Origin of the sequence: Brachybacterium aquaticum (assembly GCF_014204755.1) — a bacterium.
Taxonomy (GTDB): domain Bacteria; phylum Actinomycetota; class Actinomycetes; order Actinomycetales; family Dermabacteraceae; genus Brachybacterium; species Brachybacterium aquaticum.
Genome location: NZ_JACHLZ010000001.1, coordinates 3,349,619 through 3,405,883, shown reverse-complemented (window position 1 = coordinate 3,405,883; position 56,265 = coordinate 3,349,619). Strand labels below are relative to the sequence as shown.

The window sequence follows — 56,265 nt, the reverse complement described above, 5'->3', positions numbered from 1 at the left end:
AGGGTCGGGTCCCAGTCGACGTCCGCCGGGGCGCCGGGGGTGTTGTCGCCGTGGACCTTCGGCACCACGTGCACCGCGGCGTAGACGACGCGGGAGCGCAGCGGCGCGGTGGGCGGCGCGAAGGCCGGGGCGGGGTCGACGTCCAGGCGTCGCAGGGAGCCGTCCTCGTCGAGCAGGGTGAGCTGCAGGGACTCGCTCATGCTCACACCTCCGTCAGCGGGTCGAGGGTGATGCGGCGACCCTCGGCGGAGCTGGCGAGCCCCGCCTCGGCAAGGCGCACGCCGCGGGCGCCGGAGAGGAAGTCGAAGGGGTATTCACGTCCTTCGATGTAGTGGCGCAGGAAGTCCTCCCACTGCACCTTGAAGCCGTTGTCGAAACCGTCGGGGGCGGCGTTGTCCGGGACCTCGATCCAGTCGGCGCGGTAGTCGTGGCCGTCCTTGACGTCGGGGTTCCACACGGGCTTCGGCGTCGCCTCGCGGGGCTGGATGCGGGCGCCGTGCAGACCCACCACGGCGGAGCCCTCGGTGCCGTCGACCTGGAACTCGACCAGCTCGTCGCGGTGCACGCGCACGTCCCAGCTGGAGTTCATCTGGACCACGGTGCCGCCCTCGAGGCGGAACACGCCGTAGGCCGCGTCGTCGGCGGTGGCGGTGTACTCCTGGCCCTTCTCGTCCCAGCGGGTGCCGATGTGGGTGGCGGTCTGGGCGTAGACGTCCTCGACGCGGCCGAACAGCTCCTCGATGACGTAGTTCCAGTGGGGGAACATGTCCGCGACGATGCCGCCGCCGTCCTCGGAGCGGTAGTTCCAGGAGGGACGCTGGGCGCTCTGCCAGTCGCCTTCGTAGACCCAGTACCCGAACTCGCCGCGCACGGAGAGGATCTCGCCGAAGAAGCCCGCGTCGATCAGGCGGCGCAGCTTGAGCAGGCCGGGGAGGTAGAGCTTGTCGTGGACGACGCCGTTGACGACCCCGGCCTCCTTCGCCAGGCGCGCGAGCTCGAGCGCGTCCTCGAAGGACTCGGCGGTGGGCTTCTCGGTGCAGATCGCCTTGCCGGCGGCGATCGCCTTCTTGAGGTTCGCGACGCGGAGGTTGGTCACCAGCGCGTCGACGTAGACCTCGTAGTCCGGGTTCGCGAGCGCCTCGTCGACATCGGTCGTCCAGCTGGCCAGGCCGTGCTTCTCGGCGACGCCGCGCAGCTTCTCCTCGTTGCGGCCGACGAGCAGCAGGTCGGGCATGAGCCGGTCCCCGTCGGCCAGCTCCACCCCGCCCTGCTCGCGGATCGCGAGCAGCGAGCGCACCAGGTGCTGGCGGTAGCCCATGCGCCCGGTGGCGCCGTTGACGATGATCCCGATCCTGCGTTCTGTCATGGGAGGTGCTCTCTTCCGTGCTGGGGGCCCGCCGCGCCTCATCGCGGGCGGTAACCGCTTTCCATCTCGGGTATTCAACCATGGGGACAGCGGGTTCGGCAAGCGCATGCCGGGCACGAGTCGCCACCTGTCGGCGGGGCAATAGATGGCACGCTGTGGTCGAGTTCATATCGTCCCGCCTACGAAGACAGTTCAGCGTCTCCCTGCACGGGACACCGCGCTCGAGGACGACGCCACGACCAGGGCGCCCCCCGACCCCTCGCCACCTCCGCACCGCTCACGACCCAGCCTTCGCCCCCCTCGGAAGGGCCTCCCGTGACTTCTCCCCTCGCACTCCGCCGATACGGCCCGGCCACAAGCTGGCGGGACGCGCTTCCCCTCGGTAACGGCCGGATCGGGGCGATGGCCTGGGGCGATCCCGCCCGGGCACGCTTCTCGCTGAACGAGTCGACGCTCTGGTCCGGCGCCCCGGACGTCGACGCCCCCCACCGCACCTCGCACCTCGACGCGGAGACCGCGCTCTCCCGCTCGCGCGCCCTGTTCGAGTCCGGCGACGCGGCGGGCGCCCAGCGAGAGATCGAACGACTCGGTGCCTCCTTGTCGCAGGCGTACGTCCCCCTCGGGGACCTCGTGGTCCGGTTCGAGGGCGGGGGCGGCTCGGCCGACGGGGACTCTGCGGCCGACGGGGGCTCCGCGGCCGATGCGGTCTCTCCGGCCGACGGGCCGGGCGCCGCGAAGTCTGCGGTCGACGGGTCGGCCCCGTCGGTCGAGCGCGTCCTGGACCTCGAGCGGTCCGAGCACGTGGTGACCGCCAGCGACGGCGAGCAGGTCTCGTTCCTCAGCCGGGCCGACGAGGTGCTGGTGCACGCCCTCCCCTGCCCCGAGGGCGACCGCGTGGTGCTCGAGTGGACGTCGCCGCTGCTCGAGGAGATGCGCACCGACGTCTCCGCGGGCTTGGACTCCGCGGGGGCCGTCGACTCCGAGGCCGGTGTCCCCGACCCCGCGCACGAGGCCGCTCTCGACCTGGTGCTGCCCGTCCCGTCGGACCTCCGCGCCGCGGACTTCCGCGACGAGCACAAGATCGCCTGGGCGGCAGACGGGCCGACGCGCGCGGCGGTCGTGGTGCACGCGCGCCGCGAGGCCGAACGGCTGCTCGTCGTGTGCGCCATCGCGACCAGCTGGCAGGGCCTCGGCAGGGCGCCGAACCGGGACCTGCGCGCTGTGCTCGCCGAGGCGCGCGCTCAGGCCGCCGCCGCGCTCGCCCGCGGCGAGGAAAAGCTGCGCACCCGGCACCGCGCCCATCCCGCACCCGGCACGGACGAGGTGTCGCTGCAGCTCACCGGCTCACCGGCTCTCCGGAGTCCGAGCAGCTCACCACCGTCTTCGCCTACGGCCGCTACCTGCTGGCGGCGTCGTCGCGTCCCGGCCTGCCGCCCGCGACCCTGCAGGGGATCTGGAAGGCCGAGCTCGAGGCGCCCTGGTCCTCGAACTACACCACGAACATCAACCTCGAGATGAACCACTGGGGCGCCGGCATCGCCCACGTCCCCGAGGCCTCCGCCGCGCCCGGGGAGTTCGTGGCGATGCTGCGCGAGCCCGGGCGGGAGACCGCCCACCGCCTCTACGGGGCCGACGGCTGGACCGCGCACCACAACACCGATCCCTGGGGGTACACCGGCCCGGTGCGGGGACGCGTCCTGGGCGAGCTGGCCGGTGGCCGGGCTGTGGCTCGAGCGGGAGCTGGACTCCCTGTCCCGCTTCGAGGGCGCCACGGAGGACGAGCTCGCCGCGCGCAGCTTCCCGGCGCTGCGCGAGGCGGTCGAGCACGTGATCGCCGCCGCGGAGCGGCTGGGGGGCACGGGCGACCCCGTGGTCCAGCAGGCCGCCTCCCTGCTGGGCCTCGTGCCCGGGGTGCGGATCGGGGACGACGGGCGCGTGCTCGAGTGGCATCGCGACGATCTCGCGGAGGTCGAGCCGCACCACCGGCACGTCTCCCACCTCGGCTTCCTCTACCCCGGCGAGCAGGCGACGAGCCCTGCGGAGGAGGCCGCGGCGGAGCGGTCGCTGCTGGCGCGCGGGGACGAGGCGACCGGCTGGTCGCTCGTGTGGAAGGCGTGCCTGTGGGCGCGGCTCGGCCGGCCCGAGCGGGTGCAGGCACTGCTGGAGCTGTACCTCCGCCCCGCCGAGCGCGAGGGCGAGCGGGATCGGTCCGGGCTGTACCGGACCGGGCTGTACCGGACCGGGCTGTACCCCAGCCTGTTCTCCGAACATCCCCCGTTCCGAATCGACGGGAACTTCGGCATCGTCGCCGCGCTCGCGGAGTGCCTGGTCCAGAGCCATCGCGGGGAGATCGCGCTGCTGCCCGCGCTGCCTGCGGCGATGGCCGACGGGACCGTGCGCGGGCTGCGGGCCCGGCCCGGGATCGCGGTCGACATGACCTGGTCGGAGGGCGCGGTCACGGTGCTCGCCCTGCGTGCTCTCGGCCCCGGCGCGCTCGGCGTGCACCGGGTGCGCCACGGGAACTGCGCCCTCGAGGTGGAGCTGACGGACCTCGCCCCTGTGCGCGTGGACCTGGCGGCGCTCGCGGCCTGAGGCGGCATGTGCCGGCCCCTCCGCAGAGGGGCCGGCAGCAGCGAGCGGGCCGACCGGCTGCGAGCCTCCCCCCCCCTCGCGGCAGGGGTCTGCGACTATGGACACCGAGGGAGTTCGCAGGCCGACGGGAGCCCTTCTGATGACAGCAGCACGCAGCGGACCGTTCCGGGTGACCCGCAGGACCTTCGCAGGCGCCACCGTCCTCGCCCTCGCGGGCGCCCTCGCCGCCTGCACCGACGACGGTGACGGGGGCGGGATCGGCGTGGATCTGGTGGCGGACCCGCCCGCCACCGCCGTGCTGCCGGGTGACGAGCTCACCGCGACCTCGGTCGCGCTCAGCGCCGCCCTGTACGCCTCGGCCGACGCCGCGATCGTGACCCCCGAGGCCGACCTGGACGCCTTCCTGTCGCTGCTGGACGGGCAGTCCCTCCCGCTACCTCTGCTCATCGGCACGGGCGGCGCGGTCGGTGAGGAGCTGGACCGGCTGGGGGCCGGCACCCTGATCACGTCGGCCGGCACCGACCTCGGCGACCTCGCCGGAGACCGTGAGATCACCGAGATCGACCTGACCGCCGAGGAGCCCGGCCTGCCCGACGTCGAGGGCGACGGCCATCAGGTGCCCGTGGCCCTGTTCCTCGACCCCGACCAGGAGGTGCCCGCGCAGGGCCTCGCGACCGCGGTCATCACCGCCGTCGGCGGAACCGTCGCCGAGGCGCCGGGCGGGGACGTCGGCCGCACCAGCGACTCCGTCGCCGTCGTGCGCGACGCCGCGACCGAGGACCCCACCCACGGGGTGCTCGCCCTCGGCGACACCTTCGGCGGCTCCGACGTGTTCCCGTCCGTGGTCTCGCGGGTGACCACCACGACCTCCGAGCTGCCCGGCGGCGGGATCACCGCCTTCCCCGGCCGGCGCATGATCGCCGCGTACGGCACCCCGCACACCCCCTCCCTCGGCATCCTCGGCGAGCAGGGCCTCGAGGAGACCATCGAGCGCGTGAAGCAGATGGCCGCGGACTACGAGGAGTTCTCCGACGAGCAGGTGATCCCGGCGTTCGAGATCATCACGACGGTCGCGTCGGCCGCCGCGGGGGCCGACGGGGACTACTCGACCGAGCTCGGCATCGACGGCCTGCGCGAGTGGGTGGACGCAGCCGGCGAGGCCGGGGTGTACGTGGTCCTCGACCTCCAGCCCGGCACCACCCACTTCCTCGACCAGGCCAAGAAGTACGAGGAGCTGCTGCTGAACCCGCACGTGGGCCTGGCCCTGGATCCCGAGTGGCGGCTGAAGCCCGGCCAGCGGCACATGGTCCAGATCGGCTCGGTCCCCGCCGCGGAGATCAACGAGGTCATCACCTGGCTCGCCGACCTCACCGCCCAGAACGGCCTGCCGCAGAAGGTGCTGATCCTGCACCAGTTCAACCTGCGCATGATCTCCGACCGGCAGGACGTGGACACCTCCCGCCCCGAGCTCGCGATCACCCTGCACGCGGACGGGCACGGCAATCCCGGGGACAAGATGGCGACCTGGGAAGCGCTGCAGAGGGACCTGCCCGGCGGGATCTTCATGGCGTGGAAGAACTTCATCGACGAGGACACCCCGATGTTCACCCCCGAGGAGACCTACGCGCTGGAGCCGCGGCCCTGGTTCGTGTCCTACCAGTGACCTCCGCGGGTTGTGCGTGTCGGGCGCGGCCAGCGATGATGCTCTGATGCGACGCTCACGGGTCCACGTCCTCGGCGCCAGCGGCTCCGGCACCACCTCGCTCGGCCGGGCCCTCGCCGACCGCTGGTCAGTTCCCCACGCGGACACCGACGACTACTTCTGGCACCCCACCACCCCGCCGTTCACCGCGAAGCGTCCGATCTCCGAGCGCGTCGCGCTGATGCGGGAGATGTTCGTGGACCGCGAGGCGTGGGTGCTGTCCGGGTCGCTCGTGGGCTGGGGCGACGAGATCGTGGCCCGCTGCGACGCCGTGGTGTTCGTGACCCTCGAGCCGGGCGAGCGGATGCGGCGCCTGCTCGCCCGCGAGGCGCTGCGGGGGCACGGCACCGACGTGGACCGCGAGGCGCAGCGCCAGTTCCTGGAGTGGGCGCGCGGCTACGACGACCCGACCTTCGCCGGCCGCAGCCTCGCCGGCCACCAGAGCTGGCTGCGCCGGCTCGGCAAGCCCGTGCTGCACCTGGACAGCGCCCGGCCGGTGACGGAGCTGGTCGAGGCGGTGGAGAGCTGGGATCCGGAGGGGGATCCGGCCCCGGAGTGGATGGCGGAGGGGCGCTGAGCGGGTCCGGCCGCGCAGAGCAGCCGCGCCGCAACGAATGACGACGCGCCCCCGCCGAGCCGGAGCTCGGAGGGGGCGCGTCGGGGCTGGGAGCGCGTCGGCCGCGAAGGGCTCAGGCTCTCACCGCATCGCGACTCAGGAATCGATGACGACTGCCATGACCGCGGGCTCGCGGCGGTAGGTACGGCGCAGGTGATTGCTGACGGTGTCGACCACGATCTTCTCGATCTCGGCGATGTCGTCGATCCCGTCGGCCTTCGACTGGACGAGAGCCTTCTCAACCTGGGCGGAGGCGCCCTCGAAGGTCTTCTTGTCGTGCACGAAGCCCTTGGTGAGGAACTCGACCGGCTCGACCGGCTTGTGGGTCTTCGGGTCGATGAGGGCGACCACGGTGACCACGCCGCCGCCGGAGAGAAGGCGGCGCTCGGCGAGGGTGTCCTCGGTGGCGGCGCCGATGGTCTGGCCGTCCACGTAGACCAGGCCCGCGTCGACCTTTCCGGCGACCTTGACCTTGCCGTCCACGAGGTCCACGACCACGCCGTCGAAGCCGACGACCACGCGGTCGTCCGGCACGCCGGTCATGCGGGCCAGCTCGGCGTTGGCGTGCAGGTGCTTGGACTCGCCGTGCACCGGCATGACGTTCCTGGGCTTGACGATGTTGTAGCAGTACACGAGCTCGCCGGCGCTTGCGTGGCCGGAGACGTGCACCTTGGCGTTGCCCTTGTGGACGATGTTCGCGCCGAGGTCGATGAGCTTGTTGATGATCCCGTAGATCGCGTTCTCGTTGCCGGGGATCAGCGAGGAGGCCATGAGGACGGTGTCGCCTTCGCCCACCTGGATCTGGTGGTCGCCGTTGGCCATGCGGGCCAGCGCCGCCATCGGCTCGCCCTGGGAGCCGGTGCAGATCAGGGTGATCTTGTTGTCGGGCATCGACTGGATCTTGCGGAAGTCGACGACGACGCCCTTGGGGATCGACAGGTAGCCGAGCTCGCGGGCGATCTTCATGTTGCGCACCATCGAGCGGCCGACGAAGGCGACCTTGCGGCCGTTGGCGTGGGCGGCGTCGATGACCTGCTGGATGCGGTGCACGTGGCTAGCGAAGCTCGAGACGATGATGCGTCGCGGCGAGGTCGCGAAGACGCGGTCGATCGCAGGAGTGAGGTCCCGCTCCGACATGGTGAAGCCGGGGACCTCGGCGTTGGTGGAGTCGGTGAGGAACACGTCCACACCCTCCTCGCCCAGGCGGGCGAAGGCGCGCAGGTCGGTGATCCGGCCGTCCAGCGGGAACTGGTCCATCTTGAAGTCGCCGGTGTGCAGCACGGTGCCGGCGGAGGTGCGGAGGAAGACCGCCAGCGCGTCCGGGATCGAGTGGTTCACCGCCACGAACTCGAGGTCGAAGGGACCGGCCTGCTGGCGGTCCCCGGCCTTGACCTGCATGAGCTTCGGGGTGATGCGGTGCTCCTTGAGCTTGGCCGCGATGAACGCCAGCGTCAGCTCCGAGCCGTACAGCGGGATGTCCGCGCGCTCCTTGAGGAGGTAGGGCACGCCGCCGATGTGGTCCTCGTGGCCGTGGGTGAGCACGATGCCGACGATGTCGTCGAGGCGGTCGCGGATCGAGGTGAAGTCCGGCAGGATCACGTCGATGCCGGGCTGGTGGTCCTCGGGGAACAGCACGCCGATGTCCACGATCAGCAGCTTGCCGTTGTGCTCGAAGACGGTCATGTTGCGGCCCACCTCCCCCAGGCCGCCGAGGGGGGTGATGCGCAGGCCCTTCTTGGGCAGGCGCTGGGGTGCGTTCAGGTCGTTGCGGTGCGCAACAGGCATAGGGGTCTTCACAATCGTCGAAGGGACATGGACTGAGGTCTCAGCGTGCCGCGCGCGTCCCTCGGCGAGCGCCCTGGCACCCGGACCCTGTCGGTCCGGCGCGCCGCTGGACAGCCTGGCGGAGGTGCAGCAGCGTGCACGGCACTCACCGTACGTCAGGAAGTGGCCTTCACCCCATACCCCCGAGCGAGATCCGCGATCTTGTCACGTTGACAGGGTGCGGGGCGGTGGCAGGGATCAGGCGAGCCGGGCGGCGAGCAGCTCGAGGGAGCGCTCGGCGCGGAAGGCATGGCCGCCCTCGGTGACCACGAGCTCCGGGGCGGGAGCGTGCCATGCCTCCCAGACCGGGCCGAGCGCACGGTGCGCCTCGCGGGTCGCAGCGATCGGGAAGATCGGGTCCCGCTCCCCCGCCTCGAGCACGAGGGCGCGGGGCGCGATGAGAGACGCGATGTCGACCATCTCGAGGTCCGGCAGGAGGCCGGGGACGATGTTGCAGGGGCAGTGCCGGATCGCGGCGATGCTGGCGGCGAAGCTCGAGAAGTAGTTCGCGACCAGCGCGGCGGCGATCGTGGTGTCGAGTGCGGCGAGCATCAGCGCGACCGCTCCCCCGCCGGAGCCGCCGACGACGGCGATCCGCTGCGGATCCACACCCGGGACCCTGGCCAGGGCCTGGGCGGCGGCCTGGGCATCGGCCACGCGCGCCCCCATCACGGGCCGGCCGTGCAGCAGGTACCGGGCCGCGTCGATGCCGCAGGAGTTCTCGGCCTCCTCGTAGGGTGCCTCGCCCGGCCGACGGGGGACGCGGCGCCGGCCGAAGCTGATCATCTCCGGGCACAGCACGGTCATGCCGGCACGGACGAGCTTGTGCGCGAGGGCGTCGTGGTAGCCGTCGGCCGGGTGTGTGGCGACGAGGTCGTCGATGCCGCGGCCGTGCCCGGCGACGAGGACGACGGCGGCGCCGGTGTTCGTCGCCGAGTCCGGACGAAGGAGCAGGGCAGGGATGGGGGCACCATGCACAGGGCGGACGGTGACCTCAGTGGGCACGCCGGGGCGGGCGGTCTCGGGCATGCCCTCGAGACGAGAGCCGCCGGCGGGCCCTTCGGCGATGCCGAGCAGCGTGCGCAGTCGGGCGCGGTGGGTTGACGGCGTGTCCGTCTGCGTGTTCATCGCTCGATTCTGCTCTCATCGCGAACCCGCTCCACACGACTCACCCCAGCTCGAGCCGCACCGTCGCGAACGAATGCGGCGGCAGGGTGGCCTCGAGGCCCCGCTCGTGGGCCACCACCGAGGTGAGCGGCGCGGGGGCAACGGCGTCCGGGTGATCGGGGTCGTTGTGCGCGGCGGTCGTCTCGCCGGTGAGCACCGTCGCCTCGTACCCGGTGACCTCCCGGCCGCGCAGGTCGAGCACCAGGGTGCGCGGCGCGGAGGCGTCGAGGTTCGAGAGGGAGACGAGGGCCGAGCCCCCGTCGGCCGCGAGCGAGGCGGAGGCGGAGACGCGCGGAAGGGCCCGCCCGTCGACGACCTCCGGCTCCTCGGGCAGGAGGAGGTACGCGGCGAGTGCCGAGGCGTCCTGGTGACCGGCGTTCATCGCGAATACGTGGTACGTCGGCGTCAGCACGAGCGCGCCGGAATCGGGATCGGTGAGGATCATCGCCTGGAGCACGTTGACGGTCTGGGCGATGTTGGTCATCACCAGACGGTCCGCGTGGCGGTGGAAGCCGTCGAAGTGGAGCGCGGCGACCAGGGAGTCCCGGACAGTGTTCTGCTGGTACAGGAAGCCCGGATTCGTGCCGGGCTCGACGTCCCACCAGGTGCCCCACTCGTCCAGGACCAGGCCGATGGACCTCTCGGGGTCGTAGCGGTCCATGACGGTGGAGTGGCGGGCGATTGGCTCCTCGGTGCGCGTGGCGCGGGAGAGGGCGAGGTACCACTCCTCCTCGCTGAACTCGGTGGCGGAGCCGCGGGAGACAGAGGCCGGGCCCGTCGACGTGTAGTGGTGCAGGGAGATCGCCTGCCAGGGCGCGCGGCCCCCGTCGGCCGAGCGCATGAGCGCCTCGGTCCACGCATAGTCATCGTTGTTCGCGCCGGCGGCGATGCGGGTGAGGCGGTTCCCCGCATGCTCGCGCACGAAGGTCGAGTACTGGCGGGCGAGTGCCACGTAGTCCTCGGGGCGCATGTTCCCGCCGCAGCCCCAGGACTCATTGCCGATGCCGGAGAACGGCACCGTCCAGGGCTCCTCCCGCCCGTTCTGTCGGCGCAGCGCCGCCATCGGGGAGTCGTCGGCGCGGGTGAGGTACTCGATCCACTCGCTCATCTCCTGCACGGTGCCGGAGCCGACGTTGCCGCTGATGTACGCGTCGGTGCCGCGCATCTCCACGAGGTCCATGAACTCGTGGGTGCCGAAGGAGTTGTCCTCGACGACGTCGCCCCAGTGGGAATTGACCATCCGCGGGCGCTGCGCGCGCGGGCCGATACCGTCCTTCCAGTGGTACTCGTCGGCGAAGCAGCCGCCGGGCCAGCGCAGGTTCGGGATGCGCAGCGCGCGCAGCGCCTCGACCACGTCCTGGCGGATCCCGCGGGTGTTCGGGATCTCCGAGTCCTCGCCGACGAAGAAGCCGCCGTAGATGCAGTGGCCCAGGTGCTCGGCGAAGTGGCCGTAGACGTGGCGGGAGATCGTCGCGCCGGGCAGGTCCAGGTCGATGACCACGCGGGCCGGGCCGTCGGTCCGCCCGGCGCGCGGCAGGTCCGCACGGGACCCGGCGGTGGTGGCGCCGAGAACGCTGACGAGATCGTGGGGCAGGGTGATGGAGACGGTGGCGGACATCGACGTCCTTTCAGGGGGTCCGTGCCAAAGAGCGTGCAGCGGGGCGAGCGGCCTGTCCGATCGCGGCGACGCACGATCGACACCGTCTCTGCAACATTGGAAACGGCGAACCACGCCGTTCTGCCCCTCGTCAAGCGCTCTCCGGCCCCCAGAACGCACAAGCGTCACCCGGGAGCGATCCACGCCGCGATCACGCGGGTCGATGACACAATCCGCACCATGACCCCTCCCCCCGCGCGCGGCCGTCCACGCCCTCCCGCACTTCGGGATGTCGCCGAGCTGGCCGGGGTCTCCATCAAGACGGTCTCGAACGTGGTCAACGACTATCCGCACGTCAGCGCGAGCACGCGGGCGAAGGTGGAGGCCGCGATCGAGGCGACCGGCTACCGGCCCCAGCTCGCGGCCCAGCAGCTGCGCACGGGGTCCAGCGGGATCCTCACCCTCGCCGTCCCCTCGCTGCGCTTCGACTACTTCGCCGATCTCGCACAGCGGTTCGTCGACGTCGCCCAGACCCAGGGCCGCACCGTCCTCCTTCACAGCACGAGCGCAGGGCGCGATGAGGAGATCGAGGTGCTGCGCGGCTTCCGGCGACGGATCGGCGACGGCGTCATCTTCAACCCGCTGCTGGTCGGCGAGGAGTACCTCGCCGCGATGGAGCGTGTGGACCAGCCGACGGTCTTCATCGGCGAGCACCTCTCGCAGTCGAGCCTGCCCCCGGGCTCGGACTACGTCCGGATCGACAACACCGCCGCCACCGCCGAGGCGACGGCGCACCTGCTCTCGCTCGGCCGTCGTCGGCTGGCGTTCCTGGGCAGCACGGATCGCAGCATCGCGCCGGACCAGACGCACAGCTCGTCGGCGATGCGACTCGCCGGCTTCCGGCAGGCGCTCGACCTCGCCGGGCTCCCGTCGGCCGGCGCCCCCGCGCCGATGCTCCGGAGGTGGCACCGTCAGGACGGCCACGACGCGGTGCGCACGCTGCTGAGCACCCACTCCGACCTTGACGGGATCGTCTGCGGCAACGACGACCTGGCCCAGGGTGCGCTCTCCGCACTGCACGAGGCAGGCATCCGCGTCCCGGAGGAGGTGGCCGTCATCGGTTTCGACGACTTCCCCGATGCCGCCTACTCGCGTCCCGGGCTGATCTCCATCAGCCCGGACAAGGATCTGCTCGTCCACTCGGCGCTGGAGATGCTCATGCAGAGGATCGAGGGATACGACGGACCCCCGCGGACGGTCACCGTCCCGCACCGTCTGGCCCTCGGTGCGAGCTCTGTCGCACAGGGTGAGGAGCAGTGATCCCAGGGTGCTGGGCCGAGAGTCGGGCCACGCGCCGCCTCAGTCACACCCTCCCCTCGGCCCGTCCGCGAGTGCGAGAATCGACCCCATGGCCCCCACCACCCCGCCGACGATCCCGACCCCCTACGAGGACCTCCTGCGCGAGGTGATGGAGACCGGCCACGCCAAGGGCGACCGCACCGGCACCGGCACCCGCAGCCTCTTCGGCAAGCAGATCCGCTTCGACCTCTCGCAGGGCTTCCCGCTGATCACCACCAAGCGCGTGCACATCCGCTCGCTCGTGGTGGAGCTGCTGTGGTTCCTGCGCGGGGACACGAACGTGCAGTACCTGCACGACCACGACGTCACCATCTGGGACGAGTGGGCGGACGAGAACGGCGACCTCGGCCCGGTCTACGGCGCGCAGTGGCGGTCGTGGCCCGCGCCGAACGGTGGCGTGATCGACCAGATCGCCGACGTGGTCGAGCAGATCCGCACCAACCCCGACTCGCGCCGCCTCATCGTCTCGGCGTGGAACCCGGCCGAGATCCCGCAGATGGCGCTCGCGCCCTGCCACGCCCTGTTCCAGTTCGAGGTGCACGACGGGAAGCTCTCCTGCCAGCTCTACCAGCGCAGCGCCGATCTGTTCCTCGGCGTGCCCTTCAACATCGCCAGCTACGCGCTGCTCACCCACATGATCGCCCAGCAGACCGATCTCGAGGTGGGCGACTTCGTGTGGACCGGCGGGGACTGCCATATCTACGTCAACCACGTCGAGCAGGTCACCCGGCAGCTCTCGCGCGAGCCCCACCCCTATCCGACCCTGCAGCTGCGCCGCGCGGACTCGCTGTTCGACTACACGCTCGAGGACATCGAGATCGTCGGCTACCAGCACCACCCCGGCATCAAGGCGCCGGTGGCGGTGTGAGCGCGGCCGACGGGGGCGGGAGCCCCCGCATCGGGATGATCTGGGCGCAGGCGCGCGGCGGCGTGATCGGTGCCGGAGGCACCATGCCCTGGCACCTGCCCGAGGACCTGCGGCACTTCCGCCGCACCACGGCCGGCTCCCCCGTCGTCATGGGGCGGCGCACCTGGGACTCGTTCCCCGCGAGGTTCCGGCCGCTGCCCGGCCGCACGAACATCGTCATCACCCGCGACGACTCGATCGAGCTGCCCGGCGCCGTGCGGGCCCGCTCCCTGCCCGAGGCACTCGAGCTCGCCGCGACCGAGGCGGGACCCGACGGCACTACCTGGGTGATCGGCGGCGGCTCGATCTACGCCGACGCGATCGAGGTCGCCGAGCTGCTGGTCGTCACCGAGATCGACCTCGAGGTCGACGGGGACACCCTCGCCCCCGAGATCCCCGAGGACTTCACCGTCTCCGCCGCCGACCCCGACGAGGGATGGCACGAGGCGGAGAACGAGTTGCTGTACCGGATGGTGACGTACCGGCGCTGACGGTCGGTGTACTGCTCCGTTGACGCCTCGACCCCGGCCGTGCCCCGCGAGTCCGGCCGCATCCCACTGCCGGCCGTCACCGCAGCCTCCGCAGACTTCGATCTCAAATCGGCCAAGATCCTGGCCCTCACCGCCCGTGCGGTTCCTCAGCGAGCGCAGGGGGCACGGACCGGCGGCGCGTGCGAGATCGGCGAGGTGGTCGATCTCCGGCTCGTCCAGCCGCAGCGCGCGGGCGAGCGCGTTGAGCACCTCGGCGGAGACTCCGGTGAGGTCGCCTGCTCCATCTTCGCGTAGTACTCGACGCTGACGCCGGCGAGCATCGCGACCTCCTCCCGTCGCAGGCCCGGCACCCGCCGCCGCATTCCGGGGGCGAGTCCCACCTGCTCGGGAGTGATCCGGTCCCTGCGGGTGCGCAGGAACTCCGAAACCTCTGCTCGATGCTCCACGCCACTCACCGTAGAGCGGTCACGGCGGGTGAAGGAGGAACTGTCAGTACACCGAAGGGTGCCCCCACCCTCGAGGCTCACATGGGCGCGTACCGCGATCTCAGCACCGCGTAGACGCCATACAGGATCAGCCCCGCGCCGACGACCGCGAGCAGCACAGTGCCCAGGGGCAGGGACACCATCGCCTTCAGCGCGCCGTCCATGCCGGTGGCCTTCTCCGGATCGGAGCCGATCCCGGCCCAGGCGAACATGATGCCCACACCGATCAGCGCGAGCCCCTTGGCGATGTAGCCGATCACGCCGGTGACCACCACGACCCCGGCGACCTTCTGCCCGCGGGGCAGGCGCAGGTCGTCCTCGAAGCCGCGGCTGATGCCCTTGACGACGTGATAGCCGCCGATGCCGAGGGCCACGAGGCCCGCGATGACGATCGCGATCCGGCCCGCGGGGTTGCCGAGGAACCCGGCGGTGAGCTCGGAGGTCTGCTCCCCGGAGTCGCTGCTGCCGCCGGCGGCGAAGCGCAGCGCGGTGACGGCGAGTGCGCCGTAGACCACCGCCTTGCCGACGGTCTTCACGACGTGGTTGACGCGCTTCTTGGTGTCGTCCTCCCACTTCGCGCCGAACCAGGCCTCGGCGAGGTGCCAGATCATGAGCGCCACCATGGCGAGGCCGCCGATCCACAGCAGGATGTTCCCGCCGGGCGCGCTCGCGATGGCGCGCAGGGCGCCCGACTGGTCGGCATCCTGCGAGGACCCGCCAAGAGCAACGCGCAGCGCGATCAGACCGATGAGCACGTGCACGAGCCCGCTCATCACGAAGCCGCCGCGGGCGATGTTCTCGAACACGGGGTGCTCAGCGACGTTCTCGGCCGCGCTCTCGACGTTCGCGGCACCTTCGCGGGCGCTGTCCATGGTTCCCATGAGGGAACTGTAGAGGGCAACGGTGTCACCCGCGCCCCGTCGCGGATCCCGTCGCGGATCCCGTCGGCCGCAGATCCCGTCGGCCGGGAGCCCCGTCGGCTGCGTGCCCCGTCGGCTGCGTGCCCCGTCGACCGCGACCCGCGCTCGGGCATCCGCCCGCGCACCCCGCCCGCTGGCTCCGCTCCCCCTATGCTCAGCCACAGGACCCGTGCGTCGGCGCCGGGTCATCCCTGACCAGGAGGAGCACCATGGGCACGGACCCCACGGGCCAAGAGGACCGACGGCCCCCGTCGGACGGCACCGACTCGTACGCGACCGACTCGCGCGCGGCCGACGCATACACGACCGACGCGGCCGTCACCGGCGCGCCCCGCGCCGAGGAGCCCCGCACGGAGCAGCTGGCCCGCCAGGAGCCGCCCACCGAGGAGCTGCGCGTCCAGGAGACCCCCACCCGGGAGTTCCGGGCCGTCGACCCGTCCGCGCAGGAGCGCGCGACGGATCATGAGCGCGCCGAGCACCAGCAGTTCGCCCCTCAGCGCACCTATGAACCGGCCCCCGCGACCACCCCGATCCCGGTGCGCCCGCGCCACGGCTCGAGCTGGCTCGCCCGCCTCATCACGGCGGTGTACGCCCTGCTCGTCACGCCGCTCGGCCTGGTCCTTCTCGGCTACGGGGCCGACGGCTGGTTCCCGGTGGCGCGGATGCCTGCGGACCTGCGGACCTCGGCGACCGCCTTCCTCGGCACGCCGGAGGGGGTCCAGGCCACGGTGCTGCTCGGCATCGGCGCTCTGCTGCTCGTCTCCGTCGTCGTCACGGGGCTGGCGAGCTCGGCCGGGCTGATGCTGGTGAGTCTGCTGGCCGTCGGGGCGATCGCGCTGTCGGCCATGCCCATGCTCCTCATCGACGGCATGCGTATGCTCCCCGGACTCTTCCCGATGGAGGTCACGACGCTGGTGTACACCGCCCTGCCCCAGCTGCTGCTGCCGCTGATGGGCGGGTTCGGCGTGGCCCTGTGCGTGGCGCGACGTCGGCCCGCCGCGGGGGCGGCCCCCGCACTGCTGGGGCTCGTGGCGCTCCCGGTCCTGCTGCTCCTCGGGGCAGGCATGCTGCTCTACGGGCACTCCGAGAACGCCGTCCTCTCGATGGTCACGTTCACCGCGCAGACCACGCCGCTGCTCGCCGGGCTCGTGATCGCCGGCGCGGTGGTCCTGTGGGTGACCGCGGCGCTGACGCGGTTCTCGCCCTGGGCCATGCTCCTGCCCGCCCTGGTGCTCCTCGGTGCGACCGCTGCGCTGTTCGTGCCGGGCCTGCTCACCTCCATCCCCTGGATCTGGCAGAGCTACACCGGCTCGATCGTCGTGTACTTCCTGATCACCGGCGGTGGCCTTGCCGTCGCCGCGGTGATGCTCGTGCACACGCTCGTCCTCGCGGCCGTCCGCGCCGGGTCCCGGCGCCGGATCCGGAAAGCCTCCCCCGCTTTCTGATCACTGGTACCTGACGCGTCCGGGCCCCGCGCCCGGGAACCGCCACGCCCCGTTCACCTCCCCTCCATTCCCGGCGGCTACGGTGCTCGCGCCAGCAGCACGCACCCGGCGCCCGCGCGGCTCGCCCCGCCCCGGACCCGCCGCGCCAGGACGGGAGGCCCCGGTGGACTTCACCTCATGGGCCATCGCGCTGATGGAGTTCCTCGGCGGGCCCGGCACGGCGCTTGTCATCGCCTCGGAGGCGCTGTTCCCGCCGATCCCGGGCGAGGTGCTGCTCCCCTTCGCCGGGGTCACCGCCGCCGCGAACGGGCAGAGCGTGCTGGTGCCGATCTTCTGGACGACCCTCGGCTCCGTGCTCGGCGGGCTCGGGGTGTACGCCGTGGGCCGCGCGCTCGGGCTGCGCCGCACGAAGGCCCTCGTCCGACGCCTGCCGCTGCTCGAGGAGCACGACGTCGACGCCGCGATGCGCTTCTTCGACCGGTGGGGCTTCCCCGCCGTCGCGATCGCCCGGTTCGTGCCGATGGTGCGCACCTTCATCTCGATCCCGGCCGGCATCGAGCGCATGCCGGCGTGGCTGTTCGCCCTGGCCACCGGGCTGGGGTCGGGGGTCTGGAACGCCCTGTTCGTGGTGGCCGGGTACTTCTTCGGCCAGGCCGGCGGCGAGGCGCTCGAGGGCTTCGTGCGGATCTACTCCTCGATCGTCGCCGGGATCGGGATCCTCGCGGTCGTGGGCCTCGCGACCCAGCGCCTGCGCTCGCGGCGCGATAGCGGGGAGCCCGACGGCGACGGGTCGGCCGACGGGGGCCCGGCCGACGAGGATGCGGCCGACGGGGAACCCTCTACCCTCGAGGAATGAGCACGCCTCCCCGCGCCGACCTCGGGGCCGCGGACGTCGGCCGCTGGTTCGCCACCGCCACCTCCCGGCCGCTGGATGCGCCCGGCCCCACCCGCGGCGGACCGCGCCTGCCCGCATGGGGGCCGATGGAGGGAGCCGACTACGGGCTGCGCAGCCCCGACGACGAGATCGACGCGGCGCTCGCGCTCCTGCGCGGCCGGCCGGTCGCGGTGCTGACGGGCGCGGGGATGTCCACCGGCTCGGGCCTGCCGGACTACCGCGGCCGCGACGCGGTGCCCCGCTCCCCCATGACCTACCAGGAGTTCATGGGGCACGACCTGGCCCGGCGCCGCTACTGGGCACGCTCCACCGTGGGCTGGGAGCAGTTCCGTTCGGCCCGGCCGGGCGCGGCGCACCGGCTGCTGGCGGCGCTGAGCCCCTCGGCCTTCGAGGTCACCGCCGTGATCACCCAGAACGTCGACGGGCTGCACGCCGCAGCCGGCTCCCATCCGGTGGTCGACCTGCACGGGCGGCTGGACCGGGTGCGCTGCCAGGGCTGCGACGCGCTCTCCTCCCGCGAGGCGCTGCACCGCCGGATGCTGACGATGAACCCCGAGCTCTCCGCGCGCCTGCCCGAGCTCGCCTCCGACGCGGCGCAGGCCCCGGACGGCGACGCGGAGGTGGATCGCACGAGCACCTTCCGCTATCCGCCGTGCCCGCTGTGCGGCGGGATCCTCAAGCCCGATGTGGTCTTCTTCGGGGAGTCGGCGCGGCGCGAGGTGGTCGCCTCCGCCTTCGCCGCGCTCGAGGCGGCCGACGCGCTGCTCGTGCTCGGCTCGAGCCTCACCGTGCAGTCGGGACTGCGGTTCGTGCGCGCCGCGGGCCGGCAGGGCAAGCCCACCTTCATCCTCAACGACGGCCCCACCCGCGCCGATCCGGACGCGACCGTGCGCCTGCACGGCCGGCTCGAGGACGTGCTGGAGCGGTGGGTGCGGGCCACCGCGCCGGGGGCCTGAGCGGCGCGCGCCGTCACGCCTCCCAGAAGTCGGCGACCACCTCGTAGCCCTCGCCGAGCTCCCGGCGCAGCCACGGCAGCAGCGCCTCGCCCTCGGCACGGTGCTTCACCGCCATCTCCTCGGTGGGGAATCCGTGCTCGTGGACGAAGTGGGCATCGAAGTTCGCCGCCCAGGCGAGGAGTCGTTCCTCGAGAGCGGGCGAGAGGACCCAGTCCCTCGGCCCGGTCCCGCCCTCCTCGTCCCACAGCGGCCAGCCGGCGCCGTAGTCGTTCATGAGCCGGACGCGGCGCGGTCCTGCAGGGCGGGGGCTACGTCGATGGCCGCTCATCAGACACCGAGGATCTCGACGGCGAGTGCGCGCACATCTCCTGAGTCCAGCGACCTGATGCGCAGGGGCGGGTCCGCGGCTGCGGGGTCCTCGGCCTCCATGAGCAGCACCTCGTCCTCGCAGGTCGCGACGCTGACTTGGCGGACCGCGCCGTCGTCGGCCCGCACGGAGGTGAGCACCACGAGCGCCTGTGCGGCGGCGAGGCGCGCGGCGAGGGGATGCCCGGCGGCGAGCTCCGAGCCGCGGACGCGCACGGACTCCGTCCGCACGGTCTCCTTGCGGGCAGTCCCGCTGCGCTCCTCGGCTCCGCGGTCCCCGTCGGCCGCGCCCCCGTCGGCCGCGCCCCCGTCGGCCGCTCCCCCGTCGCCCGACGGGCCGCCCGCAGGCACCTCCGCCGCGCCCTCGCGATCGACCACCACCGCGAGCCGCGCCGCGGCCTGCTCGGGACGCAGGGGCGTGAAGCGGTGCAGGCCGGAGGGGGTGACCTCCTCCTCGAGCACACCGCCGGGATGGACGTAGTGGTGCAGGCGCTGCACCTCGGGGCCGTGCGGGGTCTGCACGGTCCGCTCGGCGGTGGTGAAGGTGGGCGCGGTGCGGCGCAGCAACAGGCAGCCGACGATCTCCGGCTCGGCCTGCCAGCGCCGCCGCCCGGTGGTGGGGTCGACCAGCTCGCGCACCCGCTCCGCGGCCAGCAGCGCCCGCAGCCCCGCCTCGGCGACCTCGGCCCGCACCTCGGAACGGCTCTCGAGCCAGGGCTCGGCGACGAACTGCCGACGCTCCTCGCCGTCGAGCCCCGCGATCTGCTCGTCGGTGAGGGTGAGCAGCAGCTCCGGCTCGCCTCCGGTGGCGCGGGCGAGCACGTCGTCCGCGGCCGTGATGTCCTCGCGCGCGGTCGGGGCAGGGTCGGCAGGGGGCGGGGTCATGGTCTCGACCCTAGCGTCGGGGGCGACCGCCCGGAGCGCGGCGCACGCCGCCGGCCCCGTGCTCGGGGGCGGACAATGGGGCGACCACCACCGTGCGAAGGAGCCTTTCGGAATGACCGCCGCCGCGCCGCTGCTGGACCTGAACGCCGACCTCGCCGAGGGCTTCGGGAGCTGGACGCTGGGCGACGACGACGCGATGCTGCAGGTCGTCACCACCGCGAACGTCGCCTGCGGCGGGCACGCCGGGGACGGCGGGACCATGCGCCGCGCCTGCCGCGCCGCCGCCGCGCGCGGGGTCGCGATCACCGCACACGTCGCCTACCCGGATCTGCAGGGCTTCGGCCGACGGTTCCTGGACATCGCCCCCGGAGACCTCACCGACCAGGTGATCGTGCAGGTCGGAGCACTGCAAGCGATGGCAGGGGCAGAGGATGCGGTGGTGGCCGGGGTGAAGCCCCACGGCGCGCTGTACAACGCGCTCGCGCACCACGAGGCGCAGGCCGCGGCGGTGGTGCGGGCGCTCGTGGAGCTCGGCGGGGGTCTGCCGCTGCTCGCCGCGCCGGGGTCCGTGGTGGTGCGTCTCGCCCAGGAGGCGGGGATCGCGGTGGTGCTCGAGGGCTTCGCCGACCGCGCGTATCTGCCCGACGGCACCCTCACCCCGCGCCGGATGCCGGGTGCAGTGCTCACCGATCCGGTCGCGGTGGCCGAACAGGCGCTCTCGATCGCGACCGCGCAGGGGGTGCGGGCGGCCGACGGGTCCTGGGTGGACCTCCCGGTCCGGTCGCTCTGCCTGCACGGGGACACCCCCGGCGCCGTGGCGCTCGCGCGCACAATCCGCGCGCGGCTCGAGAGTGCGGGCGTGGAGCTGCGGGCGGCGCTGTGAACGAGGCCGGCGTCGAAGCGATCGGAGCACCCGGGGCGCGCGGCGCGGACGAGACGCCCGGCGTGCACCGGGCGCTCGATGGTCGTGCCGGCACCTCCCTGCTCCCAGCTCCCCTCGCCGTCCACCGCGCTGGGAAGACCGCCCTGCTGGCCGAGTACCCGGATCCCGCCGCCGTCCTCGCAGCCGCCGCGGCGGTGCGCGCCCTCGCCCCCGCGCACCTGGCGGACCTGGTCCCGGCGGAGCGGACGCTGCTGCTGCGCGGTGCCTCGGGCCGCGACCCGCAGCGCTTCGCCGCGCTGCTCGCGCACCTGCCCGCCGCGGAGGATGCGCATGGCGAGGTGGGCGAGGTGAGCGTCGGGATCGTGTACGACGGCGAGGACCTCGGCGAGGTCGCTGACCTGCTCGGCATGAGTACGGACGCCCTGATCAGCGCCCATTCCGGGACGGTGTGGGAGGCGGCTTTCGGCGGCTTCGCACCGGGGTTCGCGTACCTGCTGCCGGTGGCGGAGCCCGGTGCCGCCCCTCATGATCGCGACGCGGGCGGGTCGAACGGGGACGTCGGCCGCGCCGGCGCGGGTGCCCCGCCCGTCCCCGCCCTTCCGCCCTGGGAGGTGCCGCGCCGCGCGGAGCCGCGCACCGCTGTGCCCGCGGGCGCCGTCGGCCTCGCCGCAGGGTACTGCGGCATCTACCCGCGCCCCTCCCCCGGCGGGTGGCAGCTGATCGGGCGCAGCGACGCGGCGCTGTTCGACGTCCGACGCGACCCTCCCGCCCTACTCACCCCCGGGACGCGCGTGCACTTCGCGCCCCAGCGCGCCCTCACCCGCGCGACCCCGCCCCGGGCCGGGGCGCCGTTCCCCTCCTCCGCCTTCGCACAGTCCGCCCCGGCGCTCGCGCTCCAGCGCGCACGGGAAGCGGCCGCGGTCCAGGCCCGCGCCGTGCAGGCACGCGCCCTGCAGGCGGGGGCGATGCCCGAGCGGGCCGTGTCGTCGCTGCGCGCGCGGCGCGGCGAGTCCACGGGCACCGCGGCCAGGCCCGCCACCGCATCGGGGGCTGCGCCCACCTCCGAGCCCACTACCGGGCCCGCCTCCGAGGCCCGCCCGGCGCTCGAGGTCCTCGCTCCGGGCCCGCTGACCCTGCTCGAGGACGGCGGCCGACCGGGCCGGGCCGCGATCGGGGTGAGCCCGTCGGGCGCCTTCGACCGCGGCGCGCTGAGCCGGGCGAACCTCGCCGTCGGCAACCCCTCCGGCGCCGCCGTGCTCGAGACCGTCGCCGGGCCGCTCGCGCTGCGGGTCACCGCGCCCACCGTCGTCGCCATCTCCGGCGCGCTCGCACCGCTCACGGTGGAACGGGCCGACGAGGAGGTCGGCCCGGTCGACCTCGCCTCCGAGGACGCCCGGGAGCGCGCGATCGCCCTGGATCCCGGGGACCGGCTCGAGGTCGGGCCCGCCGCAGCCGGGCTTCGGCTGGTCCTCGCGGTGCGCGGTGGGGTCGCCGGGATCCGCCGCGACGGCGAGACCGCGGCCGACCCCGACACCCTGGTGCTCGGCGCCCGCTGCCGCGACACGCTCTCCGGGCTCGGCCCCGCGCCGCTGCAGGTGGGCGATGTGCTGCTGGTCGGGTCGGAGCACGGGCTGGACGCGGTGCCGCCGCCCGCCGAGATCACCGGCGAGCACGCCGTCGACGCGCACGACAGCGACACAGCCGACACAGCCGACCCCGGCGCGCCCAGCGCACCCCTCCTGGTCCCCGTCCGCCTCGGCCCGCGCGACGCTCTGCTCGGTGCGGCGGCGGTCGCCGCGTTCCTCGCGGCCGAGTGGACGGTGCGCCCCGACTCGGACCGGGTGGGCGTGCGGCTGGACGGTCCGCCGCTGCCCGTCCCGGACGGTGCCGCCGGCGTGCCGAGCGAGCCGATGCTGCCCGGGGCCGTGCAGATCCCGCCCTCGGGCCTGCCCGTCGTGTTCGGCCCCGACCACCCCACCACCGGCGGCTATCCGGTGATCGCGGTCGTCACGCGCGCCGGCCTCGACGCCCTCGCCCAGGCGGCGGCGGGCACCGCGCTGCGCTTCACGGACGCCGCGGACTGCGATGCCGCGAGCTCCGATGCCGTGCGGGGATGAAGCCGTCCGGCGATGATGCCGTCTAGAGATGCACGGACCAGCCGAAGCGGCCGCCCGCGCGGCGCGCGAGGGTCGCGACATCGGGGTGGTCCAGGCTGCGGGTGAACGCCGGGGCCGCGGGGAACTTACCAGCCGCCATCGGGAACAGGACGATGACGGGATCACCGGTCCACGTGGAGCGGGTCAGCAGCCCGCTGATCGAGTTCCCGAGCTGCTCCCAGATCGCCCTGGCCCAGGCTCGGCACGTCGACCGCGGGGCCGACAGCAGCGCGTCGGTCGCACCGTTGCGCATCAGGAAGTCGCTGCCGGTGAGGTCCAGCAGTTCCAGCGGGCTCGTCGGCTCCCATGCCGTGAGGGCCCGGTCCGGTGACAGGGTGATGATGCCGCTCTGGGACACCTCGACGAACGCGGTGTCGGGATCTGCTGCGGCATAGGCGACCGCCGGAGTCAGCCCTCTGAACGGGGAACCGTCGGCGGTATGCAGACGGCGCGGCTCCGGGTGCGGATCCCACCGGCATGTCGAGACCGGCCCGAACGCCCGCAGCTCGTTCCAGGCCACCGAGTGCGGACCCACGATCGCATGGATCCGCCACAGCGGCGCCCGCCATGCGACGACATCCTTCGGGCCCAGCCGCAGCGGCGCCTTCGGCGAGCGGGGCGCCTTCGGGAGCGAGGGGCTCACAGGTACCCCAGGTCCTCGACCAGGGCGAGGACAGGCTCCACCGGGCCATCACCGGCCAGCCAGTCGACCGGGCTCATGCCCTCCAGCTCCTCCTGGGCCTGCGTCATGAATCGGCCGATCGCCAGCGGATGGGTGTCCCGCGGGAAGGCGGGGAGGATCCGGCGCAGCCCCGGTACCACGCGCCCGTCGGCCGTGAACTGCCAGCGCGGGAACCGCAGCCCGGCCGGGTCACCGGGGTTCGGGGCGTAGAGGTCGCCGACGAGGCGGGACCTTCGCACGTTGGCCTCGGCGCGTCCGAGGAGCGCGGCGACCTCGCCCGTCGACAGGGCACCGTCGAGGGCTGCGGCGTCGAGGGTGAACCGCTCCCGCGCCAGTCCCAGCTGCGTCGCGGCCCGTCCCTGCTCGCTGAGGTCCTGCTCGTTGAGGCCCGCGTGGGTGAGCAGGAAGTCCCGCTCCCCTGCCGTGAGGGGTGCCGTGGAGCCGCCGACCACTTCCCCGAGGACCTCGAGGAACGCGCTCGCGCTCATCGGGTCCCCTCGGCGGTGCAGGGCGCGAGCGAGCTCCCCGGCCGGATCCATGGTCGCACTGCTCATGCACTCCATGATACGGCGGGCATGACCGTATCACCATGGCTGCGAAGCGCTCATCCGGCACGCCTCGCCCGGTCCCGCGGAACCGGTTGGTCGCATGCCACCGCACGGTGACACGATGAGGCCATGCCGCGACTGCTGCCCGACCCCGCCTATTTCGCCACCCTCCCCAAGGTCATCACCTCCGGAGCCGTGATCCTGCGGGACGAGGACGGCCGCTTCGTCATCGAGAAGCCGAACTACCGTGCGCACTGGCTGCTGCCCGGCGGCGGCGTGGACCCCGGCGAAGACGCCCGCGCCTGCGCCCAACGCGAGGTCATGGAGGAGCTCGGGCTCGACGTCGAGGTTGGGCGGCTGCTCGCTGTGGACTGGCTGCCTTCGAGCCCCGTGCACTCCGCCCCGATGGGCGTGCACTTCCTGTTCGATGCCGGGGTCATCCCGCGCGCCGAGCTCGAGGCGCGGATCGTGCCGCAGGCCTCGGAGCTGGACGACTGGGCGCTCATCGCCGAGTCACAGGCGGACATGCTCTCCGCCTGGGGCGCCTCCCGCGCCCGGCGCGCCCTCGCGGTGCTGCGCGGCGAAGCGGAGGTCGACATGTTCTCGCACCCGCCCCGTCCCGTCGGCTGACTGGTTCCCTCGCTGCCCCGTCGACCGCCCCGTCCCGTCGGCCGACCCGTCCCGTCGGCTGAGACGACACGGACCCTCGCACAATCCGAGATGATTCCGAGACCTCAGGGCTTTTTCTCAGACTGACCAGGAGTGTCGGTCGGGAGTCCGACCGCCGGGAGCCCCCGTCGGCCGACGAGTGTGACCGGCGTCGCATGACGTGCGTGCGGGCGTGCGCCATGATGTGCCCACCCTGCCCCCACCGCCGGAGGTCCCCATGAGCCCCTCCCCCGCTCTCCCCGAGTCGTCGGCCACCCCGATCGATCGCCCCCTCACCCGCTCCCAGCGCCTGGACCGGCTGCCGTTCACGCGCAAGCACGGCAAGCTGCTCGGCGCCTCCGGCATCGGCTGGGCGCTGGACGCGATGGACGTGGGTCTGATCTCCTTCGTCATCGCGGCGCTGACCGTGCACTGGGGCATCGACAAGTCCGACGGCTCCCTCATCGCCTCCGCCGGGTTCGCCGGCATGGCGATCGGCGCGACCGTGGGCGGCCTGCTCGCCGACCGGATCGGCAGGCGCAGCGTCTTCGCCCTCACCCTGCTGATCTACGGCCTCGCGACCGGCGCCTCCGCGCTCGCGATGGGCGTGGGCGTGCTGATCGCACTGCGCTTCGTGGTGGGTCTCGGCCTCGGCGCCGAGCTTCCGGTGGCCTCCACCCTGGTCAGCGAGTTCGCCCCCGCCCGCATCCGCGGCCGCGTGGTGGTGTGGCTCGAGGCGTTCTGGGCGCTGGGCTGGATCCTCGCCGCCGTGATCGGCACGTTCGTCGCGACCTCGGGGCCGGCCGGCTGGCGCTGGGCGCTGGCGCTCGGCATGATCCCGGCCGCCTACTCGATCGTGGTGCGGCTCGGGATGCCCGAATCGGTGCGGTTCCTGGAGAAGAAGGGCCGCCACGACGAGGCCGAGCGGATCGTGCGCGACTTCGAGGCGAGCGCCGGGATCGAGGAGCCGCAGGCGGCGTCGGCCGACGGGTCCGCCGCCGGCGCGTCCGGTGCTACTGCCGTGGCGGTTGCGGCCGACGGGGACGGGCGCGTCGCGGCCGACGAGGTCGGCGTCGTCCCCGAGGCCGACCGGGTCGAGGCGACCGGCGGCATCTGGTCCGCGGGCCTGCGTGCCCGCACGGCCGGGCTGTGGGCGGTGTGGTTCTGCATCAACCTCGCCTACTACGGCGCGTTCATCTGGATCCCGACGCTGCTGGTGGACCGCGGTTTCACCCTCACCCAGTCCTTCACCTTCACGCTGATCATCACCCTCGCCCAGCTGCCCGGCTACGCCGCCGCGGCGTGGCTGATCGAGGTGCTGGGCCGGCGCTGGACGCTGACGATCTTCCTCGCCGGCTCCGCCCTGTCCGCGATCGGCTACGGCATGGCCGACTCCGAGGCGACGATCCTCGTGGCGGGGTGTTTCCTCAGCTTCTTCAACCTCGGCGCCTGGGGCGCGCTCTACGCGATCGGGCCGGAGCTGTACCCGACCGCGGTGCGCGGCACCGGCACCGGCGCGGCCGCCGCCTTCGGCCGCCTCGCCTCGATCATCGCCCCGTTCCTGGTGCCGGTGCTCGTGGTCTCCGGCGGTCAGGTGCTGGCGTTCGTGGTGTTCGCGCTGGCCTTCGCGATCGCGTCCGCGGCGGCGTTCACGCTGCCGGAGCAGCGGGGGAAGGCGCTGGCGGAGTAAGGGCGGGGCGGCTCGTCGGCAGGAGTACCACGCACCATCGGTGCGCACCCCGTACCGTGGCACCACCGGCGACCGCGCGCCGGGGACTCGCACACGACCCCGGGAGGGCCCATGCACGCCGACCGCATCACCGATTCGCTCGCCCACCACGGCGAGGGTCCGTACTGGTCCGAGACCTGGGGCGGGCTGCGCTGGGTGGACATGCTCGAGGGCGACATGCTGCAGCTGCGTCCCGACGGGTCCGCGCGCCGGCTGCCCACGCCCGGCGCGGTCGTGGCCTGCGTGCGCCCTGCTCATGGCGGCGGCGCGGTGCTGGCGCTGGAGAAGTGCTTCGCCCTGGAGGACGCCGATGGCTCGATCCGCCGCCTCCCCCCGCTGTGGGACGAGGACGTGCGCATGAACGAGGGCGCCGTCGCACCGGACGGTTCGTTCTACTGCGGCTCCATGACCTATGACCAGCGCCCGGGCGCTGCGTCGATGTGGCGCCTGCTCCCCGACGGCACTACCGGGATCGAGTTCGGGGACCTCACGATCTCCAACGGTCTCGCCTTCGCGGCCGACGGCGCCTCCGCGTTCTTCGTCGACACCCCGACGGGGCGCGTCGACGTCATGGACTGGTCGGCCGAGTCCGGCTTCTCCGGCCGGCGCCCCTTCGCGGACCTCACCGCGGAGGAGGGCCATCCCGACGGGCTGTGCCTGGACGCGGAGGGCAACGTGTGGGTGGCGATGTACGGCGGCGGGCAGGTGCTGGGCCTCGATGCGGGCGGCCGCGTCGCGGAGAAGGTCGAGGTGGGCGCCCGCCAGGTCACTGCCTGCACCTTCGGCGGCGCGGACCTCGCGACGCTGTACATCACCACCAGCCGGGAGAACCTCCCCGACGGTGAGGATCCCGCGGCCGGCTCGCTGTTCTCCGTGCAGCCCGGGGTGACGGGTGCGACGGAGGAGCTGCTGTTCGGCGACCCCGAGGACGGGGACGAGGAGGGCTGAACGCGCCGTGGCGGACGCCTCTCTCCGCCCACTTCGCACCGTCGCCTGCAAAGAATGCGCTCCTGGCGTGACCTCACAGCCATATGGCCGGTGACGTCGCGCCAGGAGCGCAGAGTGTGCAATCCCGACCCTCCGCAGTGCACTGCGCACGCCGAGCCGGGGCTGCCCTCGCTCAGGATCAGGCCGAGGCGGCCTCCGCCGAGCGGTCCCGGGCCTCGCCGGTGGCGAGCGAGTCGACCATGTCGTCGAACTCCTCCATGGCCTTCTTGTCCGGCTGCGGGGTGAACAGGCTGACCACCACGGCGAGCACGAGGCAGATGAGGAAGCCGGGGATGATCTCGTAGAGGTGCTCCCCGCCGAACCAGCCCCAGTCGACGTCGGGCTGGAACTGGCCCCAGACGAAGGCGACCACGGCGCCGGCGACCATGCCCACGGCCGCGCCGGCGGCGGTCAGGCGGCGCCAGAACAGGGACAGCAGGATGATCGGTCCGAAGGCGGAGCCGAAGCCGGCCCAGGCGAAGGCGACCAGGGCGAGCACGGAACTCTCCGGGTCCAGCGCCAGCAGCACGGAGATGACCGAGACGACGAGCACGCCGATGCGGCCGCCCCAGAGCTTCTGGACGGCGCCTAGCTTCACGCCGAAGCCGCCCACGATGTCCTCGATCAGCGCGGAGCTGGTGACGATCAGCTGGGAGGAGATGGTGGACATGATCGCGGCGAGCACCGCGGCGAGCAGGATGCCGGCGATCAGCGGGTGGAACAGGATCTGGGCGAGGTCCAGGAACACGGACTCTCCGTTGACGGTGTCGGTGAGCTGCTGGTCCTGGTTCTGCTGGAAGTAGGCAAGGCCCGCCATGGCGGTGAACACGGCGCCGAGCACGCACAGGATCATCCAGCTCATGCCGACGACGGTGCCGTACTTGGCATCGCGCGAGGAGCGCAGCGCCATGAAGCGCACGATGATGTGCGGCTGTCCGAAGTAGCCGAGGCCCCACGCGAGCGCCGAGACGATGCCGACCCAGGTGCCGCCGGCGACCATCGAGCCGAAGGTGGGGTCGACCTCGCGCACGGAGGCGAACATCGCCGCGGGGCCGCCCACGACGACCATCGCGGTGATCGGGACGACGATGAGGGAGACCAGCATGATCAGGCCCTGGACGACATCGGTGTAGCTGGCGCCGAGGAAGCCGCCGAACAGGGTGTACAGGATGGTCACGCCGCCCACCAGGAGCATGCCGGTGAGGTAGGGGCCGCCGAACATCGACTGGAAGAACACGCCGCCGGCGACCATGCCGGAGGAGACGTAGAAGGTGAAGAACACCAGGATGATCAGGCCCGCGGCGATGCGCAGCACGTTGCTGCGGTCATGGAGGCGGTTGCCGAAGAAGCTCGGCACGGTGATCGCGTTGCCGGCGATCTGCGTGTACTGACGCAGGCGCGGGGCGACGAAGACCCAGTTCAGCGCGGCACCCACGGTGAGGCCGACGGCGATCCACGCCTCGACCAGGCCGCTCATGTACAGCGCGCCGGGCAGGCCCATCAGCAGCCAGCCGGACATGTCCGAGGCGCCGGCGGAGAGCGCGGCGACGAAGGGGTGCAGCTGGCGGCCGCCGAGCATGTAGTCCTCGCCGTCCGTGGTCTTGCGGAAGGCGTACAGGCCGATGCCGATCATGGCGCCGAAGTACACGACCAGCGCGATGATTTTGAAGGCAAGTTCCATGGCAGGAGCTCCGTTCTCGAGGAAGTGGCTCTCCGGGACGGGGTCCGGCGTGAGGAGCGGCAGGGCCCCGGGGGAAGGGAGAGCGGACGGGGATCGGGACAGGTGCAGTCGACGCGCCACCGTACAGGCGGCGCTGTCTCCGGATGGGGAGAACCCTACGCCCCTGTGACCCCACTCACGCGCTCCGCCCCCTCCGGGAGCCCTGCCGCGCGGTCGGCGATGTCAGCCGAACAGCGCCTCGGTGTCGTCGTCGACCCAGTCCAGGGTGCGCTCGACGGCCTTCTTCCACAGGCGCATGTAGCGGTCGCGGGTCTCCTCGTCCATCTGGGGCTCCCAACGCTTGTCCTCGGCCCAGTTGTCGATGACGTCCTGCTCGCCGTCCCAGAAGCCCACCGCGATGCCGGCGGCGTAGGCGGCGCCGAGCGCGGTGGTCTCGATGACCTTCGGGCGCACCACGGGCACGCCGAGGATGTCGGCCTGGAACTGCATGAGGGTCTCGTTCATGACCATGCCGCCGTCGACCTTGAGCTCGGTGAGCTCGACGCCGTCGCTCGCCGCGTCGGCGACCATCGCGTCCAGCACCTCGCGGGACTGGAAGGCCGTGGCCTCCAGCGCCGCGCGGGCGATGTGGTTCTTGTTGTGGAAGCGGGTCATGCCGACCATCACGCCGCGGGCGTCGGAGCGCCAGTGCGGGGCGAACAGGCCCGAGAACGCCGGGACGATGAACAGTCCGCCGTTGTCGTCGACCTGCTTGGCGAGGTCCTCGATCTCGGGGGCGGAGGAGATGATGCCGAGGTTGTCGCGCACCCACTGCACGAGCGAGCCGGTGACCGCCACCGAGCCCTCGAGCGCGTAGACCGGCTTGTTGTTGCCGATCTTGTACGCGACGGTGGTGAGCAGCCCGTTCTCGCTGCGCACCAGCTCCTCACCGGTGTTGACCAGCATGAAGTTGCCGGTGCCGTAGGTGTTCTTGCCCATGCCCACCTCGAAGCAGGCCTGGCCGAAGGTCGCGGCCTGCTGGTCGCCGAGGATGCCGGCGATCGGGGTGTCGATGAGCAGGCCCTGCTTGCGGCCCGTGCCATACACCTCGGAGGAGGAGCGGATCTCGGGGAGCATGGACAGCGGGATGCCCATGTCCTTCGCGATGTCCTCGTTCCAGTCGAGGGTGTCGATGTTCATGAGCATGGTGCGGGAGGCGTTGGTGACGTCGGTGACGTGGACGCCGCCGTCGACGCCGCCGGTCATGTTCCACACCAGCCAGGCATCGGTGTTGCCGAAGAGCAGGTCACCGGCCTCGGCCTTCTCGCGGGCGCCCTCGACGTTGTCGAGGATCCACTTGACCTTGGGGCCGGAGAAGTAGGTCGCCAGCGGCAGGCCCACACGCTCCTTGTACTTGTCCGCCCCCTCGTCCCCGGCGAGCTCGTCGCAGATCTTCTGGGTGCGGGTGTCCTGCCAGACGATCGCGTTGTACACCGGCTCGCCGGTGGTGCGGTCCCACACCACCGCGGTCTCGCGCTGGTTGGTGATGCCCACGCCCGCGAGCTGGTGACGGTTGATCTCGGCGCCCACGAGCGCCTGGCCCACCACGTCGCGGGTGTTCTTCCAGATCTCCATCGGGTCGTGCTCGACCCAGCCGGACTTCGGGAAGATCTGCTCGTGCTCCTTCTGGCCGGTCGCGACGATCTGCCCGGCGTGGTCGAAGATGATCGCGCGGGTCGAGGTCGTGCCCTGGTCGATGGACATGATGTACATGGTCTCGTCGTTCATCGGAACTCCTTCGTGTGATGGATCGAGAGTGGCGGCGCGTCGTCGCGCCGTCGGGGGCCCGGGCGGGGACCGTCGGCCGACGACCCCGCCCGGGCAGGGGTGGAGGTCAGAAGGCCAGCGCCGCGAGGCCGGCGAGGACGCCGCCGATCAGGGGGCCGACGATCGGCACCCACGAGTATCCCCAGTCGCTGCTGCCCTTGTGCGGGATCGGCAGGATCGCGTGCGCGATGCGGGGCCCGAGGTCACGGGCGGGGTTGATGGCGTAGCCGGTGGGCCCGCCGAGGCTGGCGCCGATACCGACCACGAGCAGGGCGACCGCGAGCGGGCCGAGCTGGTGCGGGGTGTTGCCGAACATGATGATCACGTACACGAGCACGAAGGTCGCGATGATCTCGGTGACGAGGTTCCAGCCGTATGAGCGGATCTCCGGACCGGTCGAGAAGGTTCCCAGGATGGTGCCGGCGTCGGTCTCCTGGTCGTAGTGGTTCTTGTAGGTCATCCACGCGAGCACCGCACCGAGGAAGGCGCCGATGAGCTCCGCGAGCAGGTAGGCGACGGTGGTGCCGGCGGTCACCGGGATCCCGGGGCCGTACTCGGAGGCGCCGTTGGCCAGCAGGCCGAAGGTGACGGCCGGGTTCAGGTGCGCGCCGGTGAGGAACGCGACCCACACGCCCGCGAAGACCGCGAGACCCCAGCCGATGTTGATGAGCAGCCAGCCGCCGCCGTTGCCCTTGGTCTTCCCGAGGATCACGTTCGCGACGACGCCGCCACCCAGCAGGGTGAGCATCGCCGTGCCCGCGATCTCCGAGAGGAAGATCGTTCCGATAGTGCCCATGCGTTCTCTCCTTCACTGCTGCGCGTCGATGCGCAGCGGTCTCCGGTGCCGCCCAGGACCTCTGGGGAGCGGCGGTCCCGGGACGGGGACGCCGCATGGGGAGGGCTCCGGGATGTCCTGCCGCTCGGAGAGAGCGCGGATCCCGGCGCGGATCCTGGTGCTGCCCTTCGCGGCCCCGCCGTCGGGGCCGCCGGGGACGCGCACGGTGCGCGTCCCCGGTGCGCCCCGGGATCGTTCCCAGGCGCACCGACGATCAACGGGTCCTCGGCACCTCCGCGATCCCGTCCAGACGCGCGGCGACCTGCTCGTCGCTGTGCGTGGTCTCTCCCTCGAGCCGGGCCGCGATGTACTCGCGGTAGGCCGCGACCTCGCGCTCGCGGGTCGCCTCGTCCCAGCCCAGCTCGGGGCCGACGAGCGCGGCGACCTCCTCGGCCGCGGCAACGCCGCGGTCCCGGGTCTCGTAGTCCAGCCGGGTGCGGCGCTCGAGCACGTCGGCCAGGTGCCGTGCGCCCTCAGCGCGCACCGCGTAGAGCGCCTCGGCGCGCAGGTAGCGCGGGGCGTGCTCGAGCGGGTTGGCGAGCGAGTCGTCCTCGTCCGCGAGGGCGAGCACGTCGGTGAGCAGGGCGCCGTAGCGGAACAGGAGCCGGTCCACGCGGGTCTCGTCCCAGCCGTGGCGGCGCGCGATCTCGTGCTTGTCGCGCTTCAGCGCCTCGTAGCCCTGCGCGCCGATCACCGGCACCGTGCGGGTGAGGCTCGGGCGACCGGGCTGGGAGTCCTTCAGGGCGAAGTCGACGACGTCCTCGGCCATCACCCGGTAGGTGGTGTACTTGCCGCCGGCGATCGCGGTGAGGCCGGGCTCGACCTCCATCACGGTGTGCTCGCGGGAGACCTTCGTGGAGCCCTTGTCCGACCCCTTCTTCACCGGCTGCAGCAGCGGGCGCAGGCCGGAGTAGACGCCGATGACGTCGTCCCGGCTGAGGTCGTCGGCGAGCACGGCGTTGGCGTGCTCGAGCACGTAGTCGATGTCGTCCGAGGTGGCCCCGACATCGCGGGGGTCCTGGGTCCAGGGGGTATCTGTGGTGCCGATGACCCAGTACTCGTCCCAGGGGATGATGAACAGCACCGACTTCTCGGTCTGGGTGATGATGCCGGTGTCCGGGGCGGCGGGGATGCGCTCACGGGCGACGGTGATGTGGATGCCCTTGGAGGCGAGGACCTCGAGGCCCGCATCGGCCCCGGCGAGCTCCTGCTGCTCCTGGGTCCACACTCCACCGGCGAGGATGGTCTCGCGGGCGTGGACGTCGAACTCCTCGCCGCTCTCCTCGTCGCGCACGCGCACGCCGATCACGCGCGGGCCCTCGTGGAGGTAGTCGACCACGGTGGTGTAGTTCGCGACCGCAGCGTCGTGCTGGGCGGCGGAGCGCACCAGCATCAGCACGAAGCGGGCGTCGTCCATCTGCGCGTCGTAGTACTCGAGCGCCCCCACAGCCTTCTCGCCGTCCAGGGCCGGGAACACCTCGAGCATCTTCCCGTGCAGGAGGTGGCGGTGGAAGGGGACGGCGCGCTTGCGGCCCACGGACTGCATGGCGTCGTAGAGCATCACGCCGGAGCCGATGAAGCCGCGGTCGATCACCTTGCGGAAGAAGGGGAAGACGAAGCTGATCGGCTTCACGAGGTGCGGGGCGGTGTGCTGGATCAGCAGGTCCCGCTCGCGCAGCGCCTCGGCGACGAGCTTGAAGTCGAGCATCTGCAGGTAGCGCAGGCCGCCGTGCATGAGCTTGGAGGAGCGGGAGGAGGTGCCGGAGGCCCAATCGCGGGTCTCGACGAGGCCGACGGAGAGGCCGCGGGTCGCGGCGTCGAAGGCGGCGCCGGCGCCGTTGACCCCGCCGCCGACCACGAGCACGTCCAGGGGGGTCTGCGCCGTGGCGGCGCGCAGGCGCGCCAGGTGCTCGTCACGGGCTGCGGGAGTGAGGGCGGACCGCTGCGGTTCGGACACGAACACGCTCCTTCGTCATGTCGTCGAGACGTCGCCCGGGCAGGGGTGCGGCGCCGTCTGGAGGGCGGAGCCGTGGGGCCACCGCCGTGTGTATCCCTGCGGGTGCCCCGACGGGCATCCGCATACGCACATCGTGAACGGCATGCGCAGCGACGAGCAAATGCGATGCACGAACGTGCAAGACTGGTGTCGTGAATCTCGGATCACGCCCCGCAGCGCTCTACGAGGCTGCACGGATGTACTACGACGACGGGCTGACGATGGAGTCGATCGCCTCGACCCTGAAGGTCTCCCGCTCGACGGTCTCCCGGATGCTGCGCGAGGCCCGCGCGGCGGGGCTGGTGACGATCACCCTGCGACCACCCGGGGCGCACCGGGTCGAGGAGCTGCGCCGGCGGATCGCCTCGCGCTACGGGGTGCGGGTGCACGTGGTGGCGACGGGCCCGGAGGACGGCGAGCGCGAGCGGCTGCAGGTGGTCGTCGAGCGCGGCGCGGCGCTGCTGGACGAGATGCTGGAGCCGGGCACCACGCTCGGGCTGGCCTGGGGCACGACGCTCGCCGCACTGCTCGCCGCCATCCGCCCGCGCCCCGTTCCCGGGCTGCGGATCGTGCAGCTGAACGGGGCGATCAACGTCGAGGGCTCCGGGCTCACCTACGTCTCGACCGTGCTCGCCCGGGCCGCGAACCGCTGGGACGCGGCGGTGCACCAGTTCCCGGTCCCGGCGTTCTTCGACTACGCGGAGACCCGGGAGGCGATGTGGCGCGAGCGCTCGGTGCAGCGGGTGCGCGAGACCCAGCACCAGACCACGCTGGCCGTGTTCAGCGTGGGCGCCTTCGATGCCGAGGTGCCCAGCCACCTCTACACCCACAACTACCTCACCCCCGCGGACCTGCAGTCCCTGCGAGCCGACGGGGCGGTGGGGGACGTGTGCACGGTGTTCCTGCGGGCCGACGGCAGCTTCCGCGACATCACGATGAACGCCCGCGGCTCCGGGGTCTCCCCCGATCAGCTCACCCGGATCCCTCGGCGCCTGCTGGTCGCCTCCGGCTCGCGCAAGGCGCTGCCGCTGCGGGCGGCGCTGCGCGCGGGGGTCGCGACCGACGTGGTCGTCGACGAGATCACGGCCGCGAGCCTGCTCGCGCTGCGATGAGGGTGCTCACCGCTCGGCGGCGGCGAGGTCGATCCGCTCGGGGTGGGTGTAGAGGTTCATCCGGCCGTCGCCGTGCTCGCCGGCGCGGGTGAAGCCCAGCAGCGTCATCCCGAACTCCTCGGCGGTGTCGACGGCGAGGGAGCTGGCGGCGGACACGCAGGCGAGCATCGGGATGCCGGCCATGTACGCCTTCTGGGTGATCTCGAAGCTTGCGCGGGAGGAGACGAGCAGGAAGCAGTCGCGCAACGGGAGGCGGTCTTCGAGCAGCGCCCAGCCGATCACCTTGTCCACGGCGTTGTGCCGGCCCACGTCCTCGCGCACCACCAGCAGGTTCCCCTCGAGGTCCACGAGCGCGGCGGCGTGCACTCCCCCGGTGCGGGCGAACACGGCCTGCTGGTCGGAGAGCGCCCGGGCGGCGGCGAGGACGATCTGCGGGGTGACGGTCCAGGTCTGCATGAGGGTGTAGCGGCTCTTCTGCCGCACCGCGTCGATGCTCTCGGAGCCGCACACCCCGCATGCGGAGGTGGTGGTGAAGTTCTTCGTGACCAGCGGCAGCAGCTGCGGCCGGGTGGTCGTGAAGTCCATGACGTTGTAGGTGTTCTGTGCGAAGCCGTTGCCCTCGTCGACCACCGCGCCGTCGCAGTAGCGGGCCTCGGAGATGTCCTCGCGGTCGCGGATGATGCCCTCGCCGTGGAGGAAGCCGTGGATGAGCTCGACGTCGTTGCCGGGGGTGCGCATCGTGAGCGAGAGCTGCTGGCCGTTCAGGCGGATGTCCAGCGGCTCCTCGACGGCGACGTGGTCGCTCTTGCGCCCGGCGTACAGCCGTCCCTCCCGCACCCGGACGGTGCGGATCCGCGTGCTGTCGGTGACCCTGCCCATCCCTCGAGGATAGTCCGCTCACCTGCGGCGCGGTCGGGGCTCAGCCGTCGGCCGAACCGTCCTGCTCAGACCGCTCCTGCTCCTCGCTCGATCCGTCCCCGTTTCCGCCGCGCCCGTTCTCGGCGAGGGCCTTCGCGAGCTCGAGCTGCTGCTCCCAGCCGGCGAGGTTCTCCTCGTAGTTGCGTCGGCGTACCGCCTCGTCGAGGCCCAGCTTCGCGAAGCCGCGCTCCCGCACGGTGAGCACCACCCCGTCGGCGACGGTGCCGCCCTCGGGGCGGATGGAGAACTCGACGGTGTTGTGCGGGGCATCGGCGATGTCGCCGATCCCGCCGCCGAGCCAGCGGAAGGCGATGCGGTTCGGGGGATCGCGCCGCTCGATCTCGAGCTGAAAGGTGCCGTGGACGGGGTCGACCACGCGCACCAGGTCCCCGTCGGCCGAGATCTCGTGGGGGCGGTACTCGCCGTCGTTGATGAACCAGCCGGGCTCTCGGATGATCCCGTAGACCGTCTCCGGCCGCGCACGGATGAGGGTGCTGCGCACGATCTCGTCGGGCACGGGGTCGGTGGCGGAGAGGGTGTCGTCGGCCATGATGCGCTCCTGGGGTCACGCGGCGGCGCGATCGAGCCGCCTGCACCCGCGACGGACGCGCCGTCGCGTGGCGCAAGCCTGGCAGAGATCGGCGCCGCCGGCGCGGGATCCGCGGAATCAGCCCTTGGTGACCGTCGCGGCCAAGAGGTTCAGCGACTCCTCGAGCGCCTCGCGCGGGATGGCGGGGAAGCCGACCTGCTGGAGGAGCTCCTTGTCGTCGACGCCGGACCAGTCGTAGGTCAGCGCCACCTCGGTGGCGTCGCTGCCCTGCGGGGTGAGGGTGTAGAGCCACTCCCAGCCCAGCGGCCCCTCGGGGGCGATGCCGTCCTCCTCGGGGGCGGGCTGCCAGCCGAGCATCTTGTTCTCGTCGTAGGCGGTGACGAAGTTGTGGGTGCGGTAGTCGCCGCCCATGTGGTCGGCGTGCATGTTCATCACGAACTTCTGGCCGGAGGCGGTGATGCGCTCGGTGTCGTCGGCAGCGCGGACGGTCCCGGAGCCGTCGAACTCGGAGTGGCGGGCCGGGAGGGTCAGCACCGCGAAGACGTCCTTCGCGGGGGCGTCGACGGTGCGGGTCACGGTCAGCTGCGTCTGGTCGTTGCTCATCCCTCCACCCTGCCGCGATCGCGCCCGGATGTCACGGATCCGGCGACCGGACGGTCGACATGCCTGGTCAGCGCCCTGCGGGCGCGTATGTCGGCGGCACGCCCGTCGGCCGACGGGGCTCCCGGCCCCCGTCTGCCGACGAGCCCCTCCCCCGAGCATGCGTCGGCCGGCGGACCCCTCTCCCCAGAGGACCCGCCGGCCGACGTTCTCGCAGTCGCCTCCCGTTCAGGCGTACTGCGCCGGCCGCACCGAGGCGGCCGCGGACTCCTCCTCCGGGGAGGTGGAGCCGAGCTCTGTCATCCCGTCGACCAGCCACTTGGTGACGTGGTCGGCGAAGGAGGCGCGGGGCAGCACGCGCCAGGTGTCCTCCCCGGCGCGGACGAGGAGCACCGGGACGGTGCCCAGCAGGGTCGCCTCGGCCCGGGCCACGCCGAACACGCGCGGATGCAGGTCGATCGCGACGGACTTCTCGAGCACCTCACGGGCGCCGGGGCCCTCGAGCACCAGCACGGTGCGGTTGGCGGAGAGGTCCACGGCCTGGCCGGGCAGACCCGCGAGGGCCTCCTGGCAGGGCACCTCGACGCCGGGCGTCTGCGGGCGGGAGACGTCGACGGCGAGGAATTCGTCGGGCGACAGCCACAGCACGTGCAGGCCGTCCGGATCGCCGGTGACCACGCCGTGGGTCGTCGGCAGCGGCACGCCGAGCACCTGCTCGAGCGCCGCAGCGCTCGCGGAGCCGGGCACGGCGCGCAGGCCGATCTGGACCGCGAACTCGTGCTCGCGCAGGGACACGCCGCGCTCCCCCTCCACGCCCGCCGAGGCCATGAGGCCCTCGAGGTGGCGGGCGGGGCCGATGCGCATCTGGTCGAGCTCGGCCAGCTGTGCGGGCTCGCGGCTCGGCGGCTTGATCCGGGCCCAGGGGTCCTCGGGCGCTGCGGGGGTGGGGTTCTCAGCCGTCACGACGGGCTCCTTCGGGGTCGACCAGCACGGGGGAGGTGATCTCGAGCTCGACGAGGGTCCCGTTCTGCGGGGACACGATCGTCTCGCCGATGCGGCCCAGCCCGCCCTCCACGAGGGCAAGGGCGAAGGGCTGCTCCAGGGCGGCCGAGTCGTAGGAGGAGGAGACCCAGCCGATCATCGGCACCGGCCCCTCCTCGGGGGTGATGGGCGTGCCCGCCGCGACGAGCTGCGCACCCTCGGGCAGGCGGGTGGTGCGGTCCTTGGACAGCAGGCCCACCAGCTGGCGGCGGTCCTCGCGGACCGAGTCGGGACGGTCCAGGGACCGCTTGCCGATGAAGTCCTTCTTCTTCGCGCCGACCACCCAGGACATGTTCGCGTCGTGGGGGGTGATCGTGCCGTCGGTGTCCTGGCCGACGATGATCAGGCCCTTCTCGGCGCGCAGCACGTGCATGGTCTCGGTGCCGTACAGGACCACGTCGAACTCCTGGCCGGCCTCGTACACGTCCTCCCAGACCTTCCGGCCGTAGAAGGCGTCCACGTTGATCTCGAAGGCGAGCTCGCCGGAGAAGGAGATGCGCGGGATGCGCGCAGGGATGCCGGAGGCGAGGACGGTGTCGCGGAACTCCATGAAGGCGAAGCCCTCCTTGGAGACGTCGAGCTCCGGGGCGACCTTGGCGATCACGTCGCGGGAGCGGGGCCCGGCGACGGTGATGGTGGTCCACTGCTCGGTCACCGACGTCATGGCGACGTCCAGCTCGGGCCACTCCGTCTGGTGCCACTCCTCGAGGTGGTCCAGCACCTTGGCGGCGCCGGAGGAGGTGGTGGTCATGAAGAAGTGGTCGTCGGCCAGGCGCAGGGTCACGCCGTCGTCCATGATCATGCCGTCGGGGCCGGTCATGACGCCGTAGCGGCCCTTGCCGACGGGCAGCTTGAGGAAGCCGTTGGTGTAGACGCGGTTGAGGAACGTCGCCGCATCCGCGCCGCGGATCTCGATCTTCCCCAGCGTCGTGCCGTCCATGATGCCCACGGAGGTCCGCACGCCGGCGCACTCGCGCAGCACCGCCGCGTCCATGTCCTCCTCGCCCTGGGGGAAGTAGCGCGGGCGCTTCCACTGGCCCACGTCCTCCCAGACGGCGCCGTGCTCGAGGTGCCACTGGTGCAGGGACGTGATGCGGGCGGGGTCGAACATCTGCCCGCGGCGCCGGCCGGCCAGGGCCGCGAAGGACACCGGCGCGTAAGGGGCGCGGTAGGTGGTGGTGCCGATGCCGCCGAGGTCGCTCTCCCCCAGCAGCACGGACATGACACCGATCGCGGCGACGCCGGAGGTCTTGCCCTGGTCGTTCGCGGTGGTGATGGAGGTGTAGCGCTTGACGTGCTCGACGGAGCTCATGCCCGCGCCGAGCGCGCGCAGCACGTCGCGCACGGTCTGGTCGCGCTGGAGGTCCACGAAGTGCTCGCGCCAGGCCTCGGGGTCCTCGGTCGCGCGGCCGACGGGGCCCGAGCTCGGGCTCGGCACCAGCCACAGCGGCCGGGCGGCGGCCACGGGGCCGGCCGTCTCGGCGACGCTCTGCGCGTCGGCCGACGGGACCTGCGCGGTGGTCGAGAACCCGGCGGCGGTCGCGGCGGCGGCCCCGGCCTCCGCGCCCTGGGAGAGCGCGGCGGCGAGGTCGGCGGTGCCGAGCACGCTGCCGGCGAGGTGCTGGGCCTCGACGGAGGGGACGGCGACGAACGAGGTCAGCGACTCGTCGTACTGGATCCGGCCCTGGCGCTGGGAGTGCAGGTGCACCAGCGGCGACAGGCCGCCGGAGACCGCGAGCGCGTCGGCCGCGATCGTCTCGACGTGCCCGGCGACCTCGCCGTCGGCGCCGAGCGGGGCGATCTTCACGGCCGAGATCCGGCCGCCCTCGCCGTCCCCGTCGGTGTCCACGACGGCCCAGCCGAAGCGGGCGTCGACGCCGGTGGCGGCGACGACCGCGGCGGCGCGGGCGGTGGGCTCGGGGCGGGAGTCCACGACCACGGGGAGGCGCACCCCGGCGGCGTGGAGGTCCGCGACGACGTCCCAGGCGGAGTCGTTGGTGGTCAGGACCGCGACGTCCTCGCCGACGGCGACGCCGTAGCGGTTGAGGTACGTCTGCACGGCCGCGGCGAGCAGGATGCCGGGGCGGTCGTTGTGCGCGAACACGACGGGGCGGTCCATGCTGCCCGGTGCCAGGACGACCTGCGCGGCGCGCACGTGCCAGACCCGCTCGCGGGAGACGCCAGGGCGCTCCGCGGAGCCGGCGAGGCCCAGGTGGTCGGTGCGCTTCTGCAGGGCGGTGACGTAGTTGGAGTCGTAGCTGCCGAACACGGTGGTGCGGGCGAGGACGGTGACGTCCCCGGTGCGGCGCAGCTCGGCGACGGTCGCGTCCGCCCATTCCATGGCGTCCCTGCCCTCGATGCGCAGGTCGCGCGAGGAGAGGAGGGAGCCGCCGGCGATCGGCTGCTCGTCCATGAGGACCACGCGGGCGCCGCTGCGGGCGGCCTCCCGGGCGGCGGCGAGACCGGCGGGGCCCGCGCCGACCACGAGCACGTCGGCGTGGACGTGCTTGTGGTCGTAGTACGCGGTGTCCTCGCGGGGGTCCAGCACGCCCAGGCCGCTCAGCAGGCTCGCCTCGAGCCCGTCGACGGCCTCGACCGCGGTGGCGGGGAGCATGGACTCGTCGGTCCCGTCCTCGCGGCGGTCGTGGACGGTGATCAGGGCGTTGGTCTCCTCGAGACCGGCGGCCATGATGCCGCGCGGGCGGCGCAGGTACATCGAGTCCGCGGCGGTGTGGCGGCCCGCGGCGAGCAGGGCGCTCGCGACGGTGTCGCCCGCGAGGGCGGGGACGGTCTCGCCGTCGACGGTGAGGGTCAGCGGCCGCGACGGGTCGATCCCGTGGGCGGGCCCGCGGCGTGCGTCGGTGCGCTCAGCCATGGTGGTCCCCGTTCTGCTCGGTCCGGGAGGAGGGGTCGGTGGTGGAGGTGCCGGCGGAGGAGGTGCCGGAGGCGCCGGTGGAATCAGCGAGCGGCGTCTCGGTGCGGCCCTCGGTGGCGGCCGCGGCCGCGAAGCGGTCGGGCTCGGCGGCGTCGGCCGGGATCTCGGGGACCGGCGGCAGGTCGGGCCGCGGGGTACCCATCTCGTAGACCTGCTCGAAGCGGTAGGTGCGGGTGTCGCGCAGGGCGTTGAACCACTTGCGGCAGCCGGCCGAGTGCTGCCAGCGCTCGGCCAGGATCCCCTTGGGGTTGGCGCGGTAGAAGAGGTACTCGGACCACTCGCGGTCGCTGAGCGCCGAGGGATCCTCGGGGTAGGGCACGTGGGCCTCGCCGCCGTAGTGGAACTCGACCTCGTTGCGGGGGCCGCAGTAGGGGCATTCGATGAGGAGCATGAAGGGGCCTCCGGTGATCAGTGTGCGACGCCGGCGGCGCCGTGCTCGTCGATGAGGTGGCCGGTCTCGAAGCGCTCGAGGGCGAAGGGCCGGTTGATGTCGTGGGGCTCGTCGTTCGCGATGGTGTGCGCGAAGGCGTAGCCCGCGCCGGGGGTGGCCTTGAAGCCGCCGGTCCCCCAGCCGCAGTTGACGTAGAGCTGATCCACCTCGGTCTTGGAGATGATCGGCGAGGCGTCCGCGGTGACGTCCACGATGCCGCCCCAGGTGCGCAGCACGTGCGCGCGGGCGAAGATCGGAAACAGCTCCACGGCCGCGGCCAGCTGGTCCTCGACGACGTGGAAGGCGCCGCGCTGCCCGTAGCCGTTGTACTGGTCCACGCCTGCACCCATCACCAGCTCACCCTTGTGGGCCTGGGAGACGTACACGTGCACGTGGTTGCTCATCACCACGGTGGGGTGGACGGGCTCGAACAGCTCGCTGACCAGCGCCTGCAGGGGACGGGACTGGACCGGCAGGCGCACGCCCGCGGCCTCCGCCACGACGCTCGAATGGCCGGCCGCGGCCATCGCGACCTTCCCGGCGTTGATGCGTCCGCGGGTGGTCTCCACCCCGACCGCGCGGCCGTTCTCGACGATGATGTCGGTGACCTCGCAGTTCTGGATGATGTGCACACCCATGCGGTCCGAGGCGCGGGCGAGGGCCCAGGCGACGTGGTCGTGCTTGGCGATGCCGGCGCGGGGCTGGTAGGTGCCGCCCATGACGGGGTAGCGGATGTCCTCGGAGATGTTGAGGATCGGCACCACCTCCTTGACCTGCTGGGGGTCCAGCCACTCGGCGTCGACGCCGTTGAGCTTGTTGGCCTCGACGCGGCGCACGGAGCCGCGCACGTCGCCGAGGGTGTGGTCGAGGTTCAGCACGCCGCGCTGGCTGAACAGGAAGTCGTAGTCGAGCTCCTCGGGGAGCTGCTCCCACAGCTTCAGGGACTTCTCGTAGATCGCCGCGGACTCGTCCCAGAGGTAGTTGGAGCGGATGATCGTGGTGTTGCGGGCCATGTTCCCGCCGGCCAGCCAGCCACGCTCGAGCACGGCGACGTTGGTGATGCCGTGGCGGGAGGCCAGGTAGTAGGCGGTGGCGAGCCCATGACCGCCGCCGCCGACGATCACGACGTCATAGCCGGACTTGGGCTCGGGGTTGTTCCACAGGAAATCAGGATGCTCGGGCAGAAGGTCAGCCATGGAGGTCCCTTCGGAGACGGGCCCGGCGGCCTCCGTCGTTGGAGATCGCCGCGACCGGGCGGCGCCGATGTGATCGACGACTGATATATCAGGTGTGGGCCACAGTAGGCTGGCCCCCGTCGGCCGTCAACCGCCTCTCTCACCGTGACCCCTCCGTGATCTTCCGGTGTTCCCGGAGCGCGGCGAGCGGACGCCGCCGACGGACAATGGACCCCGCACCACCGGCACGACCCACCCCAGGAGAGACATGACCACCCTCGCCGGAACCTCCACCGGCTCGCTCGCGGAGCAGGCGTACGTCGCCCTGCGCGACCGGCTGATCATGCTCGACATCGCCCCCGGCGAGCCCCTGCAGGAGGGTCGGCTGTCCGAGGAGCTCGGCGTGGGGCGCACGCCGCTGCGAGAGGCGATGAAGCACCTCGAGCTGGACCACCTGGTGGTCTCCTATCCGCGTCGCGGCACCTTCGCGACCCACGTGGACATCACCGCCCTCGCCGCGATCACCGAGGTGCGCGCGGCGCTCGAGCCGGTCGCGGTCCGCGCGGCGGCCCGGGCCACGGACCCGGCCGCCCGGGCGCTGCTCGAAGGGGCGCGCAGCCGGCTCGAGGCGCTGACGGCGGGCGGGTCGGGCACCGGCGCGTCGGCCGACGGGGGCGGCGCGGCCGACGGGGGCAGCGCGGCCGGCTCGGCCGACGGGGATGCCGCGACGAGTTCGGCCGACGGGGGCGCCGCGGATCCGCGCGCCGCGATGCGGGTGGACATCGACGTGCACCGTGCGATCTACCGCGCCGGCGGCAACCCGTACCTCGAGGAGGGGCTGGTGCGCCTGGACAACCTCTCGACCCGAATCTGGTGCATGGCGACCCACCGTCTGCCGGACCTCGACTCCCACGTCACCGAGCTGGAAGTGCTGCTCGACGCGATCCTCGCCGGCGACGCCGACCGCGCCGCGGAGCTGATCAGCGCGCACGTGGCGGAGTTCGAGACCTCGATCCGCAAGGTGCTCTGAGCGGGGCGGCTCTTCGGCGCCCGGCGGCTATCAGTTCGTCTTGCGGAGTATGCCGGTGACCCCCGCGACGAAGAAGATGCCCAGAAGCCAACCGGCGGCCCCCAGCGCCGTGAACATCACCTGCATCCACAGTTGTATCGGCTCCCACGGGTTGTCCACGACCGGATCCACCGCCGGGAGCGCGGCCTCCATCGCCACCACCCAGGGAGTGGGCCCCACAGCCGCGTCCGAAGCGGACCCATCGTCCGCATTGACGAAGGCGCCCCGAGGGGCCCACCAAGTCAGGACTCCGGCGACCGCGGCGATCACCGCGAGCCAGATCAATGCGAGCATCGGTCGATATCCGTACCCCACTGTTCCGCCATACAGGATTCTTCGTAGCCAGCGTCGCGTCGGAGTCAAGCGGCCGGTGGCCCGCCGCTCCATCTCGATGAGCATCCTTCTCGCATGTCCGGGCTGCCCCACACGGTGGTAGAAGGAGGCGACCTCCGCCCAGGGCTGCGATTCGAAGTCCGCGCCCACTGCAAGCCACTCGCCAAACGACGTCGAGTCGGCTTTCAGGTGCACCGTAACCTGACCGAGTGTCCACCCTGAGGCCTTCAGCACTGCCGGGTGTTCAGGGCGCTCAGCGCCGGAATCCAGAACCGCCACCGTGGCATGATCGAACTCCATCTCGCCTGCCCAGCGCTCACCGAGTCCTGGAATGCTCAGCTCGCCGATTTCTGCCTGCCTGAGATTCAGCGCCGCCATCTCCGCGGCGTTCAGCACCGCATCTTCGAGGTCCAGGCGGCCAGCAACAACAGCTCCGACAGCACGGACGCCACCGGACGACGTCATCTCTCGCGCAGAGATTCCTCCACCGCTCCTCGCCCTGTCGAGGGTAAGGGCTATTCCGCCCCTCCCGTCCAGCACCGCGCGGTCCATGTTCAGCACTCCGGGGAGAGCTGCGCCCCGAGCACGGATCTCACCCGTCGCCCGTACACCCTCGGCGATGAGGTTCCCGTCGACCCGCGCCCGATCGAGGTTCAAAGCTGGGCCTCCAGCTCCGTCCAGTACGGCCTCTCGGAGATTCAGTTGGCCTGCCACCACGAGCCCGATCGCGCGAACCTCGCCAGCCGTCTCAAGTCGTTGCGCAAATACCCCTCCTTCGATGCGCGTGCGCCCGAGGGAGAGCGCAGCATCGCCATCGCCCTGCAACTGCGCCTCGCAGACGTTGACCTGTCCAGCGATGACTGCCCCGCGGGCGCGAACTGCCCCGGACGATTTCAACCCGGTCGCGATGAGGCCGCCACCGATGCGCGCTCGGTCCAGGGACAGAGCAGCTGCACCAACACCATTGAGCACCGCTTCGCGCACGTTTACCTGCCCACCGACCACGGCACCCAGGGCATGGAATCGCCCAAATGTGTGGAGCGCCTCGGCATCAAGTTCCCCGTCTATCCGCGCTCGATCCAAAGACAGAGAGGGCCCACTCGCCGCTTTCAGCTCCGCGTTCTGCAGCCTCAACGAGCCCGAGATCAGGGCATCCACTGCCCGCACCACGCCCTCCGCACTGAGTTGATCCGCCTTGAACCCTCCTGCCCCAAGGCGGATTCCATCCGCTCGAAGCCCCGGAACCGCAGACCCACTCAGAGAGAGCGCGGGCAAGGTCGCCGCTCCGAAGTCAGGCACCTCGACGAAGTGGCTGCACGTTACCGAGAGGGCGCATCGCACGGCAGCGCCGTTCAGTTCCAGTCCACCGACGACGACCGCTCCATGGATCCGTAGCCCTCGAGGATCTGCCCCTACCTCAGGATCGAGCAGCACTCGGCGAATGGCTGAAGCGGGGATATGTGTCGACTCAGGAGAAGCTTCGATGTCAGGAATCCTCCAGCCCGAAGAGAACCTGACCTCTCGGCCACACTCCGGCAATTCCGGAGCCCTCGGCTCGCCCCTCAGGTCTAACGCCTCCCCTGAGTGCATGGCCGCTCGCAGCCGGTCCACCCAGCGAGAGAACCCAGCCGTCTTCGTCCCATTGGCTCCATCGGGCGACATGGCCAATGCTGACACCGGACTGCTCGCCTCGTCACCACCTACTGAGCAGTCTGTTCCGACGCTTCGCCTGGCCCCCTTGACGTGACGCCGAACACTCGTCACACTCAATGCAACGCAGTTGACTTGAATGCAACACTCGACGTCGTGCGGTTCAGGCGTCCCGGCATCCCTCGACCATCGACGCTCGAGGAAGACAGGAGCATCCATGGCCACCGACCTCGCCCCCGACTCATCGGTCCCCCGACCTCGGCTCTCGCGCGCGCAGGTCCGCCTCACGGTCGGCACGGTGGGGCTCGGCACGTTCATCGAGTGGTTCGAGTACGCCAGCTACGCGTACCTCGCCACCACCATCGCGATGGTGTTCTTCCCCAACGCCAACCCGACCACCGCCCTGCTGCAGACATTCGGCGTCTTCGCGATCTCGTTCCTGATCCGCCCCATCGGCGGCCTGTTCTGGGGACACTTCGGCGACCGCATCGGCCCCAAACGCACCCTGACCCTGACCATCGTCGGCATGGGCGTTGCGACCTTCACGATCGGCGTGCTGCCCACATACGCGACGATCGGCGTCGCCGCCCCGATCCTGCTTCTGGTCGCGCGCATGCTCCAGAGCTTCTGCGCCTCCGGCGAGTACTCGGGCGCCGCCGTGCTGCTGGCCGAGCATGCGCCGCTGGACAAGCGCGCCCGCTGGGTCTCGACCGTTCCGCTGGCAACGTCGGCCGGGTTCCTCGGCGCCTCCGTCGCCGCGACCGCTCTGAACGGGCTGCTCTCCACCGAGGCGATGCAGGAGTGGGGCTGGCGGATCCCGTTCCTCCTCGCCGCCGTGCTCACCATCGTGGTGCGCTACATCCGCTCGAAGGTCTCAGACTCTCCCGTCCGCAAGAAGATGGAAGAGGAGAAGTCGGTCGCGACCGCGCCACTGGTCGAGCTGATCCGGGATCACTGGAAGTCCATGCTATGGATGCTCTTCATCATGGCAGTGAACGCCTCGGGCTACTACCTGGTGCTCACCTACATGGTCACGTACATCGAAGTGGAGCTGGGGCTGAGCGCCTTCCAGTCCAGCGTCATCCTCTCCCTGGCCCTGATCCTGTACCTGCCGCTGATCTTCCTGGGCGCGTGGCTGTCGGACACCTACGGCAGGCGCCGCCTGCTGCTGATCAACGCCGTCGGATTAATCCTGCTCAGTTACCCCGCGTTCGTGCTGCTGGGGCAGTCCGGATTCGTGGGCGTCCTGCTCATCCAGATCTCGCTCGTGGCCCTCTTCAGCCTCAACGACTCCACCTTCGCCGTCTACTTCATCGAGGCCGTGCCCCCGCAGGTGCGCCTGAGCGGCTTCTCCATCCCGTTCAACTTCGGCAACGCGATCTTCGGCGGCACCGCCCCGTTCATCGCGACCTGGCTGATCTCCATCACCGACAACTCCTACGCACCGGCCTTCCTGATCATGACCCTGTCGGCCATCGGGCTCATCGCCTTGATCTTCCAGGGCGACGCCTACGACCCGAAGGCCGCGAAGGCCGCGGCCGCCGAGGAGGAGCGCGCCTGGAACGCCGCTGAGCAGCGTTCCGCAGGCGGCAACTGAGCGCAGGTGCGGCCCGCGGAACGCCCCGTCGGCCGCACCCGGCCCCACGCCTCCTCGCTCCTCATCCATCGGCCCAGCTCCCGGCGGCCGCCCCCGAACCTCTTACTCCCACCCATCCCGGGGCCGACCGGCCCCACCCCTCCCCTGCCTCGAAGGAGACACCCATGAACGCCAACACCGCCACCTACGTCAGCGACCTCGAGCGCCTGAAGGTCCTCCACAACGGCGAGAAGCAGCAGCTCACCTTCTCCGACGCAGAGTTCGAGCGCCGCCTCGGCGGACTGCGCGAGATCATGGCCGAGAAGAGCCTCGACGCCGTGATCCTCTCCAGCTACCAGGGCATCAAGTACTACTCGGACTTCCTGTTCACGTACTTCGGCCGCTCCTACGGCATGGTCGTCACCGCCGACGACACCTGCACCATCACCGCGAACATCGACGCGGGCATGCCCTGGCGCACCAGCTACGGCGAGAACATCGTCTACACCGACTGGAACCGCGACAACTACTACTACGCGCTCCAGCAGGCCCTCTCCCAGCGCGGTGTCACCAGCCCCAAGCGCCTGGGCATCGAGGACGACTCCATGCCGCTGCTGCTCCGCCAGCGCCTGCAGGACGCCTTCCCGGGCGCGGTGCTCGTGGACATCTCCCAGGACGCGATGCGAAAGCGCATGATCAAGTCCGCCGAGGAGATCGCGGTGATCCGCGAGAGCGCCCGCATCGGCGACATCGGCGGCGAGGCCATCCGCGACGCCGTCCACGCCGGGGTCACCGAGTACGAGGTCGCCCTGGCCGGCACCGCGGCCATGACCCGCGAGATCGCCAAGGCCTTCCCGCACCGCGAGGTGCGCGACACCTGGGTGTGGTTCCAGTCCGGCATCAACACCGACGGCGCGCACAACTGGGCGACCACCCGTCAGGTGCAGGAGCACGACATCCTCTCGCTGAACGCCTTCCCGATGCCGACCGGCTACTACACGGCCCTCGAGCGCACGCTGTTCTTCGGCGAGCCGGACGAGGAGTCGCTGCGCCTGTGGAACATCAACGTCGAGGTGCACAAGGCCGGCATCGAGCTGATCAAGCCCGGCGCTGTCTGCAAGGACATCGCCCACGCCCTCAACGAGATCTACATCGGCTACGGCCTGCTGCCGAACCGCACCTTCGGCTACGGCCACTCCTTCGGCGTCCTGTCGCACTACTACGGCCGCGAGGCGGGCCTGGAGCTGCGCGAGGACATCGACACCGTGCTCGAGCCGGGCATGGTCGTCTCCATGGAGCCGATGATCACCGTGCCCGAGGGCCAGCCGGGCGCCGGCGGCTACCGCGAGCACGACATCCTCGTGGTCGGCGAGGACGGCGCGGAGGACATCACCAAGTTCCCCTTCGGCCCCGAGCACAACATCATCAGCGCCTGATCAGAGGCCGCACCGTCGATGCCGGTCGGCGCCCTGCCCCTCGCGGGCGGCGTCGGCCGGCGTCGCCGTCCCGGGCGGGGAGCGTCTCCGCCCGCGTCCGGGCCGCGCAGCCGGGACAGGAAGGACTCCCCGTGAGCACCCCGCACACCCCCTCCCCGTCGGATCCCGCCCCGCCTGACAGCACGGCGGACAGCACCCTCGAGCGCGCGGGCGCGCACGAGTTCGCCCACACCCTCCACGAGGCCGAGGGGGACCTGCGCATCCGCCACCACTTCGCCGGTCTGTCCCAGCTGCCGGTCGGGGTGCAGACCTGGATCCTCTCCCCCGGTGCCCGCGAGGGCATGCCCGCCCATGCCGACCCCGCGCTCGAGGAGATCTACCTGGTCCTCTCCGGCCAGGCACGCATCCGCCAGGACGGGGCGGAGCACCTCCTCGGTCCCGGCGACGCGCTGCGCGCACCGATCGGCATCGCGCACGACCTGGCCTGCGAGGGCGACGAGGAGCTCCGCCTGCTGGTGGTGTGGGGTCCGCCGGGCGTCTTCGACATGAGCGGCTTCCGCTCCTACCGGAAGGCGATCGCCGCCCGCGACGCCGTGAACCGCGACGCCGTTAGGATCCGAGGATGAGCACCTCCGCCGGCGATCGCAGCGACAGCACCCGCGGCCCGTCCGTCATCGTCAACGTCCTGCGGATCATCCGCTGCTTCACGGTGGACGAGCCCGAGCAGGGCGTCACCGAGATCGCGGAGAAGGTGGGGCTGCACAAGTCCAGCGTCTCGAGGATCCTCGCGACCCTCGAGCAGGAGCACGTGGTCGAGCAGGACCCTCGCACGCGCCGCTTCCGCCTCGGGCTCGGCCTCATCGCTGTCGCGGGCCCGCTGCTGGCTCAGCTGGACGTGCGACAGGTCGCCGTCGACGACCTCCAGACCCTCGCCGAGCTGACGGGAGAGACCTCGGCGCTCGCGGTGTGGAACGGGGAGGCCGCGGTGACCGTGGAGCAGGTCCCGAGCCGCCACCAGATCAAGCACACCTCGATCCTGGGCAGCCACTACCGCACGGCGCTGAGCTCGACGGTGCAGGTGTTCCTCTCCCACCTCGAGGCCGCCGAGGCCGAGCAGCTCGTCTCCTCCGGCACGATCCAGCTCGAGGACGGCTGGGAGGTCTCCGCCTACCTCGACCGTCTCGCCGAGGTGCGCGAGCGGGGCTGGGCGATCAACGACCGCGCCACCTCGGAGGACGAGGTGTCCGTCTCCGCGCCGGTGCGCGACCATCGCGGGCAGGTCGCCGCGGCCGTGCTGCTCGCCGCGCCGTTCTACCGTGCGGGCGACGAGCAGCTGCCCGTCCTCGGCCAGTGCACCAAGCAGGCGGCCGACGCGATCTCGCGCCGCCTCGGCGCGCTGCAGGAGGGCTGACTCCCCAGCGCGGCCGGCACGGCCCCGCTCACAGCACGGCCCCGCTCACAGCACGGCCCCGCTCACAGCACGACCACGCTCATGCCCGCCCCACTCACAGCGGGTCCGCGACCGCCTCGGCCAGAGTGCGCGGCGCGCGGCCGAGCACCTCGGCGACGTCGTCGGTCACCACGTCCAGCGCCCCGGAGGCGATGGCGGTGTAGGTGCTGATCCAGGCGTCGACCTGCCAGTCCGGCGCACCGTAGGGGGCGCGGGACGCGCGGGCCTCCTCGAGGGTCTCGTCGACGTACTCGTACTCCTCGCCGCGGGCGCGGGTCATCTGCAGCGCCGCCTCGCCGAGGGTGACGGCGACCGGTCCGGTGAGGCCGAGGGTGCGGCCCGCCCAGGCGGAGGGGCTGCGCAGGATGTGCGCGGCGACCTCGGCGACGTCGCGGCGGGAGACGAAGGCGCAGCGCCCGCTGCCGGCCGGGCCGCGGATCACGCGGTCGCGGCCGGCGAAGTCGAGCAGCACGTCGGCGTAGAAGCTGTCGCGCAGGACGGTCCAGGGCACCCCGGACTCGCGCAGCATCTGCTCGGTCGCGCCGTGGTCGCGGGCGAGGGTGAACTCGGCCTCCGGCCCGGCGCCGAGGAAGGACGTGTAGACCACGTGCTTCGCCCCGGACTCGGCGAGCGCGGTGATGGCGGTGCGGTGCTGGTCGAGACGGTCGGCGGCCTCCCCGGCGGAGACCAGCAGCACCGCGTCGGCGCCGGCGAAGGCCTCGCGGCAGGCGTCGGAGAACTCGGCGCGCACCAGCTCGGCGCCCTCGATCTGCGGGGCGCGCTCGAGGCTGCGACCCACCAGGCGCAGGTCCACGGCGTGGACCGGGGCGAGGAGGCGCGCGACCTCGCCGCCCACCTTCCCCGTCGCGCCGGTGATGACCACGCGCATCAGACCAGGCCCTTCTCGCTCAGCCACTGCGAGGCGATGTCCGCGGAGGAGGCCTGGTCCACGGTGCTACGACGGTTCAGCTCCACGAGGTCCTCGGCCGAGAGCGCAGCGATGACGCCGTTGATCGCCTCGGCGGCGGTCTCGTCGACCTTCTCGCCGACCACGGGGACCACGTTCTGCGGGAGGATCAGCGCCTCCGGGTCCTCGAGGACCACGAGGTCGTTCTCGGCGATGGCGGGGTCGGCGGTGTAGATGTTCGCCAGCTGCACGTTCCCGTCCAGGAGCGCCTGGACGGTGAGGGGGCCGCCGGAGTCCTCGACGGGCACGACGGTCACGTCCACGCCGTACACCGACTTCGCGCCCTCGGGGCCGTAGGGCCGCACCTCGAACTCGCTGTTCGCGGCGATCTTCAGGTCTTCGTCGACGCCGGCGAGGTCCCCGATGGAGGTGAGGGAGTTCTCGGTCGCGAACTCGGAGGTGGTGGTGTAGGAGTCCTGGTCGGAGGCGTCCGCGAAGTCCAGGACCCGCAGCCCCTCCGGAAGGGCCTCGCCGAGGGCGGCCTGGATCTCCTCGGGGCTCGCCGAGGGGGCGTCGGGCTCGTAGTGCTGGAGGAGGTTGCCGAGGTACTCGGGCAAGATGTCCAGCGCGCCGGACTCGAGCTCCGGCATGTACACCTCGCGCTGGCCGATCTGGTACTGACGGTCGATGGTGTACCCGGCCGCCTCGAGGGCCTGGGCGAACAGCTCCGCGATGATCTCGTTGGAGTAGTAGGCCTGGGAGCCAATCGCGAGGGTGCCCCCGCCGCCCGAGGCGCCGGAGCCTCCGTCGGACGCGCCGCCGCTCCCCTCGCCGGAGCCGCCGGAGCCGTTCTCGTCCTCGAAGGGGTCGGAGGAGCCGCAGGCTGCGGCGCCGAGGGCGAGGCCGCCGGCGCCGAGCGCGCCGAGGATGTGGCGGCGGGTGGACTGGGTGCTCATGGGGTTCTCCTGGGGTCGGCCGACGGGATCAGGGTAGGCGTGCGGGCTGGCAGGTGGGGGCGGGCTGGGATGCAGGCGGGGTGGGATACGGACGGGCCCCGCCCCGTCACGCGCGCACGATCCCGCGCGGGGCGGTGGCGCGCTGGAGCAGCAGCAGGGCGAGGTCGAGGACGAGGGCGAGCGCGATGACGAGCAGCGATCCGGCGATCATCTGCGGGTAGTCCTGGGAGCCGAGACCCTGGAAGATGTAGCGGCCCAGTCCTCCGTTGCCGACGTACGCGGCGAGCATGGCGGTGGAGACGACCTGAACGGTCGCGCCGCGGAACCCGCCGATCAGCAGCGGCATGCCGAGCGGGATCTCGACGCGGGTGAGCATCTGCCATTCGGTCATGCCCTGGGCGCGGGCGGCGTCGACGGTGGCCGGGTCCGCCGACTCGACGGCGGAGTAGGCGCCGGCGAGCAGGGACGGGATCGCGAGGATCACGAAGCTCAGCAGCGGGGCGGTGAGCCCGATGCCGATGAGCAGGGCGAACAGGGTCACCAGGCCCAGGGTGGGCAGGGCGCGGGCGGCGCCGGCCGCGGCGACGGCGAGGCTCTTGAACCGTCCGGTGTGGCCGACGTACAGCCCGAGCGGGATCGCGATGAGCGCGGCGACGAGCACGCCGAGGGCGGTGTAGCCGAGGTGCTCGGCGGTGCGGACGGGGATCCCGGCGGGACCGGACCAGCGGGCGGGGTCGGCGAGCCAGACGAAGGCCTGGACGAAGGGGCTGCCGGACTCGTTCATGCGCGCCTCCCCTCGCCGGTGCGGGTCCAGGGCATGAGCGCCTTCCCGAGCAGGACGAGCAGGGCGTCCAGGAGCAGGGCGAGCGCGGCGGTGACGACCACGCCCGCGGCGACCTCGGCGATGATGCCGCGGCGCACCCCGTCCACGAAGAGCATGCCGAGGCTCGGCACGCCGAGCACGCCGCCGACGGTGACCAGCGAGATCGTGCTGACGGCGACGACCCGCACCCCGCCGAGGAGGACGGGCCCGGCCAGCGGCAGCTCGACCTGGAGGAACCGTGCGGATGGGGCGTAGCCCTGGGCGGTGGCGGAGCCGAGCACGTCCCGGCCCACGGAGCGGAAGGCGTCCGAGGCGGTGGGGACCATGAGCGCGAGGCCGTAGAGGGTCAGGGCGATGACGATGTTCAGGGGGCTGCGCACGCCGGTGCCGATCAGGCCCGGCAGCAGCACGAACAGGGGCAGCGAGGGGATCGCGTACATGAGCCCGGAGGCGGTGGTGACGCCGGTGCGCAGCCAGCCGCGGGCGTTGGCGAGCTTCGCCAGCGGCAGGGAGAGCAGGAAGGCGAGCACGATCGGCGGCAGCGCCTGGAGCAGGTGCGCGCCGGTGTACCCCGCGATCACGTCGAGGTTGTCGAGGACCCAGCTCACGCGGCGCCCTGCCCCGTCGGCCGGCTCCCTGGCCCGCCCGTCGGCCGCCCGTTGCCCGCGCCGGCGCTCCCACCCGCGCCCGTCGGCCCGCCCTGCAGCACCCCGGCGGCGCGGCCGTCGGCGTCGACGACGATGTCGCGCCCGTCGACGTGCTCGACGTGGAGGGTGCGGGCGCCGCGGTCGGCGCCCACGAAGGAGGCGGCGAAGTCGTCGGCGGGGTCGGCGAGGATCTCCTGCGGGGTGCCGACCTGGGCGATGATCCCCCCGGGGCGGAGGATGACCACGCGGTCGCCGATGCGGAAGGCCTCGTCGATGTCGTGGGTGACGAACACGATCGTCTTCTTCAGCTCGCGCTGGAGGCGCTGCAGCTCGCCCTGGAGCTCGTCGCGCACGATCGGGTCGACGGCGCCGAAGGGCTCGTCCATCAGCAGGATGTTCGGGTCGGCGGCGAGGCCGCGGGCCACCCCGACCCGCTGCTGCTGGCCGCCGGAGAGCTGGGCCGGGTAGCGGGTCGCGAGCTCCTCGGCCAGGCCCACGGTAGCCATGAGCTCCCGGGCCCGCTCGCGCGCAGCGGCCTTGGAGGTGCCGCGCAGCACCGGGACGGTGGTGATGTTGTCCAGCACGGTGCGGTGCGGGAGCAGCCCGGAGGCCTGCATGACGTAGCCGATCGAGCGCCGCAGCTGCACGGGATCCATCCCGGCGACGTCCTCGCCGTCGATGTGGACGCGGCCGGAGGTGGGGTCGACCATGCGGTTGACCATGCGCATGAGCGTGGTCTTGCCCGAGCCCGAGGTGCCCACCAGCGCCACCGCCTCGTGGGAGGCGATGTCGAGGGAGAAGTCCTCCACGGCGACAGTACCGCCGGGGTACTCCTTGCGGACGTTCTCGAAACCGATCACGGGGCCTCCCAGCAGGTCGTGCCGACGAGCTCTCGCCGCCGGGATGCCCACCCTACCGCCCGGGCACGACGGCGGGGTGCGTTGGGGCTGGGGCCACGACCGGCCGGTCGGACGGGAGGCCGAGGTCCCGACGGGCCGCCGTCGGCCTCAGCCCGTGAGCGGCGCGTGCTCCTCGACCCGGAGGGAGCCGCGGTGGATGGTCAGCGCCGCGCCCTGCGCGAGGGTCGAGAAGCCCTCCTGCGGGTAACCGGTCGAGGAGACGAGCACACGGTCGGCATCCGCGCGCCAGCGCAGGTCATACACCTCGACGGGCTGGTCCTCGGGCGCCTGCGCGGGATCGTGCTGGGCGTAGGCGACGAGGGCGCCCGGCATGGTCAGCAGGCAGTTCAGCGACTCGGGCGGGCGCCCGAACAGCTCGGTGGTGAGCTGCGTGAGCTCGGCGGCGGCGTGCTGGATCGCGCCCGCCCAGTCGCGGTTCCCGCCCACCCGCGGGAGCTCGTCGGCCCACGCGGTGATCAGCGAGAGGAACAGCTCGGAGTCGGTCGTGCCGGCCGGGGTGCGGCCGCCCCGGGCGAGGATCCGCGCGCGAAGCTCCTCGGAGAGGTCGAACTGGCCGTTGTGGCTGAAGGTCATCTCCCCCTCGACGAAGGGGTGGGTGTTGGCGAGCTCGAGGGCGAGGCCCACGCTCGCGCGGCGCAGGTGCACCGCGATCACCTCGCCGCGTGCCTCCGCGACCGCGTCGCCGTAGGCGTTCGAGGCCAGCGCCGTGTCGATGCCGTGCCGCACGAGCGGCCGCAGCGGGGCCGGGTCGTCGCCCCCGTCGGCCCCCGAGCCCGACGGGTAGGAGGCCACGCCCCAGCCGTCCTTGTGGCGCTCGGAGAGCGCGGTGAACAGGGGCAGCTCGCCCGGGACGAGTTCGGTCAGCGCGTGCTCCAAGCGGGAGACGACGCCGAGCAGTCGGCACATGGAGGGTCCTTCTCTCCGGCGCGGGGCCGGTGGTGCCTGTCAGCTCGCGGCCGAGCGGGCCTTCATCCGGGCATCGAGCGCGAGGGCGATGCGGGTGAGCAGGAAGTTGATGACGATGTAGATCACCGAGACGACGAGGTACGTCTGGACCAGGTAGCGGGTGATGGAGACCAGGGTCTTGCCCTGGAACTGGAGCTCGTTGTAGCTGACCACGTAGCCGAGGGTGGAGTCCTTGAGCAGCGAGACCAGCGCCAGGATGAGGCTCGGCAGGACCAGGCGCACGGCCTGCGGCAGGATCACCGAGGCCATGGCGTCGCGTCGGCCCAGGCCGATCGCGGCGGCGGCCTCGTGCTGGCCCTTGTCCACGGCGTTGATGCCGGCGCGGAACACCTCGGCGGTGGAGGCGGAGGAGACCAGGATCATCGGGATCACCAGCATCCAGAACCGCGGGAAGGTGACGCCGAAGGCCGGCAGGGCCAGCAGGAACGCATACACCACGAGCAGCATCGGGATGCCGCGGTAGAACTCGATCCACACCGCGGCCAGCGTGCTGACCAGCTTCACGCGGGACAGCCGCGCGAGCGCGAGCAGCAGCCCGAGGGGAAAGGCGACGACCGCCGCGAGCGCGGTGACCTTGAGGGTGCCCCACAGGCCCTGGCCGAGGAAGGCGATGTAATCGGCCCGCAGGTAGACGACCCATTTGTTCGGGTCGAGCTGGCCGTTGGCGTGGAACTGCCACAGCGCCCCGGCGAGGATCGCGAGGATCGCGACGACGCTGAGGATCGAGAGGATCAGGATGCGCCGGCGGCCCTTGGGCCCGGGGGCGTCGAAGAGGACCTGGGTCGCGGTGGAGGAGTTCGATGCTGCGCTCATGCCTGCGCTCCTGCCGTGACGTCGAGGCGGCGGGTCGCCTCGGAGCGGCCGCGACCGCCGGGGGCGACGGCCCGCTCGATGGCGCTGCCCACCGCCGCGCCGCCGAGAGACAGGATCAGGTAGACGGCACCGGCGATGAGGAACATCAGCACCGCCTGGGCGTAGCGGATGTTCAGGGTCTGGGTGACCCAGGTGATCTCCTGGACGGCGATCGCGGAGCACAGGGCCGAGCCGATCACGGTGCCGATGAACACGTTCACCAGCGGCTGGATCATGGTGCGGAAGGCCTGGGGCAGCACCACGAAGCGCAGCGTTCCGAAGAAGCCGAGCCCGATGGAGCGCGCCGCCTCGGCGTGGCCGATGGGGACGGTGTTGATGCCCGAGCGGACGTTCTCGCACACGAACGCGGCCGAGGACAGGGTCAGCCCCAGCAC

At 72.1% G+C, this 56,265-nt stretch carries 51 protein-coding genes and 2 pseudogenes (2 of these 53 only partly in view); 22 read left to right on the top strand and 31 right to left on the bottom strand.

Annotation, left to right across the window (positions count from 1 at the left end):
• A protein-coding gene (locus HNR70_RS15345) for a DUF993 family protein (protein WP_184326421.1) crosses the window boundary here: on the bottom strand, window positions 1-200 show its beginning. The gene continues 1,108 nt to the left of window position 1, outside the view; only the first 200 of its 1,308 coding nucleotides appear in the window; it begins with the start codon at window positions 198-200; its stop codon lies beyond the left edge, outside the window.
• A gap of 2 nt (window positions 201-202) precedes the next feature.
• Window positions 203-1,366, bottom strand: a complete 1,164-nt coding sequence (locus HNR70_RS15340) for a Gfo/Idh/MocA family protein (RefSeq protein WP_184326420.1) — start codon at window positions 1,364-1,366, stop codon at window positions 203-205.
• Window positions 1,367-1,681: 315 nt separating this feature from the next.
• Between HNR70_RS15340 and HNR70_RS15665 the strand changes: the two genes are divergently transcribed.
• The 5 genes and pseudogenes from HNR70_RS15665 to HNR70_RS15320 all read left to right on the top strand — a co-directional run bounded on the left by HNR70_RS15665 (window position 1,682) and on the right by HNR70_RS15320 (window position 6,237).
• Window positions 1,682-2,884: a glycoside hydrolase N-terminal domain-containing protein gene (locus tag HNR70_RS15665; protein ID WP_221421153.1), complete on the top strand. Its 1,203-nt coding sequence runs from the start codon at window positions 1,682-1,684 to the stop codon at window positions 2,882-2,884.
• Window positions 2,770-3,003, top strand: a pseudogene (locus tag HNR70_RS16550) (glycosyl hydrolase family 95 catalytic domain-containing protein); the annotation flags it as partial. The gene HNR70_RS15665 and the pseudogene HNR70_RS16550, both read left to right, overlap by 115 nt.
• 76 nt (window positions 3,004-3,079) lie before the next feature.
• Window positions 3,080-3,958 carry a glycosyl hydrolase family 95 catalytic domain-containing protein gene (locus HNR70_RS15330; RefSeq protein ID WP_184326419.1) on the top strand — a complete coding sequence of 293 codons (879 nt, stop codon included), beginning with the start codon at window positions 3,080-3,082 and terminating at the stop codon, window positions 3,956-3,958.
• A 169-nt stretch (window positions 3,959-4,127) separates the two neighbouring features.
• The gene (locus HNR70_RS15325; RefSeq protein WP_312857697.1) at window positions 4,128-5,621 is read left to right on the top strand and encodes a hypothetical protein; all 1,494 of its coding nucleotides are present in this window, start codon (window positions 4,128-4,130) and stop codon (window positions 5,619-5,621) included.
• A gap of 46 nt (window positions 5,622-5,667) precedes the next feature.
• Complete coding sequence (locus HNR70_RS15320; RefSeq protein WP_184326417.1) at window positions 5,668-6,237, top strand: P-loop NTPase family protein; 570 nt, start codon at window positions 5,668-5,670, stop codon at window positions 6,235-6,237.
• A gap of 135 nt (window positions 6,238-6,372) precedes the next feature.
• Here HNR70_RS15320 and HNR70_RS15315 read toward each other — a convergent pair whose 3' ends face one another.
• The 3 genes from HNR70_RS15315 to HNR70_RS15305 form a co-directional block, all read right to left on the bottom strand.
• Complete coding sequence (locus HNR70_RS15315; RefSeq protein WP_184326416.1) at window positions 6,373-8,061, bottom strand: ribonuclease J; 1,689 nt, start codon at window positions 8,059-8,061, stop codon at window positions 6,373-6,375.
• 237 nt (window positions 8,062-8,298) lie between these two features.
• The gene (locus HNR70_RS15310) at window positions 8,299-9,228 is read right to left on the bottom strand and encodes an alpha/beta fold hydrolase (RefSeq protein ID WP_184326415.1); all 930 of its coding nucleotides are present in this window, start codon (window positions 9,226-9,228) and stop codon (window positions 8,299-8,301) included.
• Window positions 9,229-9,268: 40 nt separating this feature from the next.
• Complete coding sequence (locus tag HNR70_RS15305) at window positions 9,269-10,885, bottom strand: alpha-N-arabinofuranosidase (RefSeq protein WP_184326414.1); 1,617 nt, start codon at window positions 10,883-10,885, stop codon at window positions 9,269-9,271.
• A 219-nt stretch (window positions 10,886-11,104) separates the two neighbouring features.
• Here HNR70_RS15305 and HNR70_RS15300 point away from each other — a divergent pair, with 219 nt between their 5' ends.
• From HNR70_RS15300 to HNR70_RS15290, 3 genes are all read left to right on the top strand, one after another.
• The gene (locus HNR70_RS15300) at window positions 11,105-12,184 is read left to right on the top strand and encodes a LacI family DNA-binding transcriptional regulator (protein WP_184326413.1); all 1,080 of its coding nucleotides are present in this window, start codon (window positions 11,105-11,107) and stop codon (window positions 12,182-12,184) included.
• A gap of 88 nt (window positions 12,185-12,272) precedes the next feature.
• Window positions 12,273-13,091, top strand: a complete 819-nt coding sequence (locus tag HNR70_RS15295; protein WP_184326412.1) for a thymidylate synthase — start codon at window positions 12,273-12,275, stop codon at window positions 13,089-13,091.
• Window positions 13,092-13,126: 35 nt separating this feature from the next.
• A complete protein-coding gene (locus HNR70_RS15290) occupies window positions 13,127-13,621 on the top strand; it encodes a dihydrofolate reductase (protein WP_184326734.1) in 495 nt (164 codons plus the stop codon).
• Between the two features lie 165 nt (window positions 13,622-13,786).
• On the opposite strand, the pseudogene HNR70_RS16120 reads toward HNR70_RS15290, so the two are convergent.
• Both HNR70_RS16120 and HNR70_RS15280 read right to left on the bottom strand, forming a co-directional pair.
• Window positions 13,787-14,067 (bottom strand): annotated as a pseudogene (locus HNR70_RS16120) (helix-turn-helix domain-containing protein); the annotation flags it as partial.
• Between the two features lie 77 nt (window positions 14,068-14,144).
• Window positions 14,145-14,987: a DUF1206 domain-containing protein gene (locus HNR70_RS15280; protein WP_184326410.1), complete on the bottom strand. Its 843-nt coding sequence runs from the start codon at window positions 14,985-14,987 to the stop codon at window positions 14,145-14,147.
• A 248-nt stretch (window positions 14,988-15,235) separates the two neighbouring features.
• Between HNR70_RS15280 and HNR70_RS15275 the strand changes: the two genes are divergently transcribed.
• The 3 genes from HNR70_RS15275 (at window position 15,236) to HNR70_RS15265 (ending at window position 18,322) form a co-directional block, all read left to right on the top strand.
• On the top strand, window positions 15,236-16,471 hold the full coding sequence (locus HNR70_RS15275) for a hypothetical protein (protein WP_184326409.1): 1,236 nt from the start codon (window positions 15,236-15,238) through the stop codon (window positions 16,469-16,471).
• Between the two features lie 163 nt (window positions 16,472-16,634).
• Window positions 16,635-17,327: a DedA family protein gene (locus tag HNR70_RS15270; RefSeq protein ID WP_184326408.1), complete on the top strand. Its 693-nt coding sequence runs from the start codon at window positions 16,635-16,637 to the stop codon at window positions 17,325-17,327.
• Window positions 17,324-18,322 (top strand): Sir2 family NAD-dependent protein deacetylase, encoded by a 999-nt coding sequence (locus HNR70_RS15265; RefSeq protein ID WP_184326407.1) that lies wholly within the window; start codon window positions 17,324-17,326, stop codon window positions 18,320-18,322. Before HNR70_RS15270 ends, HNR70_RS15265 begins: the two co-directional genes overlap by 4 nt.
• 13 nt (window positions 18,323-18,335) lie before the next feature.
• Here the strand turns inward: HNR70_RS15265 and HNR70_RS15260 are convergent, their stop codons facing one another.
• A complete protein-coding gene (locus HNR70_RS15260; protein ID WP_512698833.1) occupies window positions 18,336-18,650 on the bottom strand; it encodes an immunity protein CdiI family protein in 315 nt (104 codons plus the stop codon).
• Window positions 18,650-19,573 (bottom strand): hypothetical protein, encoded by a 924-nt coding sequence (locus HNR70_RS15255; RefSeq protein WP_184326405.1) that lies wholly within the window; start codon window positions 19,571-19,573, stop codon window positions 18,650-18,652. Before HNR70_RS15255 ends, HNR70_RS15260 begins: the two co-directional genes overlap by 1 nt.
• Before the next feature lie 112 nt (window positions 19,574-19,685).
• Between HNR70_RS15255 and HNR70_RS15250 the strand changes: the two genes are divergently transcribed.
• Both HNR70_RS15250 and HNR70_RS15245 read left to right on the top strand, forming a co-directional pair.
• Window positions 19,686-20,456, top strand: a complete 771-nt coding sequence (locus HNR70_RS15250) for a LamB/YcsF family protein (protein ID WP_184326404.1) — start codon at window positions 19,686-19,688, stop codon at window positions 20,454-20,456.
• Window positions 20,453-22,573, top strand: a complete 2,121-nt coding sequence (locus tag HNR70_RS15245; protein WP_312857696.1) for a 5-oxoprolinase subunit B/C family protein — start codon at window positions 20,453-20,455, stop codon at window positions 22,571-22,573. The genes HNR70_RS15250 and HNR70_RS15245 overlap by 4 nt, the downstream gene beginning before the upstream one ends.
• A 22-nt stretch (window positions 22,574-22,595) precedes the next feature.
• Here HNR70_RS15245 and HNR70_RS15240 read toward each other — a convergent pair whose 3' ends face one another.
• Together HNR70_RS15240 and HNR70_RS15235 are read right to left on the bottom strand one after the other, a co-directional pair.
• Window positions 22,596-23,255 carry an RES family NAD+ phosphorylase gene (locus tag HNR70_RS15240; protein ID WP_184326403.1) on the bottom strand — a complete coding sequence of 220 codons (660 nt, stop codon included), beginning with the start codon at window positions 23,253-23,255 and terminating at the stop codon, window positions 22,596-22,598.
• A complete protein-coding gene (locus HNR70_RS15235) occupies window positions 23,252-23,848 on the bottom strand; it encodes a hypothetical protein (RefSeq protein WP_184326402.1) in 597 nt (198 codons plus the stop codon). Before HNR70_RS15235 ends, HNR70_RS15240 begins: the two co-directional genes overlap by 4 nt.
• Window positions 23,849-23,971: 123 nt before the next feature.
• On the opposite strand from HNR70_RS15235, the gene HNR70_RS15230 reads away from it, so the two are divergent.
• The 3 genes from HNR70_RS15230 to HNR70_RS15220 all read left to right on the top strand — a co-directional run bounded on the left by HNR70_RS15230 (window position 23,972) and on the right by HNR70_RS15220 (window position 27,167).
• On the top strand, window positions 23,972-24,472 hold the full coding sequence (locus HNR70_RS15230) for an NUDIX domain-containing protein (RefSeq protein WP_184326401.1): 501 nt from the start codon (window positions 23,972-23,974) through the stop codon (window positions 24,470-24,472).
• A 256-nt stretch (window positions 24,473-24,728) separates the two neighbouring features.
• Window positions 24,729-26,180: an MFS transporter gene (locus HNR70_RS15225; RefSeq protein ID WP_184326400.1), complete on the top strand. Its 1,452-nt coding sequence runs from the start codon at window positions 24,729-24,731 to the stop codon at window positions 26,178-26,180.
• A gap of 111 nt (window positions 26,181-26,291) precedes the next feature.
• Complete coding sequence (locus HNR70_RS15220; protein WP_184326399.1) at window positions 26,292-27,167, top strand: SMP-30/gluconolactonase/LRE family protein; 876 nt, start codon at window positions 26,292-26,294, stop codon at window positions 27,165-27,167.
• 178 nt (window positions 27,168-27,345) lie between these two features.
• Here HNR70_RS15220 and putP read toward each other — a convergent pair whose 3' ends face one another.
• The 4 genes from putP to HNR70_RS15200 all read right to left on the bottom strand — a co-directional run bounded on the left by putP (window position 27,346) and on the right by HNR70_RS15200 (window position 33,485).
• A complete protein-coding gene (gene putP / locus HNR70_RS15215; protein ID WP_184326398.1) occupies window positions 27,346-28,887 on the bottom strand; it encodes a sodium/proline symporter PutP in 1,542 nt (513 codons plus the stop codon).
• Between the two features lie 222 nt (window positions 28,888-29,109).
• Window positions 29,110-30,654, bottom strand: a complete 1,545-nt coding sequence (gene glpK / locus HNR70_RS15210) for a glycerol kinase GlpK (RefSeq protein ID WP_184326397.1) — start codon at window positions 30,652-30,654, stop codon at window positions 29,110-29,112.
• A 106-nt stretch (window positions 30,655-30,760) separates the two neighbouring features.
• On the bottom strand, window positions 30,761-31,480 hold the full coding sequence (locus tag HNR70_RS15205) for an MIP/aquaporin family protein (protein WP_184326732.1): 720 nt from the start codon (window positions 31,478-31,480) through the stop codon (window positions 30,761-30,763).
• 262 nt (window positions 31,481-31,742) lie between these two features.
• Window positions 31,743-33,485: a glycerol-3-phosphate dehydrogenase/oxidase gene (locus HNR70_RS15200; RefSeq protein ID WP_184326396.1), complete on the bottom strand. Its 1,743-nt coding sequence runs from the start codon at window positions 33,483-33,485 to the stop codon at window positions 31,743-31,745.
• 191 nt (window positions 33,486-33,676) lie between these two features.
• On the opposite strand from HNR70_RS15200, the gene HNR70_RS15195 reads away from it, so the two are divergent.
• Entirely contained in the window at window positions 33,677-34,636 is a 960-nt protein-coding gene (locus tag HNR70_RS15195) for a sugar-binding transcriptional regulator (RefSeq protein ID WP_312857695.1), read from the top strand.
• 6 nt (window positions 34,637-34,642) lie between these two features.
• Here HNR70_RS15195 and fdhD read toward each other — a convergent pair whose 3' ends face one another.
• The 7 genes from fdhD to HNR70_RS15160 form a co-directional block, all read right to left on the bottom strand.
• Window positions 34,643-35,515 carry a formate dehydrogenase accessory sulfurtransferase FdhD gene (fdhD, locus tag HNR70_RS15190; RefSeq protein WP_184326395.1) on the bottom strand — a complete coding sequence of 291 codons (873 nt, stop codon included), beginning with the start codon at window positions 35,513-35,515 and terminating at the stop codon, window positions 34,643-34,645.
• A gap of 40 nt (window positions 35,516-35,555) precedes the next feature.
• Entirely contained in the window at window positions 35,556-36,104 is a 549-nt protein-coding gene (locus tag HNR70_RS15185) for an SRPBCC family protein (protein WP_184326394.1), read from the bottom strand.
• 117 nt (window positions 36,105-36,221) lie between these two features.
• Complete coding sequence (locus HNR70_RS15180; protein WP_184326393.1) at window positions 36,222-36,707, bottom strand: SRPBCC domain-containing protein; 486 nt, start codon at window positions 36,705-36,707, stop codon at window positions 36,222-36,224.
• Between the two features lie 225 nt (window positions 36,708-36,932).
• Window positions 36,933-37,667 (bottom strand): sarcosine oxidase subunit gamma family protein, encoded by a 735-nt coding sequence (locus tag HNR70_RS15175; protein WP_312857694.1) that lies wholly within the window; start codon window positions 37,665-37,667, stop codon window positions 36,933-36,935.
• A complete protein-coding gene (locus HNR70_RS15170) occupies window positions 37,657-40,620 on the bottom strand; it encodes a 2Fe-2S iron-sulfur cluster-binding protein (protein ID WP_184326392.1) in 2,964 nt (987 codons plus the stop codon). The genes HNR70_RS15175 and HNR70_RS15170 overlap by 11 nt, the downstream gene beginning before the upstream one ends.
• Window positions 40,613-41,071 carry a sarcosine oxidase subunit delta gene (locus tag HNR70_RS15165; RefSeq protein WP_184326391.1) on the bottom strand — a complete coding sequence of 153 codons (459 nt, stop codon included), beginning with the start codon at window positions 41,069-41,071 and terminating at the stop codon, window positions 40,613-40,615. The genes HNR70_RS15170 and HNR70_RS15165 overlap by 8 nt, the downstream gene beginning before the upstream one ends.
• A 17-nt stretch (window positions 41,072-41,088) precedes the next feature.
• Window positions 41,089-42,306, bottom strand: a complete 1,218-nt coding sequence (locus tag HNR70_RS15160) for a sarcosine oxidase subunit beta family protein (RefSeq protein ID WP_184326390.1) — start codon at window positions 42,304-42,306, stop codon at window positions 41,089-41,091.
• A 247-nt stretch (window positions 42,307-42,553) separates the two neighbouring features.
• Here HNR70_RS15160 and HNR70_RS15155 point away from each other — a divergent pair, with 247 nt between their 5' ends.
• On the top strand, window positions 42,554-43,315 hold the full coding sequence (locus HNR70_RS15155) for a GntR family transcriptional regulator (RefSeq protein WP_184326389.1): 762 nt from the start codon (window positions 42,554-42,556) through the stop codon (window positions 43,313-43,315).
• Between the two features lie 30 nt (window positions 43,316-43,345).
• On the opposite strand, the gene HNR70_RS15150 is transcribed toward HNR70_RS15155, so the two are convergent.
• The gene (locus HNR70_RS15150) at window positions 43,346-45,121 is read right to left on the bottom strand and encodes a hypothetical protein (RefSeq protein ID WP_184326388.1); all 1,776 of its coding nucleotides are present in this window, start codon (window positions 45,119-45,121) and stop codon (window positions 43,346-43,348) included.
• A gap of 433 nt (window positions 45,122-45,554) precedes the next feature.
• Here HNR70_RS15150 and HNR70_RS15145 point away from each other — a divergent pair, with 433 nt between their 5' ends.
• The 4 genes from HNR70_RS15145 to HNR70_RS15130 all read left to right on the top strand — a co-directional run bounded on the left by HNR70_RS15145 (window position 45,555) and on the right by HNR70_RS15130 (window position 49,760).
• A complete protein-coding gene (locus HNR70_RS15145; RefSeq protein WP_184326387.1) occupies window positions 45,555-46,934 on the top strand; it encodes an MFS transporter in 1,380 nt (459 codons plus the stop codon).
• A 164-nt stretch (window positions 46,935-47,098) separates the two neighbouring features.
• The gene (locus HNR70_RS15140) at window positions 47,099-48,349 is read left to right on the top strand and encodes an aminopeptidase P family protein (protein WP_184326386.1); all 1,251 of its coding nucleotides are present in this window, start codon (window positions 47,099-47,101) and stop codon (window positions 48,347-48,349) included.
• 131 nt (window positions 48,350-48,480) lie between these two features.
• Window positions 48,481-48,975 (top strand): cupin domain-containing protein, encoded by a 495-nt coding sequence (locus HNR70_RS16115; RefSeq protein ID WP_184326385.1) that lies wholly within the window; start codon window positions 48,481-48,483, stop codon window positions 48,973-48,975.
• Window positions 48,972-49,760: an IclR family transcriptional regulator gene (locus HNR70_RS15130; RefSeq protein WP_184326384.1), complete on the top strand. Its 789-nt coding sequence runs from the start codon at window positions 48,972-48,974 to the stop codon at window positions 49,758-49,760. Before HNR70_RS16115 ends, HNR70_RS15130 begins: the two co-directional genes overlap by 4 nt.
• 94 nt (window positions 49,761-49,854) lie before the next feature.
• On the opposite strand, the gene HNR70_RS15125 is transcribed toward HNR70_RS15130, so the two are convergent.
• The 8 genes from HNR70_RS15125 to HNR70_RS15090 all read right to left on the bottom strand — a co-directional run.
• Window positions 49,855-50,688: an SDR family oxidoreductase gene (locus HNR70_RS15125; RefSeq protein ID WP_184326383.1), complete on the bottom strand. Its 834-nt coding sequence runs from the start codon at window positions 50,686-50,688 to the stop codon at window positions 49,855-49,857.
• Entirely contained in the window at window positions 50,688-51,662 is a 975-nt protein-coding gene (locus HNR70_RS15120; RefSeq protein WP_184326382.1) for an ABC transporter substrate-binding protein, read from the bottom strand. The genes HNR70_RS15125 and HNR70_RS15120 overlap by 1 nt, the downstream gene beginning before the upstream one ends.
• Before the next feature lie 106 nt (window positions 51,663-51,768).
• On the bottom strand, window positions 51,769-52,446 hold the full coding sequence (locus tag HNR70_RS15115) for an ABC transporter permease (RefSeq protein ID WP_184326381.1): 678 nt from the start codon (window positions 52,444-52,446) through the stop codon (window positions 51,769-51,771).
• Window positions 52,443-53,093 carry an ABC transporter permease gene (locus tag HNR70_RS15110; RefSeq protein ID WP_184326380.1) on the bottom strand — a complete coding sequence of 217 codons (651 nt, stop codon included), beginning with the start codon at window positions 53,091-53,093 and terminating at the stop codon, window positions 52,443-52,445. The genes HNR70_RS15115 and HNR70_RS15110 overlap by 4 nt, the downstream gene beginning before the upstream one ends.
• A complete protein-coding gene (locus HNR70_RS15105) occupies window positions 53,090-53,992 on the bottom strand; it encodes an ABC transporter ATP-binding protein (RefSeq protein WP_312857693.1) in 903 nt (300 codons plus the stop codon). Before HNR70_RS15105 ends, HNR70_RS15110 begins: the two co-directional genes overlap by 4 nt.
• Window positions 53,993-54,139: 147 nt before the next feature.
• Window positions 54,140-54,958, bottom strand: a complete 819-nt coding sequence (locus tag HNR70_RS15100) for a class II glutamine amidotransferase (protein ID WP_184326379.1) — start codon at window positions 54,956-54,958, stop codon at window positions 54,140-54,142.
• A gap of 39 nt (window positions 54,959-54,997) precedes the next feature.
• Window positions 54,998-55,831, bottom strand: coding sequence for an amino acid ABC transporter permease (locus HNR70_RS15095; RefSeq protein WP_184326378.1), 834 nt, complete (start codon window positions 55,829-55,831; stop codon window positions 54,998-55,000).
• A protein-coding gene (locus HNR70_RS15090) for an amino acid ABC transporter permease (protein WP_184326377.1) crosses the window boundary here: on the bottom strand, window positions 55,828-56,265 show its 3' portion. The gene runs 261 nt beyond the window's last position; the window shows 438 of its 699 coding nt (coding positions 262-699); its start codon lies beyond the right edge, outside the window; it ends in the stop codon at window positions 55,828-55,830. The genes HNR70_RS15095 and HNR70_RS15090 overlap by 4 nt, the downstream gene beginning before the upstream one ends.

Bases quoted from the DNA above. Each gene is read 5' to 3' on its own strand.
- HNR70_RS15340 (WP_184326420.1), bottom strand. From the start codon at position 1,366: ATGACAGAACGCAGGATCGGGATCATCGTCAACGGCGCCACCGGGCGC.
- HNR70_RS15320 (WP_184326417.1), top strand. From the start codon at position 5,668: ATGCGACGCTCACGGGTCCACGTCCTCGGCGCCAGCGGCTCCGGCACC.
- HNR70_RS15315 (WP_184326416.1), bottom strand. From the start codon at position 8,061: ATGCCTGTTGCGCACCGCAACGACCTGAACGCACCCCAGCGCCTGCCC.
- HNR70_RS15310 (WP_184326415.1), bottom strand. From the start codon at position 9,228: ATGAACACGCAGACGGACACGCCGTCAACCCACCGCGCCCGACTGCGC.
- HNR70_RS15305 (WP_184326414.1), bottom strand. From the start codon at position 10,885: ATGTCCGCCACCGTCTCCATCACCCTGCCCCACGATCTCGTCAGCGTT.
- HNR70_RS15300 (WP_184326413.1), top strand. From the start codon at position 11,105: ATGACCCCTCCCCCCGCGCGCGGCCGTCCACGCCCTCCCGCACTTCGG.
- HNR70_RS15295 (WP_184326412.1), top strand. From the start codon at position 12,273: ATGGCCCCCACCACCCCGCCGACGATCCCGACCCCCTACGAGGACCTC.
- HNR70_RS15290 (WP_184326734.1), top strand. From the start codon at position 13,127: ATGATCTGGGCGCAGGCGCGCGGCGGCGTGATCGGTGCCGGAGGCACC.
- HNR70_RS15280 (WP_184326410.1), bottom strand. From the start codon at position 14,987: ATGGGAACCATGGACAGCGCCCGCGAAGGTGCCGCGAACGTCGAGAGC.
- HNR70_RS15275 (WP_184326409.1), top strand. From the start codon at position 15,236: ATGGGCACGGACCCCACGGGCCAAGAGGACCGACGGCCCCCGTCGGAC.
- HNR70_RS15265 (WP_184326407.1), top strand. From the start codon at position 17,324: ATGAGCACGCCTCCCCGCGCCGACCTCGGGGCCGCGGACGTCGGCCGC.
- HNR70_RS15260 (WP_512698833.1), bottom strand. From the start codon at position 18,650: ATGAGCGGCCATCGACGTAGCCCCCGCCCTGCAGGACCGCGCCGCGTC.
- HNR70_RS15255 (WP_184326405.1), bottom strand. From the start codon at position 19,573: ATGACCCCGCCCCCTGCCGACCCTGCCCCGACCGCGCGCGAGGACATC.
- HNR70_RS15250 (WP_184326404.1), top strand. From the start codon at position 19,686: ATGACCGCCGCCGCGCCGCTGCTGGACCTGAACGCCGACCTCGCCGAG.
- HNR70_RS15235 (WP_184326402.1), bottom strand. From the start codon at position 23,848: ATGAGCAGTGCGACCATGGATCCGGCCGGGGAGCTCGCTCGCGCCCTG.
- HNR70_RS15230 (WP_184326401.1), top strand. From the start codon at position 23,972: ATGCCGCGACTGCTGCCCGACCCCGCCTATTTCGCCACCCTCCCCAAG.
- HNR70_RS15225 (WP_184326400.1), top strand. From the start codon at position 24,729: ATGAGCCCCTCCCCCGCTCTCCCCGAGTCGTCGGCCACCCCGATCGAT.
- HNR70_RS15220 (WP_184326399.1), top strand. From the start codon at position 26,292: ATGCACGCCGACCGCATCACCGATTCGCTCGCCCACCACGGCGAGGGT.
- putP (WP_184326398.1), bottom strand. From the start codon at position 28,887: ATGGAACTTGCCTTCAAAATCATCGCGCTGGTCGTGTACTTCGGCGCC.
- glpK (WP_184326397.1), bottom strand. From the start codon at position 30,654: ATGAACGACGAGACCATGTACATCATGTCCATCGACCAGGGCACGACC.
- fdhD (WP_184326395.1), bottom strand. From the start codon at position 35,515: ATGGGCAGGGTCACCGACAGCACGCGGATCCGCACCGTCCGGGTGCGG.
- HNR70_RS15185 (WP_184326394.1), bottom strand. From the start codon at position 36,104: ATGGCCGACGACACCCTCTCCGCCACCGACCCCGTGCCCGACGAGATC.
- HNR70_RS15180 (WP_184326393.1), bottom strand. From the start codon at position 36,707: ATGAGCAACGACCAGACGCAGCTGACCGTGACCCGCACCGTCGACGCC.
- HNR70_RS15170 (WP_184326392.1), bottom strand. From the start codon at position 40,620: ATGGCTGAGCGCACCGACGCACGCCGCGGGCCCGCCCACGGGATCGAC.
- HNR70_RS15165 (WP_184326391.1), bottom strand. From the start codon at position 41,071: ATGCTCCTCATCGAATGCCCCTACTGCGGCCCCCGCAACGAGGTCGAG.
- HNR70_RS15160 (WP_184326390.1), bottom strand. From the start codon at position 42,306: ATGGCTGACCTTCTGCCCGAGCATCCTGATTTCCTGTGGAACAACCCC.
- HNR70_RS15155 (WP_184326389.1), top strand. From the start codon at position 42,554: ATGACCACCCTCGCCGGAACCTCCACCGGCTCGCTCGCGGAGCAGGCG.
- HNR70_RS15145 (WP_184326387.1), top strand. From the start codon at position 45,555: ATGGCCACCGACCTCGCCCCCGACTCATCGGTCCCCCGACCTCGGCTC.
- HNR70_RS15140 (WP_184326386.1), top strand. From the start codon at position 47,099: ATGAACGCCAACACCGCCACCTACGTCAGCGACCTCGAGCGCCTGAAG.
- HNR70_RS15130 (WP_184326384.1), top strand. From the start codon at position 48,972: ATGAGCACCTCCGCCGGCGATCGCAGCGACAGCACCCGCGGCCCGTCC.
- HNR70_RS15125 (WP_184326383.1), bottom strand. From the start codon at position 50,688: ATGCGCGTGGTCATCACCGGCGCGACGGGGAAGGTGGGCGGCGAGGTC.
- HNR70_RS15120 (WP_184326382.1), bottom strand. From the start codon at position 51,662: ATGAGCACCCAGTCCACCCGCCGCCACATCCTCGGCGCGCTCGGCGCC.
- HNR70_RS15115 (WP_184326381.1), bottom strand. From the start codon at position 52,446: ATGAACGAGTCCGGCAGCCCCTTCGTCCAGGCCTTCGTCTGGCTCGCC.
- HNR70_RS15100 (WP_184326379.1), bottom strand. From the start codon at position 54,958: ATGTGCCGACTGCTCGGCGTCGTCTCCCGCTTGGAGCACGCGCTGACC.
- HNR70_RS15095 (WP_184326378.1), bottom strand. From the start codon at position 55,831: ATGAGCGCAGCATCGAACTCCTCCACCGCGACCCAGGTCCTCTTCGAC.